This is a genomic window from Streptomyces sp. NBC_01463 (assembly GCA_036227345.1).
Classification (GTDB): Bacteria; Actinomycetota; Actinomycetes; order Streptomycetales; family Streptomycetaceae; genus Streptomyces.
In genome coordinates this window covers 6907189-6964379 of the sequence record CP109468.1, presented here as the reverse complement: position 1 = coordinate 6964379, position 57191 = coordinate 6907189, and the positions used below count along the sequence as shown (strand labels likewise).

The following is a 57191-nucleotide window of genomic DNA, read 5'->3' as shown; positions in this document are numbered from 1 at the left end:
CGATGGTCGAGCTGGGCTTCTGGCAGCTGCACCGGCATGAGCACAAGGTCGCGCAGAACGCCCTGATCTCGCGGAATCTCAAGGCGGACCCCGTTCCGGTCGCCACGCTCACCTCCCCCGGTCACACCGTTCCGCGCGCGGACTACTGGCGTGCGGTGAGCGCCACCGGGACGTACGACGAGAAGCACGAGGTCGTGGTGCGCCGCCGGACCGCCACCGACGGCTCCATCGGTGTCCATGTGCTGATCCCGTTCGACCTCAAGGGCGGCGGCACGGTCATGATCAACCGCGGCTGGGTCCCCTCCGCCTCCGACCAGTACGCCTTCCCCGACGTCCCGGCCGTGCCCAGGGGCGAGGTGACCGTCACCGGGCGGCTCAAGGCCGACGAGACGACGGGTGCCAGCGGTATCAAGGACCTCTCGGACCTGCCGGACCGCCAGGTGATGCTGATCAACAGCTCCCAGCAGGCGAAGCTCCTGTCCCGGCCGGTGCTCGGCGGCTACATCGAGCAGACGGGTCCCGAGCCCAAGGGCGACAGGCCCGAGCTGATCGAGGCTCCCGAGGACGACTCCATCGGCCCGCACATGGCGTACGCCGTGCAGTGGTGGCTGTTCGCCGGGGGTGTGCCGGTCGGCTACGTGGTGCTGGCCCGCCGGGAGAAGCGCGACCGGGTGGCGGCGGCCGCCGCGGCCGCCGAACAGGCCGCGGCGGCGGAGCCCGAGCCGGCGAAGGCCTGACGGAGCGTCCGCGGGGGTGACTCCCGCCTCTCCTCACGTCGTGGCTGCTTAGCGGAGGTCAGGTTCGGGAACACGCCACAACGTGACCCCACGCATCGAGGACTACGCCCTCATCGGCGATCTGCAGACAGCCGCCCTGGTCGGCAGGAACGGTTCTGTCGACTGGCTCTGCCTGCCCCGCTTCGACTCGGGCGCCTGCTTCGCCGCGCTGCTCGGCGACGAGGACAACGGACACTGGCGCATCGCCCCCAAGGGCGCGGACAACTGCACCCGCCGCGCCTACGTGGGCGACTCCCTGGTCCTGGAGACCTTCTGGGAGACCCGCACCGGCACCGTCAAGGTCATCGACTTCATGCCGCAGCGCGACGAGGCACCCGATGTGATGCGGATCGTCGAGGGCGTCAGCGGCACCGTCGACATGGCCTCGGTGATCCGGCTGCGCTTCGACTTCGGCTCCGTCGTGCCGTGGATGCGCCGCTCGCAGGGCCACCGGGTGGCGGTCGCGGGACCGGACTCGGCGTGGCTGCGCAGCGACCCGCCGGTCAAGACCTGGGGCCAGCAGTTCTCCACGTGCTCCTCGTTCAGCGTCTCCGAGGGCGAACGGGTCGCCTTCGTCCTGACCTGGCACCCCTCGCACTCGCCCCGGCCCGATCTCATCGACCCGAACGAGGCGCTGGAGAACACCCTGGCCGACTGGGCCGAGTGGTCCGCGCGGTGCAAGTACCAGGGCCCCTACCGGGATGCCGTGATGCGGTCGCTGATCACCCTGAAGGCACTCACCTTCGGTCCGACCGGCGGGATCGTGGCGGCCCCCACCACCTCGCTGCCGGAGGAGATCGGCGGCGTACGGAACTGGGACTACCGCTTCTGCTGGCTGCGGGACTCCACCCTCACGCTCGGCGCGCTGGTCTCGGCCGGATATCTGGAGGAGGCGGCCGCGTGGCGGGACTGGCTGCTGCGCGCGGTCGCCGGGGACCCGGCCGATCTGCAGATCATGTACGGGCTCGCGGGCGAGCGCCGGCTGCCGGAGTCGGAGCTGCCGTGGCTGAGCGGCTACGAGCACTCGGCCCCGGTCCGGATCGGCAATGCCGCCGTCAGACAGCGTCAGCTCGATGTGTACGGAGAGGTCATCGACTCGCTGCGGCTGGCCCGGGACGCCGGCCTCGACGACAAGCCGCACGCCTGGAACCTCCAGCTGAGCCTGCTGGGCTTCCTGGAGTCCACCTGGCGCGAACCGGACGAGGGCCTGTGGGAGATCCGCGGCCAGCGCCGCCACTTCGTGCACTCCAAGGTGATGGCCTGGGTGGCGGCCGACCGTGCGGTGCGCAGTCTGGAGGAGGACCCGACGCTGACCGGCGACGCCGACCGCTGGCGGGCGATGCGGGACGCCGTGCACCGGGAGGTGTGCGAGAAGGGGTACGACCCGGTGCGCAACACGTTCACCCAGTCGTACGGGTCGCGGGACCTGGACGCCGCGACCCTGCTGATCGCCAGGACCGGGTTCCTGCCGCCGGACGACCCGCGCGTCATCGGGACGGTCGACGCGGTCCGGGACGAGCTGGGCAGCGACGGGCTGGTGCGCCGCTACAGCACCGACGGCACCTCGATCGACGGACTGCCGGGCGGTGAGGGCGCCTTCCTCGCCTGCTCGTTCTGGCTGGCGGACGCGTTGCGGATGACGGGGCGCGCCGAGGAGGCGACCGAACTCTTCGAACGGCTGCTGGCGCTCCGCAACGACGTGGGGCTGCTCGCCGAGGAGTACGACACTGCGGCCGGGCGTCAGCTCGGCAATTTCCCGCAGGCCTTCAGCCACATCGGTCTCGTCGGTACGGCGGTGGCGCTCGCCGAGGCACAGGCCGCCGAGGACACGGCCCGGGGTGACGCGGCAGGATAGGACCATGGATCTTGGACTGAAGGACCGTGTGTACATCGTCACCGGGGCGACCCGGGGGCTCGGCAACGCCACGGCGGCCGCGCTGGTGGCCGACGGCGCGAAGGTGATCATCACCGGGCGCGACGAGAAGAGCGTCCGGGAGGCGGCGGACGAGCTGGGCCCGGACGCCGTCGGACTCGCCGCCGACAACGCGGACCCGAGCGTGGCGCAGCGGCTCGTGGAGGCCGCTCAGGAGGGGTTCGGCCGGCTCGACGGCATCCTCATCAGCGTCGGCGGACCGGCGCCGGGCTTCCTCGCGGACAACACCGACGAGCAGTGGCAGTCCGCCTTCGATTCGGTGTTCCTGGGTGCGGTGCGCCTGGCCCGGGCGGCAGCGGCCGCGCTCGGCGAGGGCGGGGTCATCGGCTTCGTGCTCTCCGGCTCCGTCCACGAGCCGATCGCCGGACTGACGATCTCCAACGGGCTGCGCCCCGGCCTGGCCGGTTTCGCCAAGTCGCTGGCGGACGAGCTCGGTCCGCGGGGCATCCGGGTGGTGGGCGTGCTGCCGGCCCGCATCGACACGGACCGGGTGCGTGAACTGGACGCGCTGTCGGGCGACGCGGAGGCCTCACGCACGGCCAACGAGGCGCGCATCCCGCTGCGCCGCTACGGCACTCCGGAGGAGTTCGGCCGGACGGCGGCGTTCCTCCTCTCGCCGGCCGCCTCGTATCTGACGGGCATCATGGTGCCGGTCGACGGCGGCTCCCGGCACGGCTTCTGAGCCCCGCGCCCGGACGCGGCACGAGGGAGGGGCCGGACGGCGTGTGTGCCGTCCGGCCCCTCCCTCGTCGTGTACAGCCCCGTCAGCTCACCCGCTCGGCCCGGTGCTTGACCGCCTTCAGCCGCACCTCGGCCGGCAGCCGCTCCAGCCCGGCGGAGTCCCGGGCATGGGCCAGCGCCTCGTCGCTGAGCTTGCCCAGCGCCTCGTCGGGGGCCGCGTGCGGTTCCATCAGCAGCCGGATCCTGGCCTGCGGTTCGCTGCGCCGGCCGGTCAGGACGACCTGGGCACGGGCCACCCCGTCCAGGGCGCCCGCCTCCTGGGCGAGTACGCCCTCCAGGGCGCGGCCGCGCAGCAGCGCGCCCTCTCCGTCGCCGCTGTCCACGAGCACCTCGGCGAGGCGGGCCCGGCGCAACTGGGCCAGCAGCCACCACAGCGCGAGCACCACCAGCACCGCGAGAACCGCGATCACCACCGGCCACCACCAGCCCTCGGAGCGCCAGCGGTCCCGGTCGGCCTCACTGAGCAGCACGTCCTTCTTGCCGTACCAGGGCCACCAGGACGGCACGGAAAGGCCGAACCCCGCGGCCAGCACCCCGCCGCCCACGCAGACCAGCACCAGTCCGGCGAGGCCGAGCAGTACCCGGTTGACGGTCCCGATCACGCCGCTCACCCCTTCTTCGCCGGACGGCGGACATGGACGGACAGGCTCGGCGGCCGGGCCAGCCCGAGTTCCTTGATGCCGGTGGAGAGCACGGTGTCCAGATCGGACCGTACGTCGTCGAGTTCACGGAAGTGCGAAACGGCCCGCACCCCCACCTTGCTCCGGCCCATCCGGACCCGGACGGACTGCACACCGGCCACCTCCACGGCCCGGTCGCGCAGCACCATGGCCGCCGCGGTCCGGTCGAGGGCGGCCCGTACGCCCGGGCGGTCGCGGCGCATCGGCAGCAGATCGCGGAGTCCGGGTGTGAGGGCGAGGACGATCAGCCACAGGCCGACCGCCGCCGCGACCGCGGCGCCCGTCAGCACCCAGACGTCGTCCAGCCGCCGTTCGGCCAGTTCGTCGGCCAGCGAGCGGCGCCACCGCATCGCCGGATGGTCGGCGCGGACCGCCGCGACGTCGTAGAGGAGCAGCCCGGAGCCGCCGAGGACCACGAGGGCCGTGATGCCCGCCGGAATGCGCCGGGCGGACCAGAATCGGCCCGCTCCGCCCTCGCTCCGTTCCTTGGCCGGGACCGGGTCGTACGCCGCGGACGACGCCGACTGGTCGAGTGCGAGCACGTCGCCGTGTTCCACCGCCCCGGTGGTGGGCAGTCGCTGCGTACCGTGTTCCGGGTTCTGGGGTTCGGTCATCGGATCCTCCCCTGCGCCGCGAGGCTCGCTCCTGAGGGGTGCAGGCGCTCGACCTGTACGGCCACTTCGGGCACCTCCATCCCCGCCAACGCCTCTACCCGCATCGCGACCCTGCGACGCACGGCACCGCACTGGCGTCCGATGTCGCTGGGATATCCGAGCTCCAGACTCACCCGTACGCGTGCGGTGTCACGGTGCACCGTGACCGTGGCGCGCGGCGAAGCGGCGTCCGTCGGCGGCGCGTCGACCGCCTCCTTCGCCGCCTGCGCGGCGATCTTCGCGACGACCCGGTCGGCGATCCTGGTCTCCCCACGCTCCGCTGCGGCGACCCGGCCGCCCGCCCCCGGCACGCCCGTCACCGCCGTCGGTCGCCGCGCTCGCGACTCCGGAAGAAGTCGCCGGGCTCCAGGTCACCGTCGAGGAAGCGACCGGCGATGAAGCCGATCGCCCCCAGGGCGGCCACCAGCAGGAAGGCCCCGAATCCGCCGAAGTACCCGGCGAAACCGAGCGCCATGCCGGCCACCATGCCGACCACAGCCATGCTCATCTGCGCTCCTCAACTGCCTTTGACGGGAGACTTACTGGAGACGTGGCTCGGGCTGGTCCTCGTCGTCGTCCTCGTCGGGCAGCTTCACATCGCTCACCGCGATGTTGACCTCGACGACTTCGAGACCCGTCATGCGCTCGACCGCCGCGACAACGTTTTCCCGTACATCACGGGCGACATCCGCGATCGACACGCCGTAGTCGACGACGATCTCCAGGTCGAGGGCGGTCTGGGACTCGCCGACCTCGGCCTTGACGCCCCGGGTGACCGACTTGGAGCCGCCGGGGACCCGGTCGCGCACCGCGCCGAAGGTCCGCGAGAGTCCACTGCCCATCGCGTGCACGCCGACCACGTCGCGCGCCGCCATTCCGGCGATCTTCTCGACGACTCCGTCGGCGATCGTCGTACGACCGCGGGTGGCGGGGTCTCCCCCGCCGCGCTTCGTCAGCGGGTTGCTCCTGCTGTCGCCGCCCGTCGAGTCCTTGTCGGGGTACTCGGGCCGGTTCCGCTGTGGGGTCTCGGTCATCGCCGTTCTTCCCTTCGGGGCAGGTTGGACTTCATTGCCCACATTAAGTGTGCTTGCCCCGTCTCGCGCCATGGATGCGGCAGGCTGGGGAGATGACGACGGCTGACAGCCCGCACAGGGCCCAAGGATGGACGGCTGCGGTTCGGCAACGGCTCGGCCTGGGCCGACTGCTCCCTCTGGGCGGTCCGGCGGACGGGGCCTGGATCTCGGAACGGGCCGCGGTCGCCGTGCTGCGCCGGGCGGTGGGAGGTCCCGGGTCCGGCCCGGTGCTCGGGGAGCTGCGGATCGGCGTGGCCGACGCACCGGAGGCCCCCGCCCCGCAGGTGCCGCCGCCGCCGAGCGCCCTGCCGCCGGGCCCGCTGCGGATCGAGGCCACGCTGGCCGCGACGGCGGACCAGCCGCTGCCCGTGGCCGCCGCGGCGCTGCGCTCGGCGCTGCTCGCCGCTGCCGCGCGGCGGCTCGGTCTGGTGGTCTCCGAGGTGGATCTGCAGGTGACGGAGTTGCTGGACACCGATCCGGAGCGGGCCGAACCGGAGCCCGACGCGGTGCTCGCGGCCCGGCCGGAGAACGCGGCGGGTCATGCCGCCGTGGGAGTGACGGGGGTCGCGACGCTGACCCGGGTACTGGGCCCGGCCGTGCACACGGGCGCGGATCACGTACGGGTCGAGCTGGCGACGGACGGTGCGCACCGGGCGCTCGACGTGGCTCTCGCGGTGCGGGCGGCGGTCACGGAGGCGGTGGACGGGCATCCGCCGGTGTCGGTGCTGGTCACGGCGGTGACGGGCGATCCCGGGCCGGACGGTTCGGCCGCAGGCTGACGTGGCACCGGGCCCCGGGTGGCGTGTCCGGAGCCCGATGACGGCGGCTGTCAGTCGAGCGTGCCGGAGAGGTCGCGCAGCCGGCGGCCCTGGGCGGCCCGCTCGGCGGCGCGCTGCTCCTCGTACGGACGGGAGACGGCACCGCTCAGCAGGGCCTTGGTCTCGATGACGGCGTCGCGCGGGGCGGCGATCAGGGCGCCGGCCAGGTCGCGGGCGGCTCCTTCGAGCTCCTCGGCGGGCACCACGAGGTTGGCCAGGCCGGTGCGTTCGGCCTCGGCGGCGTGCACGAAGCGGCCCGTGGCGCAGATTTCGAGCGCGCGTGCGTACCCCACCAGATGCACCAGGGGGTGCGTGCCGGTGAGGTCGGGCACCAGTCCGAGGCTGGTCTCGCGCATGGCGAACTGCACGTCCTCGGCGACGATCCGCAGATCGCAGGCGAGGGCCAGCTGGAAACCGGCGCCGATGGCGTGCCCCTGGACGGCCGCGATCGACACGATGTCGTTGCGGCGCCACCAGGTGAACGCCTCCTGGTACTCGGCGATGACCGCGTCGAGCTCGGCCTCCGGGCCACGCCCCATGTCGAGGAACGACGGCTCACCGTCGAACCCCTCGGGGGTGAACGCCTGGCGGTCGAGTCCGGCGGAGAAGGACACACCTTCGGCGCGCAGCACGACGACCCGCACACTGCCGGGCAGGGCCCGACCGGCCTCTGTCAACGCCCGCCACAGAGCGGGGGACTGAGCGTTGCGCTTGGCCGGATTGGTGAGGGTCACCGTGGCAACCGCGTCGTCGACGGTGAGTCGTACGCCGTCCTTGTCGAGCACAGAGTCGAGCGAGGTCATGGAGCGCCTCCGGATCGGGTGCAGTCAGCACATCAAGCTAAGTGACTGAACAGTAACCACCCGGTCGACCGCACGATCGACCGGGTGGCCACCACCGAAACCGGTGAGCCCCGGGACAGGTCCAGGTCCTGCGGCCTGCCCCGATCCGCGGACGGCTGTCAGGCCGTCGCGGCCTTCTTGCCTCGTGTCGCGCCGCCGCGTCCCCGCAGCGTCACTCCGGACTCGCTGAGCATCCGGTGAACGAATCCGTAGGAGCGGCCCGTTTCCTCGGCCAACGCCCGGATGCTCGCACCGGAGTCGTACTTCTTCTTCAGGTCTGCCGCGAGCTTGTCGCGCGCGGCGCCGGTTACCCGGCTGCCCTTCTTCAGAGTCTCGGCCACCCGTGCCTCCTCGTGGGAAGTGCGCTCTGGACTCTCATGATCACCCCTCGGGGCCGTCCTGGCCACCCATTCGGCAAGGTCCGTGCAACCGGATCGGGGCCCCGGGAAGGCGCCGGCATGACCGGAATCCCCTATTCCGCGGGGCTGCGGGGGCAGCGGGGGAACGGCTCCGAAGGAACGGCCAGGTCAGGGCCGCAAGGGGATCGCGGCCTCTTATGGGTGCACCCGGCAGCTATCTGCCGGGTGCCGCGCCGCGGTACGAGACGCACTCACACAGATGATGGATCACGCGTAGGCCGAATGATCCAGCGGAGTTGGATCAACTCAGCGGGCAGCCGGAGCCGGGGTCCGGCCGCGGGCGGCCGGGGCGGGCCCCGGACCGCGTCCGGACGGGATCAGGCCAGCGCGACCAGGTCCCGGTAGTCCGCACCCCACAGGTCCTCGACACCGTCGGGCAGCAGGATGATGCGCTCGGGCTGGAGCGCCTCGACGGCTCCCTCGTCGTGCGTGACGAGGACGACCGCACCCTTGTACGTGCGCAGCGCGCCGAGGATCTCCTCGCGGCTGGCCGGGTCGAGGTTGTTGGTGGGCTCGTCGAGCAGGAGCACGTTGGCGGAGGAGACCACCAGCGTCGCGAGGGCGAGCCGGGTCTTCTCGCCACCGGAGAGCACCCCGGCGGGCTTGTCGACGTCGTCCCCGGAGAAGAGGAACGAACCCAGCGTCTTGCGGACCGCGACGAGGTCGAGGTCGGGCGCGGCCGAGCGCATGTTCTCCAGGACGGTGCGGTCCGGGTCGAGGGTCTCGTGCTCCTGGGCGTAGTAGCCGAGCTTGAGGCCGTGGCCCTCGATGACGTCGCCGGTGTCGGGCTTCTCCGCACCGCCCAGGAGGCGGAGCAGGGTGGTCTTGCCGGCACCGTTGAGGCCGAGGATGACGACCCGGGAGCCCTTGTCGATCGCGAGGTCGACGTCGGTGAAGATCTCCAGCGACCCGTAGGACTTGGAGAGGCCCTCCGCCATCAGCGGCGTCTTGCCGCACGGCGAGGGGTCGGGGAAGCGCAGCTTGGCGACCTTGTCGGAGACCCGCACGGCCTCCAGACCGGAGAGCAGCCGGTCGGCGCGCTTGGCCATGTTCTGCGCGGCGACGGTCTTGGTGGCCTTGGCGCGCATCTTGTCGGCCTGGGCGTTGAGGGTCGCGGCCTTCTTCTCGGCGTTCTGCCGCTCGCGCTTGCGGCGCCGCTCGTCGGCCTCGCGCTGCTGCTTGTAGAGCTTCCAGCCCATGTTGTAGACGTCGATCTGCGAGCGGTTGGCGTCGAGGTAGAAGACCTTGTTGACGACGGTCTCGACCAGCTCTTCATCGTGGGAGATCACGACGAAGCCGCCGCGGTAGCTCTTGAGGTAGTCGCGCAGCCAGACGATCGAGTCCGCGTCGAGGTGGTTCGTCGGCTCGTCGAGGAGCAGGGTGTCGGCGTCCGAGAAGAGGATCCGGGCCAACTCGACACGGCGGCGCTGACCACCGGAGAGCGTGTGGAGCGGCTGGCCCAGCACCCGGTCGGGCAGGCTGAGCGCCGCGGCGATGGTGGCCGCCTCGGCCTCGGCCGCGTATCCGCCCTTGGTGAGGAACTCCGTCTCCAGGCGCTCGTACTTCTTCATGGCCTTCTCGCGGGTGGCGCCCTTGCCGTTCGCCATCCGCTCCTCGTTCTCCCGCATCCTGCGCAGGATCTCGTCGAGGCCGCGGGCGGAGAGGATGCGGTCCCGGGCGAGCACGTCGAGGTCGCCGGTGCGCGGGTCCTGCGGGAGGTAGCCGACCTCGCCGGAGCGGCTGATGGTGCCGGCGGCGGGGGTGCCCTCGCCCGCGAGGCACTTGGTGAGGGTGGTCTTGCCCGCTCCGTTGCGGCCGACCAGGCCGATGCGGTCGCCCTTGGCGATACGGAAGGAAGCGGACTCGATGAGCATGCGGGCGCCGGCGCGCAGCTCGATGCCGGAAGCGGTGATCACGGAAAAACTCCAGGGCGGAATGGACAGCGGAGGAACGGCGGGCGGTTCACGACTCGACGCCGCTACTACTCACGCAGACGCACAAGGAGGGTTGACATGAGAACCAGTCTACTGGCGGTGTCCAACCGCTTTTCCGCGTGCACCCCATCGCAGTTGCCGAAAGCTCGCCCAGCGCGTCCGAGCCGCTCCACCGCGTCAGCAAAAACGGGCATTGCGGTGTGAACTATCCGATACTCGGCGCATGGCTGTGCGGCAGCCGCGAGCGGAGCAGAGGGTGGTGCCATGCAGTTCGACGACGACGCCGATCTGGACACGTCCGAGGTCAAGGACGTGCGCGGCAGTCGCATCCCCGGCGGCAGAGCCACCGTGGGCGGCGGCATCGCGGGGGTCATCGCACTGATCCTGGGCCTGCTCTTCGGGGTCGGTCCCGATCAGCTGGGCCTCTCCTCGGGCGACTCGGGCACGACCGCGACCGCCTCGTCGGCCGCACAGGTCCAGCAGGAGTGCCGGACCGGCGCGGACGCCAACACCAAGGCCGACTGCCGGATCGTCGCGGTGGTCAACAGCGTGCAGGACTACTGGAACCAGGAGTTCAAGCGGCGCGACGCCACGTACGGCGGCGCGCGGACGGTCCTGTTCACCGACCGGGTCTCCACGGCCTGCGGCGCGGCGACCTCGGCCGTGGGGCCGTTCTACTGCCCCGGGGACCGGCAGGTCTATCTGGACCTGGGCTTCTTCGACGAGCTGCGGACCAAGTTCGGATCGAGCGGCGGCCCGTTCGCCGAGGCGTACGTCGTCGCGCACGAGTACGGACACCACGTGCAGAACCAGATGGGGACGCTGGCCCGCTCGCAGGACGGACGGACCGGCGAGAACAGCAACGCGGTGAAGGTGGAGCTCCAGGCCGACTGCTACGCAGGGGTCTGGGCGAACCACGCGACGACCACGCCCGACGAGTCGACCGGCCGCCCGCTGATCACCGAGCTCACCCGGGCGGACATCCGGGACGGGCTGGACGCGGCCGCCTCGGTCGGCGACGACCGCATCCAGGAGAAGTTCCAGGGCCGGGTCACCCCGGAGTCCTGGACGCACGGCTCGGCCGCGCAGCGCCAGCAGTGGTTCACCACCGGTTTCCGCAGCGGCGACATGGCCGACTGCAACACCTTCCGCTGACCCCCTCCGCGCGAACGGTGCGCACGGCGCCGGACAGGGCATTGTCAGTGGCCGGTGGAAGACTGAGACGCAGATCACAGACGGGCCGCGACAGGGCCCGGTGCGGCGCGAGAAGGGACTGAGCACGATGGCAGACGCGAAGGCGGGCGTTCCGACGCTCTATCCGACGATTCTGTACGACGACGCGAAGGCCGCGATCAAGACGCTCACGGAGGGCCTCGGCTTCACCGAGGAAGCGGTGTACGAGGGCGAGGACGGCACGGTGATGCACGCGGAGCTGTCCTGCGGGAACGGCAGGGTGATGCTGGGCTCCAAGGGCCGCGAGGGCGTCTTCGCCAAGGCGATGCAGGGGGCGGGCCCGGCCGGCGTCTACGTGGTGGTCGACGAGGTCGACGCCCACCATGCGCGGGCGGTGGAGCACGGGGTGGAGATCCTCATGCCGCCCACCGACCAGGACTACGGCTCGCGGGACTACATGGCGCGGGACGCGGAGGGCAACGTGTGGAGCTTCGGGACGTACACACCGGGATCGGGCTGAGTTCGGGACGTACGCGCCCGGGTCGGGCTGAGGGGGCGCGCCGCCTGGGGCGGGCCCGCTCCCCTGCCCGCCCCTTCCCGTAGCCGGGGCGCCGCCCCGGTTCAGGCGCCGCCCGTGTGTACCTGGAACGCCGCCTTGCGGACCGCTTTGGCGAGCGCCGGGTCGGGGTGCGCGGCGGCCAGGGCCACCAGGACCTGGACGGTGCGCGGATGGCCGACCGCCCGGACCTCGTCCAGCAGCGCCGGGACGGTGCCCTGCACGGCCGAGTCCAGGTGGCGGACCAGCAGCCCCGTCTCGCCGTGGTCGGCGACGGCCGCCGCGGTGTCCACCCAGAGCCAGGTGGCCTCCTCACGGCTGAGGACCTCCTGGGCGTCCTCGGGGTCGGCCCCGTCGTACTCCGCGAGCCAGAGCAGCGCGTAGGGGCGCAGCGACGGGTCGCTGACGACGGACCGGACCACGGGCTCGGCCGGTGCGCCGACGACACGGAGCGCCTCGAAGGCGAGCCCGCGCAGCAGCGCGTCCTCGCCGCGGGCCACGCCGAGGAGTTCGGCGACGGCGCTGCCGACGGGGCGGGCGGCGAGCCAGGCGCGGTATTCGGCGCGGGCCGGTCCGGGGGTGAGGCGGGCGCAGCCGAGGAGCATGTCGGCCGCGGACTGCTCGATGTTCCCGGCGGGGCTCTGGGCGGCGACGCAGATCTGTTCCAGCTTGACCCAGACCGCCCAGTTGCCGAGCGGGGTCAGCGTGGCGTGCCCGGTGCCGAGGGTGAGCGCCCCGACGGCGGCCAGCCCCTCGAGCGCCCAGTCCAGCAGGAGGGCGACCAGGGCCTCGGGGTGCGCGGTGGGTGCCGGCTCGGCGGGGCCGGGCAGCGGCTGCGGCCCGTACGGCACCTCGCAGCGCTCCTCGTGCAGTTCCGCGACGCGCTGGCCCAGCAGGTCCAGGAGGGCGGGCACGGTGACCGGGCCCGCGGAGAGCTGGAGCAGCGAGAGCACCTGGGGCACGGCCTCGACGGCCTCGGCGACCGCGGTGGACTCGATGTCCCGCGGTGCGGGGTGGACGAGCGACCAGGCGTCGAAGAGCGCCACCCAGCCGCGGAGCACGGCGGAGTCGTCACGGTCCCAGGCGCGCAGCCGCCAGCCGGGCCGCGCGGTGTCGCCGTGCAGTTCCACGAGACCGGCGAGGCGGGCCCGGTCCCAGCCGGAGCGCACCTGGGCCGGGGACAACTCCAGCGCCGTCGCGGCCCGTTCGAGGGCCTGGGCGGCCAGCGGAGGCGTGCCGGGGCTCGCGCCGTCGGCCGCCCAGCGGGCGATCCGTACGGCGTCGGCGAGGGCGGTCCTGGCCTGGCGGGCCAGCTCCGACCGCGGCGGGGTGCCCTCGGGCGGGCGGGGCGCCGGCCTGGTGCGCCGGGTGGTCACGGCCTTGCGAGCGGTGGCGAGGGGTCGCGGGCGGACAAGTCGCAGCCTGGAGTCGCGCGGGGTACGGGACGTCACGGGGAGCAGTCTTGCCTCTGACAGCCCGAAAGCCCAAACGGAACCCGAACGACCGGCGTCCGGACGCGGCCGCACCGGCCGGGACCAACCGGCCGAAGCGGCGCATCAGCTCACATCAGGGGCGTGAGGAAGCGCCTCAGCGTCTCTTCGTAATGGACCGGATCGGCATTCCACATCGCCGCATGCGGAGCCTGGGGTACGGAGTGCAGGGCGACCAGGTCCGGCCGGCGGGCCGCGAGCTCCCGGGACGGCTGCCAGGGAGCCAGGGTGTCGTCGGGTCCGTGGAAGATCAGTGTCGGGACGTGCAGGGTCCGGGGCAGCGAGGTGTCCAGGAGCCGGGCGCCGCGCAGTCCGGTCTGGCCCTGGGCGGCGCGGACGGCGAGCGGCAGCAGGGCGGAGGGGACGCCGCGGGCGGCGGCCAGGGCGCGCAGGGTGGTGGCCCAGTCCAGCACCGGCGAGTCGAGTACGAGTCCGCAGATCCGGTCCCGCAGCGCGGAGTTGACGCAGGCGTGCAGCGCCATCGAGGCGCCGGTGGACCAGCCGTGCAGGACGACCTTCTCGGCTCCGTAGCGCACGGCGAAGCGGATGGCCGCGTCCAGGTCCCTCCACTCGGACTCGCCGAGGTGGTGGAGCCCGTCCGGGGAGCGGGGGGCTCCGGGGTCGCCGCGGTAGGCGAGGTCGAGCACCGGCAGCTGCTGCCCGTGCAGGAAGCCCATCACATTGAGGGGGTGCTCGCGGGTGGTGCCGATGCCGTGCGCGGTGATGACCCAGGTGTCGCGGGGGCCCGGCACGAACCAGGCGGGCAGACCGCCGAGTTCGCCGGGGATCTCCACCTCGCGGAAGTCGAGGCCGAGGGCGGTGGCCGGGTCGCCGCTGTGGATCTCCGGCGTGATGCGGACCTTGGCCCTGGGGAGCAGGGTGCCGCGGTTGACGCGCTCCAGCCGGCGGACGACGGTGTCGGCGGCCTCGTGGGCCTGCTCGATCACCGTGCCCACGACGGCATGGACGTCGTCGCCCACCAGCCCGTAGGTACCGGGCCTGAGCGAGGTGAAGGACCGGGTCAGGGTGACCTGCCCGGCCGCCGTCGCATGCACGGTGAGTCTGCGGTCGGCGGGGAGGGGACGTCCGGACGGCGCCCCGAGGGCGGCGTCGCTGGCGTACCGGCCGGCCGCGACCGCTGCCGCACCGACGCCGAGGATGGAGGTGACGGCTGCTGCCGTCGCTGTAGCCGGGCGCACGGCTTCAGTCTCCCGGCCACCGCCGCACACGGCCAGTGGACGGGGGCCGTCCGGTGGGCGGGGCGTGCGGGAAGCGGGCCGGGCCGGGGGCGGTCGGGCGGCCGGTCGCACCCCGCGGTCAGCCCGGCTGGTGCTGTCCGTACCCCTTCAGTGCTTCCTTGACGTCGTCCAGCTGCTCCGGCGTGAGCAGGGCGGGCGTGCGGCCGGGCACCGAACTCGCGGTGAGCCAGAGGCGGCACAGCCATTCGAGCTGGGCGGTGCGGTCGTAGGCCTCGTCGAGGGTGGCGCCGTAGGTGACCGTGCCGTGGTTGCCCAGCAGGCAGCCGGTGCGGTCGCGCAGGGCCGTGAGCATGTTTCCGGCCAGCTCGTCGGTGCCGTAGCGGGCGTAGGCGGCGACCCGGACCGGACCGCCCAGCATCGCGGCGGCGTAGTGGACCGACGGCACCTCGGCGACCAGTGTGGAGACGGCCGTGGCGTGCACCGCGTGGGTGTGCACGACGGCGGCCGCGCCGGTGTTCCGGTAGACCGCGAGATGGAGCGGGAGTTCGCTGGTGGGGGCCAGCTCGCCGAGCGTCTGGTTGCCCTCCAGGTCGACGCCCGTCAGGTCCTCGGGGCGGAGCCGGTCGTACGGCATTCCGCTGGGGGTGACCAGCACGGTCCCGCCGACCCTCGCCGACACGTTGCCCGAGGTCCCGACGACCAGTCCCTCGGTGGCCGTCCTGCGGGCGGTGGCGACGACCGCCGCCCAGGCCCGCTCGATCGATTCCCGTGACTCATCGCTCATACGAAGATCCTTTCGACGAATGAGCGGCCCCTTGCCGCTCCTCCCGCGACGGCCCGGCCGAACCCAGGATTCCGGGCCCACACCGGCCCGTGCCCCGACCCCGCCGTCACCCGGTGGACGAACAGGGCTGCCGCACTCCGGTTGGGGTCACCACAACGCCCTGCTCAGTTCATCTTCCGTTCACTCAGGTTGCCTACGGTCCACGTGCCACTGACGTCGAACGATTGCCTGGGTAAATGGAACACATCACGCTGCTGCTCGCGATTGTGATCGTGACAGCTCTAGTGTTCGATTTCACGAACGGTTTCCACGACACCGCCAACGCGATGGCCACCACCATCTCGACCGGCGCACTCAAACCCAAGACAGCGGTGGCCATGTCCGCCGTTCTCAACCTCGTAGGCGCGTTCCTGTCGGTGGAGGTCGCCAAGACGATCTCCGGCGGGATCATCAACGAAGACGGGCTCAGAACCGAGGTCATCTTCGCGGCGCTCGTCGGCGCCATCCTGTGGAATCTGCTGACCTGGCTGGTCGGACTGCCGTCCAGCTCCTCCCACGCACTGTTCGGCGGCCTCATCGGCGCCGCGGTGATGTCCGCGGGCTGGTCGTCGGTCGACGGCGGCACCGTCGTCACCAAGGTGCTGCTCCCCGCGGTCGCCGCACCGGTCGTCGCCGGTCTGGCCGCGCTGCTGGCCACCAAGCTGACGTACCGCATCGGCGGCAGGGTCACCGGCGGCGCCCAGGAGAAGGCCACCGCCAAGGGCTACCGCGCCGGCCAGATCGCCTCGGCCGGACTGGTCTCCCTGGCCCACGGCACCAACGACGCGCAGAAGACCATGGGCATCATCACCCTCGCCCTGGTCACCGGCGGCGTCCTCTCCCCCGGCTCCAACCCGCCGGTCTGGGTCATCGTGTGCGCCGGCCTCGCCATCGCGCTCGGCACCTACCTCGGCGGCTGGCGCATCATCCGCACCATGGGCAGCGGCCTCACCGAGCTGAAGCCGCCGCAGGGCTTCGCCGCCCAGACCAGCGCGGCCACCGTCATCCTGGCCTCCTCGCACCTCGGCTTCTCCCTCTCCACCACCCAGTCCTGCTCCGGCGCCGTGATGGGCGCGGGCCTCGGCCGCAAGGGGGGCGTGGTCCGCTGGTCCACCGCCACCCGGATGTTCGTGGCCTGGGGCCTGACCCTGCCGGCCGCCGGACTGGTCGGCGCGGGTGCGGAGTTCCTCACCAAGCAGGGCACCTGGGGCGTCGTGGTCGTCGCGGCGCTGCTGATCGCCGGCTCCGGCGCCATCTGGATGCTGTCGCGGCGCAGGCCCGTCGGCCACGACGACGTCGCCCCGGCCGGTGCGGACGCCGAGCCCGCGGGTGTCGTCACCACGGCCATCGCGGCCGTCAGCCCGCCGCCCACCGTGGCCGCCCAGCCCCACGAGCTCACGGCCACCATCCCGGCCCCCGCCGGGACGGTCGCCGACCCTGCCCGACCCGCCACGGTCTAGGACCCCAAGAGCCACCGGTAAGGACAGATCCGCATGAACATCGACTGGGCAGCCCTCGGCACCGTCTTCGGCGTCTCCCTCGTCGCCACGGTCGCTCTCGTGGGCCTCTTCACCCTCGGCATCGTCGGCCTCTCCAAGCAGCCCGAACCGGCCGCACAGGGCGGCTCGGCGGGCGGTTCGCTCATGCTGGCGCGCGCCGGCGCGTACGTGTGCTTCGGACTGTGCGCCGCGGCCGTGGCCTACGGCATCTATCTGATCGTCGCCTGAGCCCCACCACTCCCACCCGCATCGGGCCGGACGCACCCCGTGCGCGTCCGGCCCGATGTGTGTCTGCGCACACTGCACCGTCGCAGGTCAACGGCAAGTTGACGGGTGTTCGCGGAGCGTGGTGGACTGCCGGAGCCATTACGGCGACAGCAGAGGAAGCCGGTGCGAATCCGGCGCGGTCCCGCCACTGTCACCGGGGAGCAGTCCCCCAACCACTGGAAGTCACGGTCCACGCAAGCGGACTGGAAGGCCGGGGGAACTGCGGATCCGGAAGCCAGGAGACTCTCGTCGCCGGTCACGTCGAACCAGGGCGCGGACCCTGAGTGAGGACATATCGCCATGCCCGGCTGCCGTGCGTCCGTCCCTGTGCGACCCAGAACAGGTTCCAAGGTCCTTCGAGGCGCAACGGCCGGCTGAACCGTGCGTGCCGATCGCATCTTCGCGTACGGCGCCACGGCCGGTCTGATCGGCGATCTGCTGCTCGGTGACCCCCGCAGGGGGCACCCGGTCGCCGCCTTCGGGCGGGCCGCGGCAGGCGTCGAAGGCCGCCTGTGGCGCGACCACCGCGGGTGGGGCGCCCTGCACACCCTGGTCTGCGCCGGAGGCGCCGCCGGGGGCGCCGCACTGGCCTCCCGCGCCCTGCGCCGCCACCCCGCCGCGTCCGTCGCCCTGACCGCCGCCGCCACCTGGTCCGTCGTCGGCGGTACGTCGCTGGGGCGCGAGGCCAGGGCCATCGGTGCCGCGCTCGCCGCAGGGGACATCGGCCTGGCCCGTGAACGGCTGCCGCATCTGTGCGGCCGCGACCCGCAGTCGCTGGACGGGCCGCAGATCGCCCGTGCCGTCGTGGAGTCCGTCGCCGAGAACACCTCGGACGCCGTGGTCGGCGCCCTGGTGTGGGGGGCGTTGGCCGGGGTCCCGGGACTCGTCGGCTTCCGGGCCGCCAACACGCTCGACGCGATGGTCGGCCACAAGTCGCCCCGCTACCGCCGTTACGGCTGGGCCTCGGCCCGCCTCGACGACGTCGCGGGGTGGCCGGGCGCCCGGCTGACGGCCCTGCTCGCCGTGGCGGCGGGAGGAGACCCGCGGGGCGCGGTCCGGGCCTGGCGGGCGGACGCGGCGAAGCACCCGAGCCCCAACGCGGGCCCGGTGGAGGCCTCGTTCGCGGGCGCGCTCGGCGTACGGCTCGGCGGCACGCTCGCCTACGGCGGCCGGGTCGAGCACCGCCCCGTGCTCAACGGCGGCGCGGGCCGGGCGGTGGAGACCGCGGACATCGAACGCGCCGTGCGGCTGTCTCGCCGGGTCGGCGTGCTGGCCCTCGGCGTCAGCGTGGCGGCCCGGGCCGGCATGGGCCTCGCGGCCCGGCGGATCGCGGCAGGCAGGACCCCGGGAACCCGTACCGCAGCACCTCGTACAGGAGCACCTCGACTCTCAGGACGGAGACCGACATGAGCGGCGGACTGCTGGTCGCCGGGACCACATCGGACGCGGGCAAGAGCGTCGTCACGGCGGGCATCTGCCGCTGGCTGGTGCGCCGGGGTGTGAAGGTGGCGCCGTTCAAGGCGCAGAACATGTCGCTCAACTCCTTCGTCACCCGTGAGGGTGCCGAGATCGGCCGCGCCCAGGCCATGCAGGCACAGGCCGCTCGCGTCGAGCCGACCGCGCTGATGAACCCGGTGCTGCTCAAGCCCGGCAGCGACCGCTCAAGCCAGGTCGTCCTGATGGGGCGCCCGGTCGGCGAGATGAGCGCCCGCGGCTACCACGGCGGCCGGCAGGAATCGCTTCTGTCCACCGTCGTGGACTGTCTGGAGCAGCTTCGGGGCACGTATGACGCGGTGATCTGCGAGGGGGCGGGCAGTCCGGCCGAGATCAATCTGCGGCGCACGGACATCGTGAACATGGGCATCGCCCGGGCTGCGCGCTTCCCGGTCGTGGTCGTCGGCGACATCGACCGCGGCGGGGTCTTCGCGTCGTTCTTCGGCACGACGGCGCTGCTCGCCCCCGAGGACCAGGAGCTGATCGCCGGGTATCTGGTGAACAAGTTCCGCGGCGACGTGTCGCTGCTGGAACCGGGACTGGACATGCTGCGCGATCTCACCGGGCGGCCGACGTACGGCGTGCTGCCGTTCGCCCACGGGCTCGGCATCGACGAGGAGGACGGTCTGCGGGTCTCGCTGCGCGGCGCCGTCCGGGAGTCGGTCGTCGCGCCGCCGCACGGCGAGGACATCCTGCGCGTCGCCGTGTGCGCGGTGCCCCTGATGTCGAACTTCACCGACGTGGACGCGCTGGCCGCCGAACCGGGCGTCGTGGTGCGGTTCGTGGACCGGGCCGAGGAACTGCACGACGCCGACCTCGTCATCGTGCCCGGCACCCGCGGCACCGTGAAGGCGCTGGCCTGGCTGCGTGAGCGCGGGCTCGCCGACGCCCTGCTGCGGCGCGCCGCCGAGGGCCGTCCGGTGCTCGGCATCTGCGGCGGCTACCAGATCCTCGGTGAGGAGATCGAGGACGACGTCGAGTCGCGCGCCGGGAAGGTCGACGGGCTCGGACTCCTTCCCGTACGCGTCCGGTTCGACCGTGAGAAGACCCTCGCCCGGCCGGCCGGCGAGGCGCTCGGCGCCCCCGTCGAGGGGTACGAGATCCACCACGGCGTCGCGGACGTGCGCGGCGGCGAACCGTTCCTCACCGACGGGCGGGGCGGGCGCCTCGACGGCTGCCGGTCCGGCTCCGTGTGGGGCACCCACTGGCACGGCTCGCTGGAGAGCGACGCGTTCCGCCGCCGCTTCCTGACGGAGACCGCGCGGGCCGCCGGCCGCCGCTTCGTCCCCGCACCCGACACCTGTTTCGCCGCGCTGCGCGAGGAACAGCTCGACCGCCTCGGCGACCTGATCGAAGAACACGCGGACACCGATGCGCTGTGGCGACTCATCGAGTCGGGCGCACCGGCAGGACTTCCCTTCATCGCCCCCGGAGCACCTGGAGCACGCGCATGAACGCCCCGTCGAACGCCCCGTCGAGCGCCCAGCTGAGCACGGTGCTGCTGCTGTCGACCGCCGATACGGACCTCCTGGCCGCCCGTGCCTCGGGCGCGCCCTTCCGGATCGGCAACCCGACCCGTATCGATGTCCACGAGGAACTCCCCGCGCTGATCGAGGGAGCCTCCGTCGCCGTCGTCCGGCTGCTGGGCGGCAAGCGCGCCTGGGAGGACGGACTCGCCGCCCTGAAGGCGGCCGGCATCCCGACCGTGCTGCTCGGCGGTGAGGCCGTGCCGGACGCGGAGCTGATGGCCGAGTCGTCCGTACCGGCGGGCGTCGTCGCCGAGGCGCTGCGCTATCTGGTGGAGGGTGGCCCGGGGAACCTCGTCGAGCTGGCCCGTTTCCTCTCCGACACCGTGCTGCTGACCGGGCACGGTTTCGCCGAGCCGCAGAAGATGCCCGAGTGGGGGGTGCACGGCGAGCGGGAGTTCGTCGAGGGCCGCCCGACCGTCGGGGTGCTCTTCTACCGGGCGCACCACCTCTCCGGGAACACCTCGTTCGTCGACGTGCTGTGCGACGCGGTCGAGGCACGCGGCGCCAACGCCCTTGCCGTGTACTGCGGTTCGCTGCGCGGCGCGGACGCCGCCCTGTACGAGCTGCTCGGCCGGACCGACGCCCTGGTCGCCACGGTGCTCGCGGCCGGCGGCACCCGCGCGTCCGACGCCTCCGCCGGGGGCGACGACGAGGCCTGGGACATCGGCGCGCTCGCCGATCTGAACGTGCCGGTGCTGCAGGGGCTGTGCCTGACGTCCTCGCGGGCGGCGTGGGACGCGTCGGACGCCGCGCTCTCCCCCATGGACGCGGCGATGCAGGTCGCCATCCCGGAGTTCGACGGCCGCCTCATCACCGTCCCGTTCTCCTTCAAGGAGCAGGGGCCGGACGAGGTGCCGGTGTACCGCGCGGACCCCGAGCGGGCCGCCCGCGTCGCCGGGATCGCGGTGCGCCACGCCGTCCTCGGGCACAAGACCAACGCCGAGAAGAAGCTCGCCCTGGTCTTCACCGCCTACCCCACCAAGCACTCCCGCGTGGGCAACGCGGTCGGCCTGGACACCCCCGCATCCGCCGTCCGCGTCCTGGACGCGCTGCGCGCTGCCGGCTACGGCGTCGAGGGCCACCCGGACAACGGTGACGAGCTGATCCACCGCCTCATCAACGCCGGTGGCCACGACGTGGAGTGGCTGACCGAGGAGCAGCTCGCGGCGGCTCCGGCGCGGGTGCCGCTGGCCGACTACCGGCAGTGGTTCGCGAAGCTGGAGCCGGAGCTGCGCGACTCGATGCTGGAGCACTGGGGCGAGCCGCCGGGCTCGCTGTACGTGGACGGGGACGACATCGTCCTCGCCTCGCTCCAGTTCGGGAACGTGGTGGTGCTGATCCAGCCCCCGCGCGGCTTCGGCGAGAACCCGATCGCGATCTACCACGACCCGGACATGCCGCCCTCGCACCACTACCTGGCCACCTACCGCTGGCTGGAGAACACCTTCGGCGCGGACGCCGTCGTCCACATGGGCAAGCACGGCACGATGGAGTGGCTGCCCGGCAAGGGCCTCGGCCTGTCGGCCGGCTGCGGCCCGGACGCGGTGCTCGGCGAACTGCCGCTGATCTACCCGTTCATCGTCAACGACCCGGGCGAGGGCACCCAGGCCAAGCGGCGCGGCCACGCCACGGTGGTGGACCACCTGGTGCCGCCGATGGCCCGCGCCGACACCTACGGCGACCTCGCGAAGCTGGAGCAGCTGCTCGACGAGTACGCGCTGGTCAGCGACCTGGACCCGACCAAGGCTCCGACGGTGAGGGCGCAGATCTGGACGCTGGTCAAGGCCGCCGAGCTGCACCACGACCTGCATGTCGACGAGCAGCCGGGCGACGACGACTTCGACTCGTTCGTCATGCACATCGACGGCTACCTGTGCGAGATCAAGGACGTCCAGATCCGCGACGGGCTGCACATCCTGGGCGGCGGCCCGGTCGACGAGGCCCGGGTCAACCTCGTCCTCGCGGTGCTGCGCGCCTCGCAGGTGTGGGGCGGCACGGCCAACGCGCTGCCCGGTCTGCGGGCGGCCATCGCCGAGCACTTCGGGCTCAGCGAGAAGGAGCTGCTGGGCGAGCCGGGCGCGGCCGTGAAGGTGCCGGACGGGCTGACCGGGCTGGTGGACGGGCCGGCGCGGACGGGCGCGGACGCGATCGACCTGCTGGAGCAGCTGTGCCGCCGGCTCGCGGAGGGCATGGAGGCGCGCGGCTGGGAGCTCCCGGCGGTGGCCGGCCTGGTCCGGGAGGTGCTGGGCATCGAACTCCCGGCCGCCGTCGCCGTCCTGGGCTTCGCCTGCGAGGAGGTCGTGCCCCGGCTGGCCCGGACGACCGACGAGATCGACCACATCCTGAAGGCGCTGGACGGCGGCTTCGTCCCGGCCGGTCCCTCGGGCTCGCCGACGCGCGGGCTCGTCAACGTGCTGCCGACGGGCCGCAACTTCTACTCCGTGGACCCGAAGGCGATTCCGTCCCGGCTGTCGTGGGAGGTCGGCCAGTCCCTCGCGGACTCGCTGATCGCCCGGTACCTCGCCGACACGGGCGACTACCCGAAGTCGGTCGGTCTGACGGTGTGGGGCACCTCCGCGATGCGCACCCAGGGTGACGACATCGCGGAGATCCTGGCGCTGCTCGGCTGCCGCCCGGTGTGGGACGACGCCTCGCGCCGGGTGACCGGCTTCGAGGTGGTGCCGGTGAGCGAGCTGGGGCGGCCGCGCATCGATGTGACGGTCCGGATCTCGGGCTTCTTCCGGGACGCGTTCCCGCACGTGGTGGGCCTGATCGACGACGCGGTCCGCGCGGTGGCGGAGCTGGACGAGCCGGCCGACGCCAACTACGTACGGGCGCACGCCGACGAGGACACCGCCGAGCACGGCGACCGCCGACGGGCCACGGCCCGCATCTTCGGCTCGAAGCCGGGGGCTTACGGGGCGGGGCTGCTGCCGCTGATCGACGCGCGCAACTGGCGGTCGGACGCGGACCTGGCCGAGGTGTACGCGGTCTGGGGCGGTTACGCGTACGGGCGCGGGCTGGAGGGGCGGGCGGCGCGCGGGGACATGGAGACGGCGTTCCGGCGGATCGCGGTGGCGGCGAAGAACGTCGACACCCGGGAGCACGACCTCGTCGACGCCGACGACTACTTCCAGTACCACGGCGGCATGGTCGCCATGGTGCGGCATCTGACGGGCGAGTCGCCCGAGGCGTACGTCGGGGATTCGGCGACGCCGGATCAGGTGAAGACGCGGACGCTGGGTGAGGAGACGCATCGCGTCTTCCGCGCGCGGGTCGTGAACCCGCGCTGGATGGCGGCCATGCGGCGGCACGGGTACAAGGGCGCCTTCGAGATGGCGGCGACCGTGGACTACCTGTTCGGGTACGACGCGACCGCCGGGGTCGTCGACGACTGGATGTACGAGAAGTTGTCGGCGGAGTACGTGTTCGACGAGACCAACCGGGACTTCATGAAGAAGTCCAACCCGTGGGCGCTGCGCGGGATTTCGGAGCGGTTGCTGGAGGCGGCCGAGCGGGGGCTGTGGGCGGAGCCGGACGCGGAGACGCTGGAGCGGTTGCGGGCCACGTATCTGGAGCTCGAGGGCGATCTGGAGGGGGACGAGTGAGCGGGGTACGCATGGTGGGTGTGGCGCCTGCGGCGGACGTTCTCCCCTGTCCCGCCCCTTCCCGTAACCGAGGGCTCCGCCCCCGGACCCCCGCTCCTCAAACGCCGGAGGGGCTGGAATGTTCCCCCAAGGAGGTCTTGTGAGTACGCCTTATCCCTTCACCGCCATCGTCGGACAGGACGATCTCCGGCTCGGGCTGCTGCTCAACGCCGTGTCGCCCGCCGTGGGCGGTGTCCTCGTGCGTGGCGAGAAGGGGACCGCCAAGTCCACCGCCGTGCGCGCGCTCGCCGCGCTCATGCCGGAGGTGGCCGTCGTTCCCGGGTGCCGGTTCTCGTGTGCTCCGGCGGCACCCGATCCGGCGTGTCCCGACGGGCCCCACGAGACCGGTGCCGGCGTGTCACGGGCCGCGCGGACCGTGGAGCTGCCCGTCGGTGCCTCCGAGGACCGGCTCGTCGGGGCGCTCGACATCGAGCGGGCTCTCGCCGAGGGTGTGAAGGCCTTCGAGCCGGGACTCCTCGCCGACGCGCACCGCGGGATCCTGTACGTCGACGAGGTCAATCTCCTCCACGACCATCTGGTCGACCTGCTGCTGGACGCCGCCGCCATGGGTGCCTCCTACGTGGAGCGCGAGGGCGTCTCCGTACGGCATGCCGCGCGCTTCCTGCTCGTCGGGACGATGAACCCCGAGGAGGGGGAGCTTCGGCCCCAGCTCCTCGACCGGTTCGGGCTGACCGTCGAGGTCGCCGCCTCCCGTGAGACCGATCTGCGGGTGGAGGTGGTGCGGCGCCGGCTCGCGTACGACGACGACCCGGCCGCGTTCGCCGCCAGGTGGGCCGACGAGGAAGGCGCGTTGCGGGCCCGGATCGTGGCCGCCCGGGCGCTGCTCCCGCACGTCCGGCTGGGTGATGGCGCGTTGCGGCAGATCGCCGCGACCTGTGCGGCCTTCGAGGTCGACGGGATGCGGGCCGACATCGTGATGGCCCGGACCGCCACCGCGCTGGCCGCCTGGGCCGGGCGCAACGACGTGCTGGCCGAGGACGTACGGCAGGCCGCCCTGCTCGCGCTCCCCCACCGGCGCCGGCGCAATCCGTTCGACGCGCCGGGGCTCGACGAGGACAAGCTCGACGACACGCTGGAGCAGAACAGCGGCGAGGACGACGACCCGGACCCGGACGGGCCCGGTGGCGGCGGCCGGCCGCCGGAGGGTGACGGGCCCGACACGCCGCCGCAGGGTGAGGACGGGGCCGGCGACACGCCCGCGCAGTCCGTGCCCGAGCAGGGCGGGGAGAAGGAGCAGGAGCCGGCGCGGGGGCAGTCCTCCGGCGGCGGCGAGCAGCAGCCCGTGCGGGCCGGTGAGCCGTTCCGTACGAAGATGCTGAGCGTGCCCGGTCTGGGCGAGGGCGCGGCGGGGCGGCGGTCCCGGGCGCGTACCGAGCACGGGCGGACGACCGGTGCCCGGCGGCCGCAGGGCGCGCTGACCAAGCTGCATCTGGCCGCGACCGTGCAGGCCGCCGCCCCGCATCAGCGGGCGCGGGGCCGGTCCGGGCGGGGGCTGGTGGTGCGGCGGGACGATCTGCGGCAGGCGACGCGGGAAGGGCGCGAGGGGAACCTCGTCCTGTTCGTCGTGGACGCGTCCGGGTCGATGGCCGCCCGGCAGCGGATGACCGCCGTGAAGGGTGCGGTGCTGTCGCTGCTGATGGACGCCTACCAGCGGCGCGACAAGGTCGGGCTGATCACCTTCCGGGGCAAGGACGCCGAGGTGGCGCTGCCGCCGACCTCGTCCGTGGACGCCGCCGCCGCGCGGCTGGAGATGCTGCCGACCGGCGGGCGCACCCCGGTGGCCGCCGGGCTGTTGAAGGCGCACGACGTGCTGCGTGTGGAGCGGCTGCGCGATCCCTCGCGGCGGCCGTTGCTGGTCGTGGTGACCGACGGGCGGGCGACCGGGGGGCCTGAGCCGGTGGCGCTGGCCGCGCGGGCGGCCCGGCTGCACGAGGCCGAGGGCACGGCGTCCGTCGTCGTGGACTGCGAGTCGGGGCCCGTGCGGCTCGGGCTCGCGGCGAGTCTCGCGGGTGAGCTGGGCGGCACCGCCGTCACGCTCGACGAGCTGCGCGCCGACTCGATCGCCGGGCTGGTCAAGGACGTTCAGGGCTACAGCAGGAGGGCCGCGTAATGCCGCAGGGACAGCCGGTCAGCGTGCCGGACGACGGGCTGACCACCCGGCAGCGCCGCAACCGGCCGCTGCTGGTGGTGCACACCGGCATCGGCAAGGGCAAGTCGACGGCCGCCTTCGGGCTCGCGCTGCGGGCCTGGAATCAGGGGTGGCCGATCGGGGTCTTCCAGTTCGTGAAGTCGGCGAAGTGGAAGGTCGGCGAGGAGAACGCGCTGAAGGTCCTCGGCGCGAGCGGCGAGGGCGGGTCCGTCGCCTGGCACAAGATGGGCGAGGGCTGGTCCTGGGTCCAGCGCGATCAGCAGCTCGACAACGAGGCGGCGGCGCGGGAGGGCTGGGAGCAGGTCAAGCGCGACCTGGCGGCGGAGACGTACCGGCTGTACGTGCTCGACGAGTTCGCCTACCCGATGCACTGGGGGTGGGTCGACACCGATGAGGTCGTCGAGGTGCTGCGCCGGCGGCCGGGCAACCAGCACGTGGTGATCACCGGGCGCAACGCGCCCGCCGCGCTGGTGGACGCCGCCGATCTGGTGACCGACATGTCGAAGGTCAAGCACCCGATGGACGCCGGGCAGAAGGGCCAGAGGGGCATCGAGTGGTGAGTGTTCCGCGCCTGGTCATCGCCGCGCCGGCGTCCGGCAGCGGCAAGACCACCGTCGCGACGGGTCTGATGGCCGCCTTCGCCGGGCGGGGGCTCGCCGTGTCCGGGCACAAGGTGGGGCCCGACTACATCGATCCGGGTTACCACGCCCTCGCCACCGGGCGGCCGGGGCGCAATCTCGACGCGTACATGTGCGGGCCGGAGCTGATCGCCCCGCTGTTCGCGCACGGTGCGCAGGGGTGTGACCTGGCGGTCGTCGAGGGCGTGATGGGGCTGTACGACGGGGCGTCCGGGCACGGGGAGCTCGCCTCCACGGCGCAGGTCGCGACGTTGTTGCGGGCGCCTGTGGTGCTCGTCGTGGACGCGTCGTCGCAGTCGCGGTCCGTGGCGGCGCTGGTGCACGGATTCGCCTCGTGGGACACGCAGGTGCGGATCGGCGGCGTGATCCTGAACAAGGTGGGCTCCGACCGGCACGAGGCGTTGCTGCGGGAGGCCCTGGACGAGTCCGGGGTGCCGGTGCTGGGGGTGTTGCGGCGGGCCGGGCAGGTGGCGGTGCCGTCGCGGCATCTGGGGCTGGTGCCCGTGGCCGAGCGGCGGAGCGACGCGGTGGCCGCTGTCGCGGCGATGGGGGATCGGGTGCGGGCGGGGTGTGACCTGGAGGCGTTGCTTGCCTTGGCCCGGTCCGCGCCTCCCGTGCCGGGTGCGGGTGCGTGGAGCGCGGCTGAGGCTGTGGGCGCCTGCGGCGGGCCTGTTCCCCTCCCCGCCCGTTCCCGCAACCGGGGCTCCGTCCCGGACCCCGCTCCTCAAACGCCGGAGGGGCTGGGTGGGGCAGAAGGGCTGGAAAGTACGCCGGAGGGGCGGAAGGTCGCCGTCGCTTCCGGGCCTGCCTTCACCTTCTCCTACGCCGAGCACAGTGAGCTGCTCGCCGCCGCCGGGGCCACCGTCGTGCCGTTCGATCCGTTGCGTGACGAGGCACTGCCCGAGGGGACGGCGGGGCTCGTCGTCGGGGGTGGTTTTCCCGAGGTGTACGCGCCGGAGCTGTCGGCCAACGAGCCGTTGCGCAAGGCCGTCGCGGAGCTGGTGGCCTCCGGGGCGCCGGTCGCCGCCGAGTGTGCGGGGCTGCTGTATCTGGCCCGGTCGCTCGACGGGCTGCCGATGTGCGGGGTGCTGGACGCCGAGGCGCGGATGTCCGAGCGGCTGACGCTCGGGTACCGGGACGCCGTGGCGCTCTCGGACAGTGTGCTGGCCGTGGCCGGGACCCGGATGCGTGGGCACGAGTTCCACCGCACCGTGCTGGAGCCCGGGGCGGGGGACGCGCCTGCCTGGGGCGTGCACCAGCCGGAGCGGCGGGTCGAGGGGTTCGTGCAGCAGGGCGTGCACGCGAGTTATCTGCATGTTCATTGGGCTTCGGCGCCCGGTGCGGCCCGCCGATTCGTGGAGAGGTGCAAGGGATGAACACACTGGTCGGGGTCGGGGTCGGGCCCGGTGATCCGGAGCTGGTGACCGTCAAGGGCGTCAACGCGCTGCGGGATGCCGCCGTCGTCGTGGTGCCGGTGATGGACACCGGTGAGCGGGGGCGGGCCGAGGCGACCGTGCTGCACTACGTCGGGGCCGAGAAGGTCGTGCGGGTCGTGTTCGCGCTGAACGAGCGGACGGACCGGGCGCGCCGGGAGGCGGCGTGGGACGCGGCGGGGGCGCGGGTCGCGGAACTGCTGCGTACGCACGGTTCGGTGGCGTTCGCGACCATCGGGGACCCCAATGTGTACTCGACGTTCACCTATCTCGCGCACACCATCGGGGAGCTGCTGCCGGGGACGGCCGTGGTGACCGTGCCGGGGATCACCGCCATGCAGGACCTGGCGGCGCGCAGCGGTGCGGTGCTGACCGAGGGCACCGAGCCGTTGACACTGGTGCCGGTGACGGCGGGGGCGGCCGTGCTGAAGGAGGCGCTGGAGGGGCCCGGGACGGTCGTCGCGTACAAGTTCGGCCGGCTGGCCGAGGAGGTCGCCACGGCGTTGCGCGAGACGGGGCGGACCGAGGACGCGGTGTGGGGTTCGGCGCTCGGGCTGCCGGAGGAGTCGATCCGGCCGGCGGCGGAGCTGGCCGACGGCCCGTTGCCGTATCTCTCCACGCTGATCGCGCCCGCGCCGCGCGACGGCGGGCGGGGCGGGAAGCTGTGAGGCGGTCAGTCCGCGAGGCCCACCACCAGCCAGATGAAGCCCACTCCGGCGACCGTGCAGAACAGCGTGGAGCGGGCCGGGTGGTCGTGGTGCGCCTCGGGCAGGATCTCGGCGGCGGCGAGGTAGAGCAGCGCACCGCCGAAGAAGCCGAGATAGCAGCCAAGGAGTTCCTCCGGAAGGGTGAACACGAGCGTCGTCGCCGCGCCGACGACGGGCGCCGCCGCGTCCGCGTACAGCATCGTCAGGGCCTTGCGGCGGGCGTTCCCGTACAGGCTGGTGATCGTGTACGTGTTGAAGCCGTCGGCGAAGTCGTGGGTGATGACGGCGAGGGCGACGGCCGCTCCCATGCCGCCGCCGACCTGGAAGGCGGCGCCGAGCGCCACGCCGTCCATCAGGCTGTGGCCGACCATCGCGGCCGCCGCCGTCAGGCCGACCTGCGGCACGCGCTCCTCGCTCGCGCCGTGTGCCGCCTGGCGTACGGCGAGCAGACGCTCCACCAGATGCGCGACGAGGAAGCCGCCCACGAACAGCAGCAGGGCGGCCGGTACGCCGAGGACGAGGCCGCCCGCGGCCTCGATGGCCTCCGGCAGCAGGTCGAGGCCGACCACGCCGAGCATCAGTCCGCCGGCGAATCCGAGCACCAGGTGGCGGCGGTCGGTGACGCGCTGGGCGACCCAGCCGCCGACCAGGGTCATCAGGAACGCGCCGAGCGCGACGAACACCGCCATGGGCTCTTGCTAGCCGATTGACCCCGGTGCGCGCATCCCCGAATCCCACGTTCCACGTTCTCGAAAGGACCCGTCCCATGTCCGAAGCAGTCGACGCAGCCGGCGCAGTCGCCGCGCCCACCCGCGGCACCGTGACGTTCGTCGGTGCCGGACCCGGCGCCGCCGATCTGCTGACCTTCCGGGCGGCGCGGGCCATCGCGGACGCCGACATCGTCATCTGGGCGGCCAGCCTCGTGCAGGAGGAGGTCCTCGAACACGCCCGGGAGGGTGCGGAGATCCTCGACTCGGCGCAGATGTCCCTCGAAGAGGTCGTCGCCGTCTACCGGCGGGCGGGCGACGAGGGGCTGAAGGTGGCGCGCATCCACTCCGGTGACCCGGCGCTGTGGGGCGGCACCCAGGAGCAGGTCGACCGGTGCGGCGAGCTGGGGGTCGCGGTCGAGATCGTGCCCGGGGTGTCGTCGTTCTCGGCGGTCGCGGCCATCGCGCAGCGCGAGCTGACGATCCCGGAGGTGGCGCAGTCGGTGATCCTGACCCGGCTCGGCGGCGGCAAGACGCCGATGCCGCCCGGTGAGGAGGTGCGGGAGTTCGCCCGGCACGGCACGACGATGGCGCTGTTCCTGTCGGCGGCCCGGTCGGGTCAGCTGACGCAGGAGCTGCTGGAGGGCGGTTACCCGACGTCCACGCCGGTCGTGATCGCGTACCAGGCGACCTGGCCGGAGGAGCTGATCCTGCACTGCACGATCGAGACGCTGGAGGCCACGGTCAAGGAGCACAAGCTCTGGAAGCACACGCTCTTCCTGGTCGGCCCGGCCCTGTCGGCGTCGGGGACCCGTTCGCACCTCTACCACCCGGGCCACTTCCACGGGTACCGCAAGGCGGACAAGGCGGCCCGGGCCGAGTTGCGCGCCCAGCGGTCCGGCTCGTGATCCGGGTCTTCGGTACGGGGACGGGGGCGCCGCTCTGCCCCGACGCCGTGCGGGAGCTGGCCGGGGCCACGCTGGTGGTCGGGGCCCGGCGCCATCTGGACGGCGCCGCGCTGCCCGCGGGCGCCGGGCGGCTGGTGCTGGGGCCGCTGGCCCCCGCGCTCGACCGGATCGGGAAGCACCTCGCCGATGACGGGGCGCGGGTGGTCGTGCTGGCCTCCGGCGATCCGGGGTTCTTCGGGATCGTGCGGGCGCTGGCCGAGCGGTTCGGTCCGGCGGCGCTCGATGTGCGTCCGGGTGCGCCGTCGATCGCGGTGGCGTTCGCCCGGCTGGGACTGCCGTGGGACGACGCGGTCGTCGTCAGCGCGCACGGGCGTGATCCGCGCACCGCGGTGAACGTGTGCTTCGCGCACCCCAAGGTCGCGGTGCTGACCGGTCCCGGTGCCGGGCCCGCGGAGCTGGCGGCGGGGCTGCTGTACCGGAGCGGGGAGCGGACCCTGGTCGTCGCGACGGCGCTCGGGGATCCGGAGCGCGAGCGCGTCGAGCGGCTGACGCTGCGGGAGGCGGCGGACCGGGAGTGGCCTGACCCGGTGAGCGTGGTGCTGTGCCTGGACGAGTCGAGGGCCCTGTCGCCGGTGCGGACGGTGGGCGGTCCGGCCGCCGGTCCGGCCGGGTGGGCGCTGGACGAGGCGGAGTTCGAGCACCGCGACTCGATGATCACCAAGTTCGAGGTGCGGGCGCTGGCGCTGGCCCGGCTCGGGCCGCGTACGGGAGATCTGGTGTGGGACATCGGTGCCGGTTCGGGATCGGTGGCGGTGGAGTGCGCGCGGCTCGGCGCTGCCGCCGTGGCCGTCGAGAAGACGGCGGACGGGGTCGAGCGGATCCGCGCGAACGCCGCCGCGCACGGTGTGTACGTACGGGCGGTGCACGGGGCCGCGCCGATAGTGCTGTCCGATCTGGCGGACCCCGACGCGGTGTTCGTCGGGGGCGGCGGGCACGACCTGCCCGCGATCGTGACGGCGTGCGCCCGGCGGGCGCGGCGGGCCGTGGTGGTCGCGGTGGCGGCCCTGGACCGGGTCGGGCCGGTGCGGTCGGCGCTGGCCGGTGCCGGGTTCGTGCCCGAGGGTGTGCTGCTGCAGTCGTCGCGGCTGGCGCCGCTGCCCGGTGACGTGACCCGGCTCGCGGCGGCCAATCCGGTCTTTCTGCTGTGGGGCGTCCGCTCCGCGGCCGGTGCAAGTGAAGGAGCAATCCAGTGATCGGCCTGATCTCCGCGACGGCGGCGGGTGCCGTCGCCCGTGACCGGCTGGCCTCGGCCTGGCCCGGCCGTGCCGTGGTCTACGACGGTCCGGTGGGCGAGGCCGTGCGGCGCGCGTTCGCCGAGTGCGAGCAGCTGGTGTGCTTCCTCGCGACGGGGGCCGTGGTGCGGCTGGTGGCACCGCTGCTCGTGGACAAGGCGGCGGACCCGGGCGTCGTCTGTGTCGACGAGGCGGGGCGCCATGCGGTGGCGCTGCTCGGCGGGCACGGCGGCGGGGCGAACGTCCTGGCGGTCGCGGTCGGCGAGGTGCTGGGCGCGGCGCCGGTGGTGACGACGGCGACGGACGCGGTGGGCGTGCCCGGTCTGGACACGCTGGGGCTCCCCGTGGAGGGGGATGTCGCGGGGGTGTCGCGGGCGATGCTCGACGGTGCTCCGGTGACGCTGCGGGCCGACGTGGTGCGGCCGTTGCCCGCTCTGCCGCCGAACGTGAGCCCCGGCGCCGCCGGGTCCGCGGTGCTGCACATCACCGACCGCGTCGTCGGACTCGGTTCGCGGGAGGCCGTGTTGCGGCCGGCCTCGCTCGCCGTCGGGGTCGGGGCTTCCAAGGACGCGCCCGCCGACGAGGTGCTCGGGCTGGTCCGGGAGGCGCTGGAGGACGCCGGGCTCTCGCCGTTGAGCGTCGCGGAGCTGGTGACCGTGGACGCGAAGGCCGGGGAGCCCGGGATCGTGGCCGCCGCCGCCGGTCTCGGGGTGCCGCTGCGGACGTACCCGGCCGACGAGCTGGCCCGGATCGAGGTGCCGCATCCGTCCGAAGCGCCGCTCGCCGCCGTCGGCACGCCCTCGGTCGCGGAGGCCGCCGCGCTCGCCGGCGGCGGTGAACTGCTGGTGCCGAAGCGGAAGTCGCGGCCGGAGGGGCGGGCGGCGATGGCCACCTGCGCGGTGGTGCGCAGGGCCCCGCGCGGCCGGCTCGCCGTCGTCGGGCTCGGGCCCGGTGCCCGCGATCTGCTGACGCCGCGCGCCCGGGAGGAGCTGCGGCGGGCGTCGGTGCTGGTCGGGCTCGATCAGTACGTCGACCAGATCAGGGACCTGCTGCGGCCCGGCACCACGGTCCTGGAGTCGGGGCTCGGCGCCGAGGAGGAGCGGGCCCGCACGGCGGTCACCGAGGCCCGCAAGGGGCATGCGGTGGCGCTGATCGGCAGTGGTGACGCGGGGGTGTACGCGATGGCATCGCCCGCGCTCGCCGAGGCGGGCGCCGACATCGACGTGGTGGGTGTGCCGGGGGTGACGGCCGCGCTGGCGGCCGCCGCGATCCTGGGCGCCCCGCTGGGCCACGACCACGTCTCGATCAGCCTGTCCGACCTGCACACGCCGTGGGAGGTCATCGAGCGCCGGGTCAGGGCCGCCGCCGAGGCCGACATCATCGTGACGTTCTACAACCCGCGCAGCCGGGGCCGTGACTGGCAGCTCCCGAAGGCGCTGTCGATCCTGGCCGGACACCGCGACCCGGCGACCCCGGTCGGAGTCGTACGCAATGCCTCGCGGCCCGACGAGAGCAGCCTGGTCACGTCGTTGGCTGCGCTGGACCCGGCGGTGGTCGACATGATGACCGTCGTCACCGTGGGCAACACGGCCACCCGTGAGATCGCGGGCCGCATGGTCACCCCGCGCGGCTACCGCTGGCAGTCCGCCACCGCCGCGCCCGCTCCGCGGCCGGCCCCGTGAACCGGCCCGCCGCACCGCACCGCACCACCCCCCATGAACACCGAGGAGAATCCGTGAACACCCCGTCCGCCCAGCCCGCACTGCTCATCGCCGGCCACGGCACCCGGGACGAGGGCGGGGCAGCCGCCTTCCGTGACTTCGTGGCCGAGCTCGGCGCCCGCAACCCGCGGCTGCCCGTCGCGGGCGGCTTCATCGAGCTGTCGCCGCCGCCGCTGGGCGACGCGGTGACCGAACTCGTCGAGCAGGGCGTCAAGCACTTCGCCGCCGTCCCGCTGATGCTGGTGTCGGCCGGTCACGCCAAGGGCGACATCCCGGCGGCGCTGACCCGTGAGAAGGAGCGCCACCCGGGCATCTCGTACACCTACGGGCGTCCGCTCGGCCCGCACCCGGGGCTGCTGAAGGTGCTGGAGCGGCGGGTCGACGAGGTGCTGGGCGACACCGACCGGTCCGAGGTGACGGTCCTGCTGGTGGGGCGTGGCTCCACCGATCCGGACGCCAACGCCGAGGTGTACAAGGCGGCGCGGCTGTTCTGGGAGGGGCGGGGCTACGCGGGTGTGGAGACGGCGTTCGTCTCGCTGGCCGCCCCCGACGTGCCGTCCGGTCTCGACCGTTGCGTGAAGCTGGGTGCGGGGCGCATAGTCGTTCTGCCGTACTTCCTCTTCACCGGCATCCTGCCGGACCGGGTGCGTCACCAGACCGAGGAGTGGGCCGCCGCCCATGCGGAGCTGGACGTCCGGTCGGCCGAGGTGATCGGTGCCGCTGAGGAACTGCTCGATCTGGTCATGGAGCGCTACCGGGAGGCAGTCAAGGGCGATCTGCGGATGAACTGCGACTCTTGCGTGTACCGGATCGCACTGCCGGGCTTCGAGGACAAGGTGGGACTGCCGCAGCAGCCGCACTTCCACCCTGACGACGACGGCCATCACCACCACCCCCACCATGGCGGTCATGCACACTCCCACTGAACGCCCCGGCGCCACAGGCGCGGGCGCGCACGATCTGCGGCACCACGGTGACGCGGAGGTACGGGGACGGGGCCGGGATCTGACCGATCTCGCCGTCAACGTACGGGCCGGGACCCCACCGGCCTGGCTGAAGGAGCGGATAGCCGCGTCCCTGGGCGCGCTCGCCGCGTATCCGGACGGGCGTCAGGCGCGTGCGGCGGTCGCCGCACGGCACGGGCTGCCTGCGGAGCGAGTGCTGCTGACGGCCGGTGCGGCGGAGGCGTTCGTGCTGATCGCCCGGGCCCTGCCGGCCCGCCGCCCGGTCGTGGTCCATCCTCAGTTCACCGAGCCCGAGTCGGCGCTGCGCGCTGCCGGGCACGAGGTGGAACGGGTGCTGCTGCGGGCCGGGGACGGCTTCCGGCTGGACCCGGCCGATGTGCCTGCGGACGCGGACCTGGTGGTCGTCGGCAATCCGACCAACCCGACGTCCGTACTGCATCCCGCGGCCGTGCTGGAGCGGCTGGCGCGCCCCGGGCGGACGCTGGTGGTCGACGAGGCGTTCATGGACGCGGTGCCGGGCGAGCGCGAGGCGCTGTGCGGCCGTACGGACGTCCCCGGGCTCGTGGTGCTGCGCAGCCTCACCAAGACGTGGGGGCTGGCCGGGCTGCGGATCGGGTACGTGGCGGCCGCGCCGGAGACCGTGCGGCTGCTGGAGGAGGCGCAGCCGCTGTGGCCCGTGTCGTCGCCGGCGCTGGCGGCGGCCGAGGCGTGCATGGAGCCGCGGGCACTGGCCGAGGCGGCGGCGGCCGCGGACCGGATCGCGGTGGACCGCTGCCATCTGGTCGCGGGTCTGCGGGAGTTCACCGAGATACGGGTGGTGGAGCCGGCCCAGGGGCCGTTCGTGCTGGTCCGGCTGGAGGGGGCCGCGGAGATACGCGAGCGGCTGCGGTTGCTGGGCTTCGCGGCCCGGCGCGGCGACACGTTCCCCGGGCTCGGCACCGAGTGGCTGCGGCTGGCCGTCCGGGACCGTACGACGACCAACCGTTTCCTCCAGGCGTTCGACCAGGCGCTCCAGGTGCTGTCCGCGGTCAGCCGCTGACGATGTCCGGCTTGAGCGGGGCGAGCTTGGCGGCGATCACGCCGATGGTGGCGGGATCGACGCCGCCGTCGGTCAGTGCGGCGGCGAGGTGGTCCACGACGCGGTCGAAGTGGGGCCCGGTGATGGCGAGTTCCTGGTGGGCGCGGCCCATGGCCCGGCCGGTGTAGGGGGTCGTGGCTCCGAGGGCGCTGCCGACGAAGAGCCGCTGGTGGGCCTTGAGCCGGGTGACGTCCTTGCCCGCGAAGTAGGCGGTCAGCTCGGGGTCGGCCAGAACGCGTGCGTAGAAGATGTCCACCACGGCGGCGACGGCTCCGGCGCCGCCGATCTGCTCGAAGAGGGACTCCGGCGCCGCTTCGTCCGGCGTGGCCGGGTCTGTGGTCTGGTCCATGGCAGCCGAACATAGCGCCGATCCCCGTCCTGCGGGGGCGGTCGTCGGCATCCGGTGGCGCGGCCGCACAAGTGGGGAGCGGCGTTCCGCCTGCGGAACGCCGCTCCCCTCCCCTCCGTCCCCCTACGGCCCCCCGGCCGCCCCCTCGGGCCTGCTCATGTGCGCCCGGGCGTCAGTCCTGCGCGCGCCGCCGGGCCACGACCATCGCACCGGCGCCGAGCGCCAGCAGGAAGGCGGCACCGCCGGCGACGTACGGCGTGGTGGAGCTGCTGCCCGTCTCGGCGAGGTCGGCGTCGACGGCGGACTGGGGCGCGTGACCGGTGCCGGTCTGGGGCTTCACGTCGCCGCCGCCCGAACCGCCGCTGCCGGAACCGCCGTTGTCCGAGCCACCGTTGCTCGAACCGCCGTGGGTGGAGCCGCCGTTGTCCGAACCGCCGTCGGTGGAGCCGCCGTTGTCCGATCCGCCGTTGTCCGAACCGCCGTCGGTGGAGCCGCCGTCGCTCGAACCGCCGTTGTCGTTGCCTCCGTTGCCGTTGCCGCCGTTGTCACTGCCTCCGTTGTCCCCGCCGCCCGTGCCGCCCGCCGCCTTCGGCGTCTCGCACGTGGCCTCGGCGAGGGTGACCTCGCCCTGCACGTCGGCGACGTTCAGATCGAGCGGGTTGACCGAGACCTTCAGCTGGAGCGCCACCGCGGCCGCGGTGCGCGAGGTGGTGCTGGTCTTCGACAGGTCGAGCGTCACCGCGCCGACGCCCGGCACCTTGACCTGCGTGGTGCCTCCGGCGGTGAGGGTGATCCGCTTGCCGAGGACCTTCACACGACCCAGGACGTTCGACTCGGCCACCGGCTTGTGGCCCACCTCGCAGACGGCCTTGGAGGTGACCTGCTCGACCTCGATCAGCGAGAGCAGCGGCAGACCGGGCAGGTGGAGCCGCGCCCTGGCCACATTGGTGTAACCCTCGGCGCGGTGCTTGCCGACGGTCGCCTTCGCCGTGGCCACGTCGGCCCGCAGCACGTCGACCGGCCTTCCGCTCTCCACCCCGTCGAGCTTCACGCTGAGCGCGGTCTTCTCGGCGCTCCTCGGCGCCTGCACCTCGTTGAGCGTGGCCTTGAGCGGCACATCGATCGTCTTGTTCAGGAGCGAGACGTCGAGTGCGGTACGGAGCACGACCGCGCTCGCCTTCCCGCCACCGGTGGTCGTGGTGGTGGTCGCGTCCGTGGCGTGCGCCGGGACGGCGACCAGCAGGGCGACGGGAGCGGCGGCGACCGCCAGGGCGGCGAGGCGGAAGGTGTTGCTGTTCAAGATGGTGGAACCCCCACAAGAGACATGGAGCCACCGGCGCCGTCCAATGGGGGACATCGCGGGCACCGGTGGCCTCGACTCCGTGAATCTTTACGCACAGAGGGTGAACTGGCAGATACCTGAGGTGAGTTCACCCCAAAGGGGGGTTTCCGTGTCTACATTCGAATATTCCGGCACGTACGTTCCTCGCGTTCACCCGTTTCACCGAGCGCGGGCGGCCCGGACGGCCCGTGCACGGGAGACGGTGAAGTGATTCAACGAGCGGGCCCGCTCCCGGTCACTGCCGGTCAACACGGTGTGTCCCGGGCCCGTCCGGGCACGGCCCGGACCCGGGACACCGGGATCAGCCGATCACGCGCCCGTTCAGCACGACCCGGCGCGGGGCCGCCAGCACCCGTACGTCCGCCCGCGGATCCTCGTCGTACACCACCAGGTCGGCCGGGGCGCCCTCCTCCAGGCCGGGCCTGCCGAGCCACGCCCTCGCTCCCCATGTCGTCGCGGACAGCGCCTCCAGGGGCGGGATGCCCGCCTTGACGAGCTCGGCGACCTCGTCGGCCACCAGTCCGTGGGCCAGCACCCCGCCTGCGTCCGTTCCGACGAACACCGGCACCCCGGCGTCGTACGCGGCCCGCACGGTGTCGTAGCGGCGCTCGTGCAGCCGGCGCATATGGGCGGACCACCGCGGGAACTTGGCCTCGCCGCCCTGCGCCAGTTCGGGGAATGTGGCGATGTTGACCAGGGTGGGGACGATCGCGACCCCGCGCTCGGCGAAGAGCGGGATGGTCTCATCGGTCAGCCCGGTCGCGTGCTCGACGCAGTCGATGCCGGCCTCGACGAGATCGCGCAGAGAGTCCTCGGCGAAGCAGTGCGCGGTGACCCGGGCCCCCAGCCGGTGGGCCTCGGCGATGGCCGCGGCGACCTCCTCGCGGGGCCAGCAGGCGGTCAGGTCGCCCACCTCGCGGTCGATCCAGTCGCCGACCAGCTTCACCCAGCCGTCGCCGCGGCGCGCCTCCTGCGCCACGTACGCCACGAGTTCGTCGGGCTCGATCTCATGGGCGTAGTTACGGGTGTAGCGCCGGGGCCTGGCGATGTGCCGGCCCGCCCTGATGATCTTCGGCAGGTCCTCGCGGCCGTCGATCCACCGGGTGTCGGCGGGCGAGCCCGCGTCCCGCAGGAGGAGCGCGCCGGCCTCCCGGTCGTCGAGGGCCTGCTTCTCCGTGGTGGCGGTGTCGACGGCGCCGTGGTGGTCGAGCCCGACGTGGCAGTGGGCGTCGACGAGTCCCGGCAGCGCCCAGCCGGTGACGACGACCGCGTCGTCCGCACCGGCGGGCCGCTCGTACGTCACGCGTCCGTCGACCGCCCAGATCTCGTCCCTGACCTCCTCGGGTCCGACGAGCACCCGCCCCTTCACCTGCAGCACCCGCGCCTCGTGATCGCTCATGGGCAGCACTGTACGAGGCGCCGCACGGCGCCCCGGACCCGGCGCCGCGCCCCGCGCGGGCCGATCCGGCAGACGGGTCCGGGGCGTCCCCGCGGCGCTCGGTACCCTCGGAGCAAGCCAGGTCCGCAGGCCGGGCCGCACACCGATCCGATCGCGAAGAGAGCACCACCGTGACGCACCCCTTCCTCGACCTGACCCCGCTCACCGCCGCGCACTTCGCCGCGATCGAGCGGCGGGTGGCCGGTCTTCTCGACACCGAGCAGGACGTCGTCATCATGCAGGGCGAGGCGCTCCTCCCCCTCGAAGGCTGCATCAGGGGCGGTGCCCGGCCCGGTTCGACGGCACTGAACGTGGTCACGGGGCCGTACGGGCAGACCTTCGGCAACTGGCTGCGCGACTGCGGCGCCGAGGTCATCGATCTCGCGGTGCCCTTCCACACGGCCGTGACGGCCGCCCAGGTCGCCGAGGCGCTGGCCGCGCACCCGGAGATCGACTTCGTCTCGCTGGTCCACGCGGAGGCCGCGACCGGCAACACCAACCCGGTCGCGGAGATCGGCGAGGTCGTCCGGGCGCACGGGGCGCTGTTCATGCTGGACGCCGTCGCCTCGGTGGGTGCCGAGCCGCTGCTGCCGGACGCGTGGGGTGTGGACCTGTGCGTGATCGGCGCGCAGAAGGCGATGGGCGGCCCTGCCGGGGTGTCCGCGGTGTCGGTGAGCGCCCGGGCCTGGGAGCGCATCGCCGCCAACCCGCAGGCCCCGCGCCGCTCCTACCTCTCCCTGCTGGACTGGAAGGAGCGCTGGATCGACGGCGGCCGCAAGGCGCTGCTGCACGCCCCGGCCCAGCTGGAGATGCTGGCGCTGGAGGCCTGCGTGGAGCGGATCGAGACGGAGGGCCTGGACGCGCTGATGGCCCGTCACGCCGTCGCGGCGGCGGCCACCCGGGCCGGTGCGGTGGCGCTCGGCGGGGGCCTGACGCCGTACGTGCACGAGGCGCGGGACGCGGCGCCGGTGGCGACGACGCTGCGCACGCCGGAGGGCGTGGACGCCGCGGAGCTGGTCGCGCGGGCGCTCGCGGCGGACCCGTCGCTGCCGCTGATCGCGGGAGGCGGGGCGCTGTCCAAGGAGATGATCCGGGTCAATCACTACGGGGTGGATGCGACGCGGGGCGCGGTGCTCTCCTCGCTCGCGGCTCTGGGGGCGGCGCTGGCCGATGCCGGCCGGCAGGTCGATCTGGAAGCTGCCCGCAAGGCCGTATCGGAAACCTGGCTCGGCGAATAGATTCCGACGTATTCCATAAATGCGGGGAGCTGCCTTGTCCAGAGCAGCTTCCCGCATTCTTCTGCCCGCTTTCCGGAGGGCTAAACACCCCAGTTTCCGGGGCTCCCGATCTACACAATTCGGTTGCGTCTCACGAGAGTTACTACCTTGTGACCGACTCCACACCGAGGGCATTATGCCGGATATATGCATACCAAATCGGAAGAAACCGTAGCCGATTCGCGCCGGGGCGCACACTCGCGTGATAACACAAGGAGTCGCGCCACCCAACCCCTTGCCTCGATGCAATTTCGATTTTTGCTGGGTAAATTCAATTCACATGACCGCCGCACCAGCAGATTTTGCACGTGCCCGAAGCGAATTCATCACTATCGACACCCCGCGAGTGGAGGACGGAGCCGCGATCTGGCGCATTGCCCGCGACTCCGAGGTCCTGGACCTCAACTCCTCGTACAGCTACCTGCTGTGGTGCCGTGACTTCGCGGCGACCTCCGTGGTCGCCCGCGACGAGACCGGCGGCCCGGTCGCCTTCGTGACCGGGTACATCAGGCCAGACCGCCCCGAGACGCTCGTCGTCTGGCAGGTGGCCGTCGACCACGGCCACCGGGGCACCGGACTGGCGGGGAAGCTGCTGGACGCCCTGACCGCACGCGTCGCCGCGGAGCAGGGGCTCGCCTCGGTCGAGACGACCATCACGCCGGACAACAAGGCGTCGGACCGCCTGTTCACCTCCTACGCGCAGCGCCACGACGTGGCCCTGGAGCACGAGGTGCTCTTCGACGGCGGCCTGTTCCCCGAGGCCACCCATCTGCCGGAAGTGCTCTACCGCATCGGCCCGTTCCACGCCTGAGCAGGCACTTCCGCCGACGGGCCGAGCCCGTCGCGGTCCCCCTTCACCGCCGCCCGTCACAACCCCCCTCACGCAGGAGACCCGCTGTGACCATCACCCCGCCCGCACTTAGCGTCTTCGAGACCCTCGAGTCCGAGGTACGCAGCTACTGCCGCGGCTGGCCCGCCGTCTTCGACCGCGCGCAGGGCGCCCGGCTGACCGACGAGGACGGCCACTCGTACCTCGACTTCTTCGCCGGCGCAGGTTCGCTCAACTACGGCCACAACAACCCGGTGCTGAAGCGCGCGCTGATCGACTACATCGAGCGCGACGGGATCACCCACGGCCTCGACATGGCGACCACCGCCAAACGGGCCTTCCTGGAGACCTTCCAGAACGTCATCCTGCGGCCGCGCGACCTGCCGTACAAGGTGATGTTCCCCGGCCCGACGGGCACCAACGCCGTCGAGTCGGCGCTGAAGCTGGCCCGCAAGGTCAAGGGCCGCGAGTCCGTGGTCTCCTTCACCAACGCCTTCCACGGCATGTCGCTCGGCTCGCTGGCCGTCACCGGCAACGCCTTCAAGCGGGCCGGCGCCGGCATCCCGCTGGTGCACGGCACGCCGATGCCGTTCGACAACTACTTCGACGGCCAGGTCCCCGACTTCCTCTGGTTCGAGCGGCTCCTGGAGGACCAGGGCTCCGGCCTCAACAAGCCCGCCGCGGTGATCGTGGAGACCGTGCAGGGCGAGGGCGGCATCAACGTCGCCCGTGCCGAGTGGCTGCGCGCGCTGCAGGAGCTGTGCGAGCGCCAGGACATGCTGCTGATCGTCGACGACATCCAGATGGGCTGCGGCCGTACCGGCGGCTTCTTCTCCTTCGAGGAGGCCGGCATCACGCCGGACATCGTGACGCTGTCGAAGTCCATCAGCGGCTACGGGCTGCCCATGTCGCTGTGCCTGTTCAAGCCCGAGCTGGACATCTGGGAGCCGGGCGAGCACAACGGCACCTTCCGCGGCAACAACCCGGCGTTCGTCACCGCCGCCGCCGCCCTCGACGCCTACTGGGCCGACGGCCAGATGGAGAAGCAGACGCTGGCCCGCGGCGAGCAGGTCGAGTCGGCGCTGCTGGCGATCTGCGGCGAGCACGACACCGCGCAGTTCCGCGGCCGCGGCCTGGTGTGGGGCCTGGAGTTCAACGACCCGGCGCGCGCGTCGGCCGTCTGCGCCCGGGCCTTCGAGCTGGGCCTGCTGCTGGAGACCTCGGGCCCGCAGAGCGAGGTCGTGAAGCTGCTGCCGCCGCTGACCATCACCCCCGAGGAACTGGACGAGGGCCTGCGCACGCTGGCCCGCTGCGTCCGCGAGACCGCCTGACCCGGGCCCGCCCCGGGCGGGCCCGACGAGAAACACCGCTGCAGAGAGAAAGGCACTGACCCACCGTGATCGTCCGATCGTTCAGTGACATCGAGAACACCGACCGGCACATTAAGTCCGCCTCCGGCACCTGGGAGAGCAAGCGCATCGTGCTCGCCAAGGAGAAGGTCGGCTTCTCTCTCCACGAGACCGTGCTCTACGCGGGCACGGAGACGTCGATGTGGTACGCCAACCACATCGAGGCCGTGCTCTGCACCGAGGGCGAGGCCGAACTCACCAACGACGAGACCGGCGAGAAGCACTGGATCGCCCCCGGCACGATGTACCTGCTGAACGGGCACGAGCACCACACGCTGCGCCCCAAGACGGACTTCCGCTGCGTGTGCGTCTTCAACCCTCCCGTCACCGGACGGGAGGACCACGACGAGAACGGTGTATACCCGCTGTTGACCGAGGAGGCCTGAACCACCATGACCACTGATGTACGCGCCGACCTGTACCCGTCGCGCGGCGCCGCCGAGATGACCACTCCCCGCCAGGACCCGGTCATCTGGTCCGCGCCGGGCGCACCGGGTCCGATCGCCGCCCAGGAGCTGCAGGGCCTCGAACGCGACGGTTTCCTCACCGTCGACCAGCTGATCACCCCTGACGAGGTGGCCGGCTACCACGCCGAGCTGGAGCGGCTGATCGCCGATCCGGCGGTGCGGGCCGACGAGCGCTCGATCATCGAGCCGAAGTCGGACTCGGTACGGTCGGTCTTCGAGGTCCACCGGCTCAGCGAGGTCTTCGCCCGGCTGGTCAGCGACGAGCGCGTGGTGGGCAGGGCCCGGCAGATCCTCGGCTCGGACGTGTACGTCCACCAGTCCCGGATCAACGTCAAGCCGGGGTTCGGTGCCTCGGGGTTCTACTGGCACTCGGACTTCGAGACCTGGCACGCCGAGGACGGGCTGCCGCACATGCGGGCCGTGTCAGTGTCGATCGCGCTGACCGAGAACCACGACACCAACGGCGGGCTGATGATCATGCCCGGTTCGCACAAGTCGTTCCTCGGCTGTGCGGGCGAGACGCCGAAGGACAACTACAAGAAGTCGCTGCAGATGCAGGACGCGGGCACCCCGTCCGACGAGGCGCTGACGAAGATGGCCGACCGGCACGGCATCAAGCTCTTCACGGGCGCGGCCGGTTCGGCGACCTGGTTCGACTGCAACTGCATGCACGGCTCGGGGGACAACATCACCCCGTATCCGCGCAGCAACGTCTTCATCGTGTTCAACAGCGTGGAGAACGCGGCCGAGGAGCCCTTCGCGGCACCGGTCCGCCGCCCGGAGTTCATCGGAGCGCGCGACTTCACGCCGGTGAGGTAGCGGAACCGCACGGCGGTCGTGGCGGGGGCGGGACGGGAACACCGTCCCGCCCCCGCGGCCGTAACCCGCTGGACCCCGGTTACGGCCGCGGGTGAGAGTGGGGGCCATGACCTCACACGTACATCACGTCACCGTCGACTGTGCCGACGCCCACAAGCTCGGCACGTTCTGGGCCGAGGTGCTGGGCTCCTCCCTCGCCGACGACGATTTCCCCGGCGACCCCGAGGCTCTCCTCGAAACCCCCGGTGCCGCCCTCCTGTTCGTCACCGTGCCCGAGCCGAAGAGCTCCAAGAACCGCGTCCACTTCGACATCCAGCCGGACGACCGCACCCGGGACGAGGAGGTCGAGCGGCTGCTCGCCCTCGGTGCCACCCTCGTCGGCGACCACCGCAGGCCGAACGGGCGGGGCTGGGTGACCCTGGCCGATCCGGAGGGCAACGAGTTCTGTGTGGAGTGCAGTGCGGGCGAGCGCGCCCGGCTGACCGGGACACGGCTGCCGGTCACGGCGGACGATGTGACGTCGGCGGTACGGCTGGCGGTGGCCGCGTTCAAGGAGTCGCCGGCGACCGACTGGCACGTTCCCGCGGGGACCCTCAGCTGGGACTGCTGGGAGACCGTGGAGCACCTGAGCGACGACCTGTTCGCGTACGCGGCCCAACTGGGCCCGCAGTCGCCTCCGCTGGAGAACGAGGTGCCCTACCACTGGTCCCCGCGGCGCGAGGGCGGCCCGTTCAACGCGATCTTCGCGGACCCGGCGGCCGGCACGGCCGGGCTGTTGCAGACCCTGGAGACCAGCGGGGCGCTGCTGGCCGCGATGGTCCGGACGACGGCTCCGGAGGTCCGCTCGTACCACGGGTTCGGGGTGTCGGACGCGGAGGGCTTCGCCGCCATGGGCGTCGTGGAGACCCTGGTGCACGCCCATGACATCGCCGGGGGCCTCGGCATCGGATGGACCCCGCCGGACGACCTGTGCGACCGGGTGCTGGCCCGGCTCTTCCCCGACGCGCCGGACGACGAGGACCGGTGGACCGTCCTGCTCTGGTCCACCGGCCGCGCCGATCTGCCGGGCCGTGAGCGGGTCACCTCGTGGAAGTGGCGCGGGGCGCCGCTGGAGGAGACCCCGCAGCCGTAGCGTGCCTACCGGTGGGAGAACCAGCTCGCCGCCGGGAGCAGCTTCGTGTCGTAGCCGAACAGGGCCTGGTTCTCCCAGGCGTTGCCGGACGAGGGGTCGGCCGGGTCCCAGCCGCTGCCGCCGACGGCGGTCCAGGCCGGCTCCCAGTACACCGCGCCCAGTCCCCGGCCGCCCGGGACGGCCTCGACGACGTTCAGCACGTCGCGGAGGTTGGCCGCCTGCCCGGCCGGGGTGGCGGGGTAGCCGCTGACGAGCTGGTCCGCGGTGGCGATGTTGTTCTCCAGCCCGTCGGCGTCGGCGAGGGTGTGCGCGTAGGCCGTCTCGGCGACCAGCACCGGCTTTCCGTACCGGGCGGCGGCGTCGTCCAGGTTGGTCTGGAGGTCGTTGAGCGGGCCGTGCCAGTAGCCGTAGTACGAGAGCGCGATGACGTCGAAGGGCACGCCGTACGCGACGGCGTTGTCGAACCACCAGCGGGTGCCGGCGTTGTCGCCGCCCTTGGCGAGGTGCAGGGCCACCTTCGTACCGGACGAGACGGCCTTCGCCGCGTTGGCACCCGAGGTGAGGAGTCCGGCGAGCTGGGACCAGTGGTCGGTGGAGCCCTCGGGCCAGAGCATCCCGGCGTTGATCTCGTTGCCGATCTGGACCATGTCGGCGGTGGTGCCCTGTGCCTTGAGGGCGTTCAGCACGTCGTACGTGTGGTCGTAGACGTCCGTCCGCAGCTGCGCGTAGCCGTGCCCGGACCAGGCGGCGGGCTTGTTCTGCTTGCCGGGGTCGGCCCAGCCGTCGGAGTAGTGGAAGTCGACGAGCACCTTCATGCCGAGGGCCTTGGCGCGCTTGGCCATGGCCAGGACGTGGGCCTTGTCGTTGAAGCCGTCGGCCGGGTTCACCCACACCTTGAGGCGGACGTAGTTCATGCCCGCGGAGTCCAGGAGGCTCATCGCGTCGCCCGCGGTCCCGCTCGCACCGCGGTAGACGGCACCGTGCGCCTCGTTCTTCGGGAGGGTGGAGAGGTCGCCGCCCTTCACGGAGAGTCCGGTGGCGCCCGGGGTGAAGGCGATGTCGTCGAAGTTGGCCCACTCCCCCGCGTGGGCGTCCGAGTTCAGACTGATGGTGCAGGAGCCGCCGGTGACCCTGACCGAGGTGACGAGGCGGATCCAGCCGCCGTTCGCGGTGGGCGGCAGGTCGGTGCGCTGCTCGGCGCCGCCGCAGTCGCGCAGGGCGATGTACGCGGAGTTCTGGCCGCCGCCCGACCGCACCCAGGCACTCAGGGTGTACGTGCCGTCGGTGAGTCCGGTGAGGTACTGGTACGTCTCCACCTTGTAGGCGGACGCGGACCAGTGGCTGAGCCTGCTGCTGCCGCCGTGGCCGCCCGCCTCGGTGAAGGAGGCGGCGTTCCGCCCGGCGGCCGAGTACGTCGACCAGCCGGTGCTGCCGGACTCGAACCCGGTGTTGGCGGGAGCGGTGGCGGCCGTGGCCGCGTGTGCGGGGAGTGCGGCCAGCAGCAGGCCGGACAGCGAGGCCGCCAGCACCGCCGCTCTCTTCTTGCCGTGCGTCGTTCCGTACATCGTCGATGTCCCTTCGACCGTGCGCGGGAGTTGCGTGGAGGAGGAGCGGTCGTGCGCCCTCAGCCGTCGAGCCGGACCACGCGGACGGCGCCCGCCGGAACGGCGAGGTGGCCCGTGGCCGGTTCTCCGGTGAGGAGTTCGGTGCCGGGGGCGTCGAGCGGTACCTTCGCGTCGCCCCCGGTGTGGTTGATGACGAAGAGGTACGTGCCGCTGTCGCCGGTGCGGGTGACGGCCTCGACGTCGTGCGGGAGGCCGGTGCGGGGTGCGATGCGGGCGTCCTCGCAGGCCCGGTCGAGGACGGCGTCCAGGCCGGCGCCGGTGAGCCGGGTGGAGACGTACCAGGCGGTGCCCTCGCCGAGGCGGTGGCGGGTGACGGCGGGCCGTCCGGCCGGGACGCCGTCGGCGTAGGACCACATGGTCTCGGCGCCGCGCGGGATCACCACGTCCGACCAGAGGTCACCGGTCAGATCGGGTCCCTCGGGTGCGCCCTCGGGGGTGATCAGACGGACGGTGCCGCCCTCGGCGAGCGGGGAGAACTCCTCGACGGTCAGCCCCAGTACGTCCCGGAGCGCGCCCGGGTACGGCCCGGGGTGCACCGCGTCGTGGGCGTCGACGATCCCGGAGAAGTACGAGACGACGAGGGTGCCGCCGCCCTCCACGTACCGGCGCAGGTTGCGGCCCGTCTCCTCGGTGGCGAGGTAGAGGGCCGGGACGACGACCAGCGGGTAGCCGGACAGGTCGGCGTCGGGGTGGGCGAAGTCGACGGTGAGGTGGCGGTCGAAGAGGGCGGCGTAGAAGGCGTCGGCGCGCTCGCGGGCGTCGTGGTCCCGGCTCGGCCGCCACTCCAGCGACTGGGCCCACCAGGACTGCCAGTCCCAGACCATGGCGACGTCGGCGACGGTCCGGGTGGAGCGGATCTCGTCCATCAGGCCGAGATCGGAGCCGAGCCGGGAGACCTCGCGCCAGATCCGGGAGTCCGTACCGGCGTGCGGGAGCATCGCCGAGTGGAACTTCTCCGCGCCGCGCAGGGACTGCCGCCACTGGAAGAACATCGCGCCGTCGGAGCCGCGGGCGACGTGGGCGAGGCTGTTGCGGGCCATCTCGCCGGGGCGCTTGGCGGGGTTGCGGGGCTGCCAGTTGACCCCGCTGGTGGAGTGTTCGAGGAGCAGCCAGGGGGCGCCGCCTGCGACCGAGCGGGTGAGGTCGGCGGCCATGGCGAGGTTGACGTGGGTGCGGCGGCCGTCGGTGATCAGGTAGTGGTCGTTGGTGACGAGGTCGACCTCGCGGCCCCAGGCCCAGTAGTCCACCGAGTCGCACTGGCTGAGCGCGGTCATGAAGTTGGTGGTGACGGGGATTCCGGGGGCGAGGCGGTGCAGGATGTCGCGTTCCGCGCAGAAGTTCTCGCGCATGGTGGCGTCGGCGAAGCGGGCGTAGTCCAGCTGCTGGGCCGGGTTGCCGACGGTCGGGGTGGTGCGGGGCGGGTCGATCTCGTCGAGGCTGCGGTAGCGCTGGCCCCAGAAGGCGGTGCCCCAGGCCTCGTTGACGGCCGCGGCGTCGCCGTGGCGGGCGGTGAGCCAGCGGCGGAAGTGGGCGGCGCAGTTGTCGCAGTAGCAGGCGCTGACCGGGACGCCGTACTCGTTGTGGACGTGCCACAGGGCGAGGGCCGGGTGGTTCGCGTACCGGCGGGCGAGCTGTTCGGTGATGTCCGCCGCGGCGGCGCGGTAGGCGGGGTTGCTGTGGCAGATCGCGCCGCGCGATCCGAAGGCGTACCGGACGCCGTCCCTGCTGACCGGCAGGGCATCGGGGTGGGCGCGGTAGAACCAGGCGGGCGGGGCGACGGTGGGGGTGCCGAGGTCGGCGCGGATGCCGTTGACGTGCAGCAGGTCCAGGAGCCGGTCGAGCCAGCCGAAGTCGTGGGTGCCCGGCTCGGGCTCCAGGAGCGCCCAGGAGAAGATCCCGACGCTGACCATGGTGACGCCGGCCTCCCGCATGAGGCGCATGTCCTCGTGCCAGACCTCCTCGGGCCACTGCTCGGGGTTGTAGTCGCCGCCGAAGGCCAGCTGGTGCAGACCCTGCGGGGCAGTCGCGCGAGGGGTGTGCGGCATGGGCGTCTCCTGGGCTCTTTGGAACAACTTCTGGGAACGTGCACACACACTCTCGGTGGCGCTGGCCCAACATAACCGCACAGCAACAACCATTGACAAGTGTCGGTTTCGTTTCTCTACTGTGAACGCTCACAGCGCTTGCCGGCGCTGCACCCTCGCTTCTCGTCAGGGGAGAAATCCATGAAGTACCGCATCGTCGCGGTGTCCGCGGCCGTCTCGCTCGCCGCCACCGCCCTGCTCACGGGCTGCGGCTCGTCGGACGACGACGGCAGCGGGGACGGCCCGGCCGCCGCCGGCCCCGCGTCGCTCACCTACTGGGCCTGGGCCCCCGGTCTGGACAAGGTCGCGGACCTCTGGAACAAGGGCGAGGGCAAGAAGGCCGGCATCACGGTCACGGTGAAGAAGCAGGCGTCGGGCGACGACCTGGTCACCAAGATCATCACCGCGGCGAAGGCGCACAAGGCCCCCGACCTGGTGCAGGCCGAGTACCAGGCGCTGCCCACCCTCGTCTCCAACGACGTGCTCGCCGACATATCCGAGGAGGCCGGCGACGCGAAGGACCGGTTCGCCGACGGCGTCTGGCAGCAGGCGACGCTGGGGTCGGACGCCCTGTACGCGCTGCCCCAGGACTCCGGCCCGCTGATGTTCTACTACCGCCAGGACCTGTTCAAGCAGTACGGGCTGTCCGTGCCCACCACCTGGGACGAGTTCGCGCAGACCGCCCGGGCGCTGAAGAAGAAGGCGCCGGACAAGGACCTCACCACCTTCTCCTCCAACGACTCCGGCCTCTTCGCGGGCCTCGCCCAGCAGGCCGGCGCCCGGTGGTGGACCACCTCGGGCGACAAGTGGAAGGTCGCGATCGACGACCCGGCCACGCGGAAGGTCGCGGACTTCTGGGGCGGACTGGTCAAGGAGGGCGCCGTCGACAACCAGCCGATGTACACCCCGGCCTGGAACAAGGCGCTCAACACCGGCAAGCAGATCGCCTGGGTCAGCGCGGTCTGGGCGCCCGGCACCCTGACCACCGCCGCACCCGGCACCGCGGGCAAGTGGGCCATGGCCCCGCTCCCCCAGTGGAAGGCCGGCGAGAGCGTCACCGGCAGCTGGGGCGGCTCCTCGACCGCGGTCACCAACGACTCGAAGCACAAGGCGGCCGCGGCCGCCTTCGCGAAGTGGCTGAACACCGACCCCGCGGCGCTCGCCGCGCTGGTCAAGGAGAGCGGCGTCTACCCCGCAGCCACGGCCGCCCAGACCGGCGGCGCCCTCGCGAAGCCGCCGGCCTACTTCGCCAACCAGCCGGACTTCTACACCGAGGCCGCCAAGATCGCCAAGGGCACCGCACCCGCGGCCTGGGGCCCCAACGTGAACGTCGCGTACACGGCCTTCAAGGACGACTTCGCCGAGGCCGCCAAGCGCAGGTCCGATTTCGCACCGGCCCTCACCTCGATGCAGGACGCCACCGTCGCCGACCTGAAGAAGCAGGGCTTCGGAGTCTCCGAGTGACACGCGCGCGCCGCCGGAAGGCGTACGGGGTCAGGAGCGCCCCGTACGCCTTCCTGATCCCCGCCACCGTGCTGTTCCTGCTCTTCTTCGCCCTGCCCATCGGCTACGCGCTCCACCTCAGCCTCCGCCGCACCGAGGTCAGCGGACTGGGCCTGGGCAAGGGGGCCCGCGAGGAGGTCTGGGCCGGGTTCGCCAACTACCGGGACGCGCTCTCCGACTCCGAACTGCTCAACGGCGCGCTGCGCATCCTCGGCTACGGCGCGATCGTCGTCCCGGTGATGCTGGGCCTGGCCCTGCTCTTCGCACTGCTGCTGGACACCGAACGGCTCAGGCTGCGCGGGTTCACCCGGCTGGCGATCTTCCTCCCGTACGCGATCCCCGGTGTGGTCGCCGCCCTGATGTGGGGCTTCCTCTACCTGCCCGACGTCAGCCCGTTCTACTTCCTGCTGGACCGGGCGGGCCTGCCGCAGCCGGACCTGCTCGACGGCGGGCCGCTCTACCTCGCGCTGGCCAACATCGCGGTCTGGGGCGGCACCGGCTTCAACATGATCGTCATCTACACCTCGCTGCGGGCCATCCCCGCCGAGATCTTCGAGGCGGCCCGGCTGGACGGCTGCTCGCAGCTCCAGATCGCGCTCCGGATCAAGATCCCGATGGTGGCGCCCTCGCTGGTGCTGACGTTCTTCTTCTCGATCATCGCGACCCTCCAGGTGTTCAACGAGCCGACCACCCTGAAGCCGCTCACCAACTCCCTCTCCACCACCTGGAGTCCGCTGATGAAGGTCTACCAGGACGCCTTCGTCAACAACGACATCTACGCGGCGGCCGCCCAGGCGGTCATCATCGCGGTCGTGACCCTGGCCCTGTCCTTCGGCTTCCTCAGGGCGGCCAACTCCCGTACGAAGCAGGGGGACCCCCAGTGACCACGACGCATCCGCGGCCCCCGGCCGCGGCCCCCCGCCGGTTCGCCCTCGTGCCCACCGCGGTGCTGCTGCTCGGCGCCCTCTACTGCCTGCTGCCCGTCGCCTGGATCCTGACCGCCTCGACCAAGTCCGGCAGCGAGCTGTTCTCGACCTTCACCTTCCTGCCCGGCTCCGGCTTCGCGGACAACGTCGCCGACCTCTCGGCGTACCGGGACGGGGTGTACTGGAAGTGGATGGCCAACTCGGCCCTCTACGCCGGCGTGGGCGCTCTGCTGTCCACGGCCGTCTCCGCCCTCTCGGGGTACGCGCTGGCGGTGTACCGCTTCCGCGGCAGGGAGAGCATCTTCAACATCCTGCTGGCCGGGGTGCTGATGCCGCCGGTGATCCTCGCGGTGCCGCAGTACCTGCTGATGGCGAAGGCCGATCTGACCGACTCGTACCTGTCGGTGATGCTGCCGGTGATCCTCTCGCCGTACGGGGTGTACCTGGCCCGGATCTACGCGGCGGCCGCCGTGCCCGGCGATGTGATCGAGGCCGGGCGGATGGACGGGGGCGGCGAGTGGCGGATCTTCCGCACCATCGCACTGCCGATGATGCTGCCGGGCCTGGTGACCGTCTTCCTCTTCCAGTTCGTCGCGATCTGGAACAACTTCCTGCTGCCCTACATCATGCTCGGCGACGACGAGAAGTTCCCGGTCACGCTGGGGCTCTTCACCCTGCTCCAGCAGGGTGCCACAACCCCGGCGCTCTATACGCTGGTGATCACGGGCGCGCTGCTGGCGATCGTCCCGCTGATCGCCCTGTTCCTGGTCATCCAGCGTTTCTGGAGCCTCGACCTGCTCTCCGGGGCCGTAAAGTCCTGACGGGCCCCGCCAGGACGTCACTTGACGAAAGATCACGCACCATGAGCCGCACAGAACAGACCGGTACGGGACGCCGACGGCCGCCGACGATCCATGACGTGGCCCGGGAGGCCGGGGTCTCCCGCGGCACGGTCTCCCGGGTGCTGAACGGCGGTCACAACGTCAGCCCGGCCGCGCTCGATGCGGTCAACTCCGCCATCCGCAAGACCGGATACACGGTCAACCGGCACGCCAGATCGCTGATCACGGGCCGCTCCGACTCGGTGGCCTTCCTGCTGACCGAGCCCCAGGAGCGGTTCTTCGAGGACCCGAACTTCAACGTGCTGCTGCGCGGCTGCACCAGCGCGCTCGCCGCGCACGACATCCCGCTGCTGCTGATGATCGCGGGCACGGAGGCGGAGCGCCGCAGGAACATGCGGTACATCGCCGGGCACGTGGACGGGGTCCTGCTGGTCTCCAGCCACTCGGGCGACCCGGTCGCGGCCCAGCTGCACGAGGCGGGGGTGCCCCTGGTCGCCTGCGGGAAGCCGCTCGGGCAGGGCTCGAAGGTCAGCTACGTGGCCGCCGACGACCGGGACGGCGCCCGGGACATGGTGCGTTTCCTGTACGAGTCGGGGCGCCGCAGGATCGGTACGGTCAGCGGCCCCCTGGACACCCCGGGCGGCGTGGAGCGGCTGGCCGGCTACCGCGAGATGCTGGCCGACCGCGGACTGCCCGTCGACGACGCGCTGATCGTGCCCGGCGACTACAGCCGGGCGGGCGGCGAGGCGGCGGCCGCGCTGCTGCTGGAGCGGGCGCCGGACCTGGACGCGGTGTTCGTCGCATCGGACCTGATGGCGCAGGGGGTGCTCGCGGCGCTGGAGAAGGCGGGGCGCAGCGTGCCGCACGATGTCGCGGTGGGCGGTTTCGACGACTCCCCCGCCGCGCTCGCCTCCCGGCCCGCGCTGACGACGATCCGTCAGCCGTGGGACCGGATCAGCGCCGAGATGGTGCGGGTGCTGCTGGCGCAGATCGGTGGGGAGGACCCGGCCGCGGTGATACTGCCCACCGAACTGGTCCGCCGCGACTCGGCATGAGCGCGGCGGACGCCGCAGGTGCGGACGGTCACGCCCCGAGCACCGGGTAGTCCGTGTAGCCGCGGTGGTCGCCCCCGTAGAAGGTGGCGCGGTCCGGGTCGTTGTAGGGGCCGCCCGCGCGCAGCCGCTCGGGCAGGTCCGGGTTGGCCAGGAACAGCGCCCCGTAGGAGACGATGTCCGCCACGCCCTCCTCGACCAGGGTGAGCGCGTCGGGCCCGGTCGGGCCGTCGCTCGCCGGGTTGAGGACGAGGGTGCCGTTGAACTGCTTGCGCAGGGAGTCGGTCAGCGCCCGGTCTCCGGGCGCGCCCTCGACGAGGTGCAGATAGGCGAGCCCGAGCGGTTCGATGGCCTGGACGAGCGCGCTGTACGTGGCTTCCGGCGCGGGCTCGTCGATGTCGTTGAACGGGCCGCCGGGCGAGAGGCGGATCGCGGTGCGTGCGGCACCGATCTCGGCGACGACGGCGCGCACGGTCTCCACGGCGAACCGTATCCGGCCCTCCACGGAACCGCCCCACGCGTCGGTGCGCAGGTTGGAGTTGGGTGCCAGGAACTGGTGGATCAGGTATCCGTTGGCGCCGTGCAGCTCCACACCGTCGAAGCCGGCGTCCACCGCGCCCCGTGCGGCGGCGGCGAAGTCGGCGACCGTCTCCCTGATCTCCGCGTCGGTCAGCTCGCGCGGGGTGACGAAGTCCTTCGCGCCCTCCTGGGTGAAGACCTGTCCGGCGGCCGCGACCGGGGAGGCGCCGACCGGGGTGAGCCCGTCGGGCAGCAGCACCGGGTGGCCGATCCGGCCGGCGTGCATGACCTGCGCGAAGATCCTGCCGCCCTTGTCGTGCACGGCGTCGGTGACCTTGCGCCAGGCGGCGATCTGCTCGTCGCTGTGCAGTCCCGGGGTGCTGGGGTATCCCTGGCCGACGGCCGACGGCTGGATGCCCTCGGTGATGACGAGTCCGGCCGATGCGCGCTGGGCGTAGTACTCGGCGGTGAGTTCGGTCGGCACGCCGCCCTCCCCCGCCCGGCTCCGGGTCATCGGCGCCAGGGCTATGCGGTTGGCGAGCCGGGTGCCGGCCAGGTCGAGTGAGTCGAACGCGGTGGTCATGGGAGCCCCCAGATATGTGGCCGAAGGAAGACACGGGATCGGCCGGCCAGAACTATGTGGTCGGCCAACCTTTCGCACGTGGGCCACTGTAACGCATTACTTGGCCGACCAAGGTAAAGTCGGCGACAAAGCGCTTCCGGTAGCCGCGGAGCCGCCGTGCACCGACCCGAGGAGTCACCGATGACCTCCGATCCCGCCTGTTCCGAGCTGCCCAGCGCCGCCCGCGGCGGCCCGTTCAGCCACGCCGTGTCACGGGTCTCGCGGCTCCACCGGATCGCGGCGGGCAAGCTGCTCAAGGGCGCGGGCCTCTACCCCGGCCAGGAGTTCCTGATGATGTACCTGTGGGACGCGGGCGCGGTCCGCCAGTCCGAGGTGATCAAGGCGGTCGACCTGGACCCGTCCACGGTCACCAAGATGCTCCAGCGCCTGGAGCAGTCCGGGCACGTCCGCCGCAGCCCCGACCCGGCCGACCGCAGGGCCGTCCTGGTCGAGGCCACCGACAACAGCTGTGCGCTGCTCTCCGACGTGGAGCAGGCCTGGACGAGCCTGGAGGAGCACACCCTCGCGGGCCTGGACGCGGGGGAACGCAAGGAGCTGGCCAGACTGCTGGCCAAGGTCGAGGAGAACCTCTGCCGCGAGGCGGCGGACTGCCCGGAGAACGGCTGACGCCCGCGCGGCCGGACCTCAGCCGGAGAGGACGTCGAGCGCCCGGTCCACATCGGCCTCGGTGTTGTACAGGTGGAAGGCCGCCCGCAGATTGCCGGCCCGGTTCGAGACCATCACACCCGCCCGCCCCAGGTCCGGCGCCCGGTCACCGAGTCCCGGCACCCCGACGACGGCCGTCTCGGCCGGCACGGCCCGATGCCCCAGCCCGGCCAGCCCGGCCCTGAACCGGGCGGCGAGCCCGGTGGCGTGGTCATGGACGGTGTCGATGCCGATCTCGTTCAGCAGCGCGAGGGACTGCTCGGCTCCGTGGTACGAGAGGAACGCGGGCGGTTCGTCGTAGCGCCGGGCGTCGGGGGCGAGCTTGGTGACCGGCCCGTAGGTGCTGTTCCACGGGTCCTCGGCCGCGACCCAGCCGGCGAAGACCGGCGGGAGGGACTGCTGGGCCTCCTCGGTGACGGTGAGGAACGACGTACCGCGCGGGGAGAGCAGGAACTTGTAGCCGCCCGCGACCGTGTAGTCGTACGCCCCGGCGTCGAGCGGCAGCCAGCCCGCGGACTGGGTGGCGTCCAGCAGCGTACGGGCGCCGTGCGCGGCCGCCGCGGCGCGCACCGCGTCCAGGTCGGCGAGCCGGCCGTCGGCGGACTGCACCGAGGAGAAGGCGACGAGCGCCGTATCGGGGCGCACCGCGCCGGCCAGCTCCGCCAGCGGGACGTACCGCATCCGGAGGTCTCCGCGCACCGCGAAGGGGGTGACGACCGAGCTGAACTCACCCTCGGGCACCAGCACTTCGGCACCGGCGGGCAGCGAGCAGGCGATCAGCCCCACATGGACGGTGACCGAGCTGCCGACCGCGACCCGGCCGGCGTCGACCCCGGCGATCCGCGCGAATCCCTCCCTGGCCCCGTCCACCGCCTCGAAGTCGCCCGCCCCGTCCCTGCGGCCCGTGGTGTTGCCCTCGGCGAGGGCTCTCACCGCGTCGACGGTACGGCGGGGCAGCAGCCCGCAGGTGGAGGTGTTGAGGTAGGCGGTCTCCGGCGCGAACTCGGCGGCCACCGCACGGCTGAGCGAAGGGATCATCATGCGCCCAGCCTGAACTCCCCTCAACCCATAGTCAATCACCAAGAGTTAAGGGGTGTACCCAAGCATTACTTATGGATGCAGGGAGCGCGGGCGGTTCCGGGCGGTTCCGGAGCGGGCCTCAGGCGTTGCTTCCGGTCTGCGGAACCTCGCAGGCCCCGTCGGCGTCGCAGGCCGCCGCGTCCCCGCCGATCGCGGTCAGCGGACGGTCCTTCCACGCCTGGTCCAGCGCCTGGGCAAAGACCTCGGCGGGCTGGCCGCCGGAGATGCCGTACCGCCGGTCGAGCACGAAGAACGGCACCCCGTTGGCGCCGAGTTCGGACGCCTCCCGCTCATCGGCCCGCACCTCGGCCGCGTACGCCTGCGGATCGGCGAGCACCGCGCGCGCCTCGTCGCCGTCCAGACCTGCCTCGACGGCCAGCTCGACCAGCACCTCGTCGTCGTAGACGGAACGCTCCTCGGCGAAGTTCGCCCGGTAGGCCAGGCTCAGCAGCTCGTCCTGACGGCCGCGGGCCTTGGCCAGGTGCAGCAGCCGGTGGATGTCGAAGGTGCTGCCGTGGTCACGGCCCTCGGTGCGGTAGCCGAGCCCCTCGGCCTGCGCGTTGGCGGCGACGTTCGCCTCCATCGACAGGGCCTCCTCGCGGGTGCGCCCGTACTTCTGCGCCAGCATGTCGATGACCTGTCCGGTGTCGCCCTTGGCGCGCCCGGGGTCGAGCTCGAAGGACCGGTGGACCACCTCTACCTCGTCGCGGTGCGCGAACCCTGCCAGGCCCTTCTCGAACCGGGCCTTGCCGATGTAGCACCACGGGCAGGCGATGTCGCTCCAGATCTCGACGCGCATGACTCTTCTGCTCTCCAGGCTCTCGTGCGGCTGCTTCCACAGCGCGGAGGGACCCTCCGCTCACCGGGAAACACCCATCGGGGTGCCGGTCATTCCCCGGACCGCTCCCCTGTGCCGGGGAGCGGTCCGGACCGGCGTACGAGCTGTACGGCCTAGAGGTACGTGCGGTTCATCGGGCGGGGCAGGGGCTCCAGTGCGCCGGCGTCGCGCAGGCGCACATAGGCGTCCACCACGGCCCCGGTGTCCCCGGGGGGTGCGATGTCCAGGAGCAGACCCGCGCCGACCGGCTCCTTGCCGACCGCTCCCACTCCGTCGGGGACGAGCGCCGCCCGGCCCGGGGAGAGGTAGCCGAGCCGGCCCACGCACAGTTCGGAGCGGGTGTAGTCGTAGCCGGCGTCGTCCTCCAGGGCGTCCAGCAGGTCGTCGTCGGTGACATCGCCGATGTCCGGCTGCCAGGTGTCCGCGATCAGCGCGAGGAGGGCGGCTTCGCCGACCTCGGCCCCGTCCGGGGAGACGACCGTGAGCACGACCGCCTGGGTCACGTACTCCGATTCCCCGCCGCCGCGCCCGGAGACCGCGACCTCCCAGCCCGGCTCACCCGTGACCGCCAGGCTGAGACCGGCCCCGTCCGAGGTCTGCGGGGAGTCGTGGTCGGCCTGGAGCGCGGCGGCCAGCGCGGCCTCGTCGGGCCGGAGCTCCGTGGGGCTGCCGGACGCGTGGTGGTGCGTCCAGGTCCACGGCTCCCCGGCGGTGGCGGGGCCGGCTGCCGGAAGCAGTGCGGGAAGGGCGTCCAGCATCGTCTTCCAGCGTCCCGCGAGCTCCAGGGGCGATTCCTTCCGGGGACCCCAGAAGCCTCGCACCACACGTCGCATGTCCTGCCTCCACCGTTGTGATCCGTCGTCGGTCCCGCCCCGGGCCGCACACCGGGCCCGGGGCGCCCCAGGCTAGTCGAAGGCCCCGGCCTTCCTCGTGCTCTTCTCCGGGTTCTGCTTGCTGTAGACGACCTTGATCGGAAGCCCCTCCTCACGGAAGGCCTTCCGGGCGGCCTTGGCCACGTCCGGGTCGGAGAAGTGCCATTCGATCGCACGGCCGCCGGAGGCGCTGACCTGCTCCGTCGCCTCCTTGACGAACTTCTCCCGGCCGGACTTGGTGAGCGTCCCCTTGTCGCCCTTCGTCAGGTAGCTCTTGTAGCCGTTCTTCGCCTCCAGGAACGTCTGCCGTCCGGAGTCCCACCCGTCGTACTCCA

At 72.5% G+C, this 57191-nt stretch carries 52 protein-coding genes, 1 pseudogene and 1 riboswitch (2 of these 54 only partly in view); of the genes and pseudogenes, 31 read left to right on the top strand and 22 right to left on the bottom strand.

The features are described 5' to 3' along the window. From OG521_30725 to OG521_30715, 3 genes are all read left to right on the top strand, one after another. A protein-coding gene (locus tag OG521_30725; GenBank protein ID WUW26858.1) for an SURF1 family protein crosses the window boundary here: on the top strand, positions 1-737 show its 3' portion. Its footprint begins 67 nt before the window's first position; 737 of the gene's 804 nt are visible here — the last part of the coding sequence; the start codon falls outside the window, past its left edge; the stop codon is at positions 735-737. 82 nt (positions 738-819) lie between these two features. Further along, positions 820-2631: a glycoside hydrolase family 15 protein gene (locus tag OG521_30720; protein WUW24904.1), complete on the top strand. Its 1812-nt coding sequence runs from the start codon at positions 820-822 to the stop codon at positions 2629-2631. A 4-nt stretch (positions 2632-2635) separates the two neighbouring features. Then, the gene (locus tag OG521_30715) at positions 2636-3391 is read left to right on the top strand and encodes an SDR family oxidoreductase (protein ID WUW24903.1); all 756 of its coding nucleotides are present in this window, start codon (positions 2636-2638) and stop codon (positions 3389-3391) included. 82 nt (positions 3392-3473) lie between these two features. Here OG521_30715 and amaP read toward each other — a convergent pair whose 3' ends face one another. From amaP to OG521_30690, 5 genes are read right to left on the bottom strand one after another with little or no spacing between them, the layout of a single operon-like run. Continuing rightward, positions 3474-4061 carry an alkaline shock response membrane anchor protein AmaP gene (amaP, locus tag OG521_30710; GenBank protein ID WUW24902.1) on the bottom strand — a complete coding sequence of 196 codons (588 nt, stop codon included), beginning with the start codon at positions 4059-4061 and terminating at the stop codon, positions 3474-3476. Further along, complete coding sequence (locus OG521_30705) at positions 4058-4744, bottom strand: DUF6286 domain-containing protein (protein WUW24901.1); 687 nt, start codon at positions 4742-4744, stop codon at positions 4058-4060. Before OG521_30705 ends, amaP begins: the two co-directional genes overlap by 4 nt. Then, the gene (locus OG521_30700; GenBank protein ID WUW24900.1) at positions 4741-5103 is read right to left on the bottom strand and encodes an alkaline shock response membrane anchor protein AmaP; all 363 of its coding nucleotides are present in this window, start codon (positions 5101-5103) and stop codon (positions 4741-4743) included. The genes OG521_30705 and OG521_30700 overlap by 4 nt, the downstream gene beginning before the upstream one ends. Further along, entirely contained in the window at positions 5100-5291 is a 192-nt protein-coding gene (locus tag OG521_30695) for a hypothetical protein (GenBank protein WUW24899.1), read from the bottom strand. Before OG521_30695 ends, OG521_30700 begins: the two co-directional genes overlap by 4 nt. Positions 5292-5322: 31 nt before the next feature. After that, positions 5323-5817, bottom strand: a complete 495-nt coding sequence (locus tag OG521_30690; protein WUW24898.1) for an Asp23/Gls24 family envelope stress response protein — start codon at positions 5815-5817, stop codon at positions 5323-5325. Positions 5818-5909: 92 nt separating this feature from the next. Here OG521_30690 and OG521_30685 point away from each other — a divergent pair, with 92 nt between their 5' ends. Next, positions 5910-6635 carry a hypothetical protein gene (locus OG521_30685; GenBank protein ID WUW24897.1) on the top strand — a complete coding sequence of 242 codons (726 nt, stop codon included), beginning with the start codon at positions 5910-5912 and terminating at the stop codon, positions 6633-6635. Positions 6636-6685: 50 nt separating this feature from the next. Here the strand turns inward: OG521_30685 and OG521_30680 are convergent, their stop codons facing one another. From OG521_30680 to OG521_30670, 3 genes are all read right to left on the bottom strand, one after another. After that, a complete protein-coding gene (locus OG521_30680; GenBank protein WUW24896.1) occupies positions 6686-7477 on the bottom strand; it encodes an enoyl-CoA hydratase/isomerase family protein in 792 nt (263 codons plus the stop codon). A gap of 158 nt (positions 7478-7635) precedes the next feature. After that, positions 7636-7857, bottom strand: coding sequence for a helix-turn-helix domain-containing protein (locus OG521_30675; GenBank protein WUW24895.1), 222 nt, complete (start codon positions 7855-7857; stop codon positions 7636-7638). A 395-nt stretch (positions 7858-8252) separates the two neighbouring features. Next, the gene (locus OG521_30670) at positions 8253-9851 is read right to left on the bottom strand and encodes an ATP-binding cassette domain-containing protein (protein WUW24894.1); all 1599 of its coding nucleotides are present in this window, start codon (positions 9849-9851) and stop codon (positions 8253-8255) included. A gap of 282 nt (positions 9852-10133) precedes the next feature. On the opposite strand from OG521_30670, the gene OG521_30665 reads away from it, so the two are divergent. Further along, positions 10134-11024 (top strand): zinc metallopeptidase, encoded by an 891-nt coding sequence (locus tag OG521_30665; GenBank protein ID WUW24893.1) that lies wholly within the window; start codon positions 10134-10136, stop codon positions 11022-11024. Between the two features lie 127 nt (positions 11025-11151). After that, a complete protein-coding gene (locus tag OG521_30660; protein WUW24892.1) occupies positions 11152-11562 on the top strand; it encodes a VOC family protein in 411 nt (136 codons plus the stop codon). Positions 11563-11663: 101 nt separating this feature from the next. Here OG521_30660 and OG521_30655 read toward each other — a convergent pair whose 3' ends face one another. The 3 genes from OG521_30655 to OG521_30645 all read right to left on the bottom strand — a co-directional run bounded on the left by OG521_30655 (position 11664) and on the right by OG521_30645 (position 15071). Then, on the bottom strand, positions 11664-12974 hold the full coding sequence (locus OG521_30655) for a hypothetical protein (GenBank protein ID WUW26857.1): 1311 nt from the start codon (positions 12972-12974) through the stop codon (positions 11664-11666). A gap of 185 nt (positions 12975-13159) precedes the next feature. After that, entirely contained in the window at positions 13160-14287 is a 1128-nt protein-coding gene (locus OG521_30650) for a hypothetical protein (GenBank protein WUW24891.1), read from the bottom strand. 118 nt (positions 14288-14405) lie between these two features. Then, entirely contained in the window at positions 14406-15071 is a 666-nt protein-coding gene (locus tag OG521_30645) for a class II aldolase/adducin family protein (GenBank protein WUW24890.1), read from the bottom strand. A 236-nt stretch (positions 15072-15307) separates the two neighbouring features. Between OG521_30645 and OG521_30640 the strand changes: the two genes are divergently transcribed. From OG521_30640 to cobI, 9 genes are all read left to right on the top strand, one after another. After that, entirely contained in the window at positions 15308-16570 is a 1263-nt protein-coding gene (locus OG521_30640; protein ID WUW24889.1) for an inorganic phosphate transporter, read from the top strand. A gap of 33 nt (positions 16571-16603) precedes the next feature. After that, the gene (locus OG521_30635; GenBank protein WUW24888.1) at positions 16604-16837 is read left to right on the top strand and encodes a hypothetical protein; all 234 of its coding nucleotides are present in this window, start codon (positions 16604-16606) and stop codon (positions 16835-16837) included. 151 nt (positions 16838-16988) lie between these two features. Continuing rightward, a riboswitch (cobalamin riboswitch) is annotated at positions 16989-17122 on the top strand. Positions 17123-17257: 135 nt separating this feature from the next. Further along, a complete protein-coding gene (locus OG521_30630) occupies positions 17258-18286 on the top strand; it encodes a cobalamin biosynthesis protein (GenBank protein ID WUW24887.1) in 1029 nt (342 codons plus the stop codon). Beyond that, positions 18283-19824 (top strand): cobyric acid synthase, encoded by a 1542-nt coding sequence (locus OG521_30625; protein ID WUW24886.1) that lies wholly within the window; start codon positions 18283-18285, stop codon positions 19822-19824. The genes OG521_30630 and OG521_30625 overlap by 4 nt, the downstream gene beginning before the upstream one ends. Positions 19825-19856: 32 nt before the next feature. Continuing rightward, a complete protein-coding gene (gene cobN / locus OG521_30620) occupies positions 19857-23507 on the top strand; it encodes a cobaltochelatase subunit CobN (GenBank protein ID WUW26856.1) in 3651 nt (1216 codons plus the stop codon). A 139-nt stretch (positions 23508-23646) separates the two neighbouring features. Continuing rightward, positions 23647-25677 carry a putative cobaltochelatase gene (locus tag OG521_30615; protein WUW24885.1) on the top strand — a complete coding sequence of 677 codons (2031 nt, stop codon included), beginning with the start codon at positions 23647-23649 and terminating at the stop codon, positions 25675-25677. Beyond that, a complete protein-coding gene (gene cobO, locus OG521_30610; protein WUW24884.1) occupies positions 25677-26276 on the top strand; it encodes a cob(I)yrinic acid a,c-diamide adenosyltransferase in 600 nt (199 codons plus the stop codon). Before OG521_30615 ends, cobO begins: the two co-directional genes overlap by 1 nt. Continuing rightward, positions 26270-27730 carry a cobyrinate a,c-diamide synthase gene (locus tag OG521_30605; protein WUW24883.1) on the top strand — a complete coding sequence of 487 codons (1461 nt, stop codon included), beginning with the start codon at positions 26270-26272 and terminating at the stop codon, positions 27728-27730. Before cobO ends, OG521_30605 begins: the two co-directional genes overlap by 7 nt. Beyond that, positions 27727-28455, top strand: coding sequence for a precorrin-2 C(20)-methyltransferase (cobI, locus tag OG521_30600; GenBank protein WUW24882.1), 729 nt, complete (start codon positions 27727-27729; stop codon positions 28453-28455). Before OG521_30605 ends, cobI begins: the two co-directional genes overlap by 4 nt. 5 nt (positions 28456-28460) lie before the next feature. Here the strand turns inward: cobI and OG521_30595 are convergent, their stop codons facing one another. Beyond that, complete coding sequence (locus tag OG521_30595) at positions 28461-29183, bottom strand: ZIP family metal transporter (GenBank protein WUW24881.1); 723 nt, start codon at positions 29181-29183, stop codon at positions 28461-28463. A gap of 77 nt (positions 29184-29260) precedes the next feature. Here OG521_30595 and cobM point away from each other — a divergent pair, with 77 nt between their 5' ends. The 5 genes and pseudogenes from cobM (at position 29261) to cobC (ending at position 35126) form a co-directional block, all read left to right on the top strand. Next, complete coding sequence (cobM, locus tag OG521_30590) at positions 29261-30109, top strand: precorrin-4 C(11)-methyltransferase (GenBank protein ID WUW24880.1); 849 nt, start codon at positions 29261-29263, stop codon at positions 30107-30109. After that, a complete protein-coding gene (cbiE, locus tag OG521_30585) occupies positions 30106-31362 on the top strand; it encodes a precorrin-6y C5,15-methyltransferase (decarboxylating) subunit CbiE (protein ID WUW24879.1) in 1257 nt (418 codons plus the stop codon). The genes cobM and cbiE overlap by 4 nt, the downstream gene beginning before the upstream one ends. Then, positions 31359-33083: a precorrin-3B C(17)-methyltransferase gene (gene cobJ / locus OG521_30580; GenBank protein WUW24878.1), complete on the top strand. Its 1725-nt coding sequence runs from the start codon at positions 31359-31361 to the stop codon at positions 33081-33083. The genes cbiE and cobJ overlap by 4 nt, the downstream gene beginning before the upstream one ends. Before the next feature lie 53 nt (positions 33084-33136). Continuing rightward, complete coding sequence (locus OG521_30575; protein WUW24877.1) at positions 33137-34048, top strand: sirohydrochlorin chelatase; 912 nt, start codon at positions 33137-33139, stop codon at positions 34046-34048. A gap of 19 nt (positions 34049-34067) precedes the next feature. Beyond that, positions 34068-35126: pseudogene (gene cobC / locus OG521_30570) on the top strand (Rv2231c family pyridoxal phosphate-dependent protein CobC). Here cobC and OG521_30565 read toward each other — a convergent pair. The 3 genes from OG521_30565 to OG521_30555 all read right to left on the bottom strand — a co-directional run bounded on the left by OG521_30565 (position 35116) and on the right by OG521_30555 (position 38255). Continuing rightward, a complete protein-coding gene (locus OG521_30565; protein WUW24876.1) occupies positions 35116-35514 on the bottom strand; it encodes a group 1 truncated hemoglobin in 399 nt (132 codons plus the stop codon). The pseudogene cobC and the gene OG521_30565 sit on opposite strands and share 11 nt — an antisense overlap. 172 nt (positions 35515-35686) lie before the next feature. Next, positions 35687-36814, bottom strand: a complete 1128-nt coding sequence (locus OG521_30560; protein WUW24875.1) for an LPXTG cell wall anchor domain-containing protein — start codon at positions 36812-36814, stop codon at positions 35687-35689. Positions 36815-37157: 343 nt separating this feature from the next. Further along, entirely contained in the window at positions 37158-38255 is a 1098-nt protein-coding gene (locus OG521_30555) for an amidohydrolase family protein (GenBank protein WUW24874.1), read from the bottom strand. 170 nt (positions 38256-38425) lie between these two features. Between OG521_30555 and OG521_30550 the strand changes: the two genes are divergently transcribed. From OG521_30550 to OG521_30525, 6 genes are all read left to right on the top strand, one after another. Further along, entirely contained in the window at positions 38426-39532 is a 1107-nt protein-coding gene (locus OG521_30550) for an aminotransferase class V-fold PLP-dependent enzyme (protein WUW24873.1), read from the top strand. 385 nt (positions 39533-39917) lie between these two features. Next, on the top strand, positions 39918-40382 hold the full coding sequence (ectA, locus tag OG521_30545; GenBank protein ID WUW24872.1) for a diaminobutyrate acetyltransferase: 465 nt from the start codon (positions 39918-39920) through the stop codon (positions 40380-40382). A gap of 86 nt (positions 40383-40468) precedes the next feature. Then, entirely contained in the window at positions 40469-41731 is a 1263-nt protein-coding gene (gene ectB / locus OG521_30540; GenBank protein WUW24871.1) for a diaminobutyrate--2-oxoglutarate transaminase, read from the top strand. A 65-nt stretch (positions 41732-41796) separates the two neighbouring features. Beyond that, on the top strand, positions 41797-42195 hold the full coding sequence (locus tag OG521_30535; GenBank protein WUW24870.1) for an ectoine synthase: 399 nt from the start codon (positions 41797-41799) through the stop codon (positions 42193-42195). A gap of 6 nt (positions 42196-42201) precedes the next feature. Beyond that, the gene (gene thpD / locus OG521_30530; GenBank protein ID WUW24869.1) at positions 42202-43095 is read left to right on the top strand and encodes an ectoine hydroxylase; all 894 of its coding nucleotides are present in this window, start codon (positions 42202-42204) and stop codon (positions 43093-43095) included. 106 nt (positions 43096-43201) lie between these two features. Next, complete coding sequence (locus tag OG521_30525) at positions 43202-44227, top strand: VOC family protein (GenBank protein WUW24868.1); 1026 nt, start codon at positions 43202-43204, stop codon at positions 44225-44227. A 5-nt stretch (positions 44228-44232) separates the two neighbouring features. Here OG521_30525 and OG521_30520 read toward each other — a convergent pair whose 3' ends face one another. Both OG521_30520 and OG521_30515 read right to left on the bottom strand, forming a co-directional pair. Continuing rightward, positions 44233-45792: an arabinogalactan endo-1,4-beta-galactosidase gene (locus OG521_30520; GenBank protein ID WUW24867.1), complete on the bottom strand. Its 1560-nt coding sequence runs from the start codon at positions 45790-45792 to the stop codon at positions 44233-44235. 59 nt (positions 45793-45851) lie between these two features. Continuing rightward, on the bottom strand, positions 45852-47897 hold the full coding sequence (locus OG521_30515) for a beta-galactosidase (GenBank protein WUW24866.1): 2046 nt from the start codon (positions 47895-47897) through the stop codon (positions 45852-45854). Positions 47898-48077: 180 nt separating this feature from the next. Here OG521_30515 and OG521_30510 point away from each other — a divergent pair, with 180 nt between their 5' ends. The 4 genes from OG521_30510 to OG521_30495 are packed head-to-tail and all read left to right on the top strand — an operon-like array spanning position 48078 to position 52262. Further along, on the top strand, positions 48078-49400 hold the full coding sequence (locus OG521_30510; GenBank protein ID WUW24865.1) for an extracellular solute-binding protein: 1323 nt from the start codon (positions 48078-48080) through the stop codon (positions 49398-49400). Beyond that, a complete protein-coding gene (locus tag OG521_30505; protein ID WUW24864.1) occupies positions 49397-50323 on the top strand; it encodes a sugar ABC transporter permease in 927 nt (308 codons plus the stop codon). Before OG521_30510 ends, OG521_30505 begins: the two co-directional genes overlap by 4 nt. Continuing rightward, entirely contained in the window at positions 50320-51186 is an 867-nt protein-coding gene (locus tag OG521_30500; protein WUW24863.1) for a carbohydrate ABC transporter permease, read from the top strand. Before OG521_30505 ends, OG521_30500 begins: the two co-directional genes overlap by 4 nt. Before the next feature lie 41 nt (positions 51187-51227). Next, positions 51228-52262, top strand: a complete 1035-nt coding sequence (locus OG521_30495) for a LacI family transcriptional regulator (protein WUW24862.1) — start codon at positions 51228-51230, stop codon at positions 52260-52262. A 28-nt stretch (positions 52263-52290) separates the two neighbouring features. Here OG521_30495 and OG521_30490 read toward each other — a convergent pair whose 3' ends face one another. Continuing rightward, positions 52291-53361 (bottom strand): alkene reductase, encoded by a 1071-nt coding sequence (locus tag OG521_30490; GenBank protein WUW24861.1) that lies wholly within the window; start codon positions 53359-53361, stop codon positions 52291-52293. A gap of 180 nt (positions 53362-53541) precedes the next feature. Here OG521_30490 and OG521_30485 point away from each other — a divergent pair, with 180 nt between their 5' ends. After that, positions 53542-54027: a MarR family winged helix-turn-helix transcriptional regulator gene (locus OG521_30485; protein ID WUW24860.1), complete on the top strand. Its 486-nt coding sequence runs from the start codon at positions 53542-53544 to the stop codon at positions 54025-54027. A gap of 18 nt (positions 54028-54045) precedes the next feature. Here OG521_30485 and OG521_30480 read toward each other — a convergent pair whose 3' ends face one another. From OG521_30480 to OG521_30465, 4 genes are all read right to left on the bottom strand, one after another. After that, positions 54046-55107, bottom strand: a complete 1062-nt coding sequence (locus tag OG521_30480; protein ID WUW24859.1) for an aminotransferase class V-fold PLP-dependent enzyme — start codon at positions 55105-55107, stop codon at positions 54046-54048. 118 nt (positions 55108-55225) lie between these two features. After that, positions 55226-55945: a DsbA family oxidoreductase gene (locus OG521_30475; protein WUW24858.1), complete on the bottom strand. Its 720-nt coding sequence runs from the start codon at positions 55943-55945 to the stop codon at positions 55226-55228. A gap of 152 nt (positions 55946-56097) precedes the next feature. Further along, entirely contained in the window at positions 56098-56817 is a 720-nt protein-coding gene (locus OG521_30470; GenBank protein ID WUW24857.1) for a hypothetical protein, read from the bottom strand. A gap of 72 nt (positions 56818-56889) precedes the next feature. Continuing rightward, positions 56890-57191, bottom strand: the end of a protein-coding gene (locus tag OG521_30465) for a Tox-REase-5 domain-containing protein (GenBank protein WUW24856.1). It continues 2263 nt past the right edge of the window; 302 of the gene's 2565 nt are visible here — the last part of the coding sequence; its start codon lies off the right edge, out of view; the stop codon is at positions 56890-56892.

Coding starts and splice junctions, on each gene's coding strand:
- OG521_30715 (WUW24903.1), top strand. CDS start 2,636: ATGGATCTTGGACTGAAGGACCGTGTGTACATCGTCACCGGGGCGACC.
- OG521_30705 (WUW24901.1), bottom strand. CDS start 4,744: ATGACCGAACCCCAGAACCCGGAACACGGTACGCAGCGACTGCCCACC.
- OG521_30695 (WUW24899.1), bottom strand. CDS start 5,291: ATGAGCATGGCTGTGGTCGGCATGGTGGCCGGCATGGCGCTCGGTTTC.
- OG521_30690 (WUW24898.1), bottom strand. CDS start 5,817: ATGACCGAGACCCCACAGCGGAACCGGCCCGAGTACCCCGACAAGGAC.
- OG521_30685 (WUW24897.1), top strand. CDS start 5,910: ATGACGACGGCTGACAGCCCGCACAGGGCCCAAGGATGGACGGCTGCG.
- OG521_30680 (WUW24896.1), bottom strand. CDS start 7,477: ATGACCTCGCTCGACTCTGTGCTCGACAAGGACGGCGTACGACTCACC.
- OG521_30665 (WUW24893.1), top strand. CDS start 10,134: ATGCAGTTCGACGACGACGCCGATCTGGACACGTCCGAGGTCAAGGAC.
- OG521_30660 (WUW24892.1), top strand. CDS start 11,152: ATGGCAGACGCGAAGGCGGGCGTTCCGACGCTCTATCCGACGATTCTG.
- OG521_30645 (WUW24890.1), bottom strand. CDS start 15,071: ATGAGCGATGAGTCACGGGAATCGATCGAGCGGGCCTGGGCGGCGGTC.
- OG521_30640 (WUW24889.1), top strand. CDS start 15,308: ATGGAACACATCACGCTGCTGCTCGCGATTGTGATCGTGACAGCTCTA.
- OG521_30635 (WUW24888.1), top strand. CDS start 16,604: ATGAACATCGACTGGGCAGCCCTCGGCACCGTCTTCGGCGTCTCCCTC.
- OG521_30625 (WUW24886.1), top strand. CDS start 18,283: ATGAGCGGCGGACTGCTGGTCGCCGGGACCACATCGGACGCGGGCAAG.
- cobO (WUW24884.1), top strand. CDS start 25,677: ATGCCGCAGGGACAGCCGGTCAGCGTGCCGGACGACGGGCTGACCACC.
- cobI (WUW24882.1), top strand. CDS start 27,727: ATGAACACACTGGTCGGGGTCGGGGTCGGGCCCGGTGATCCGGAGCTG.
- OG521_30595 (WUW24881.1), bottom strand. CDS start 29,183: ATGGCGGTGTTCGTCGCGCTCGGCGCGTTCCTGATGACCCTGGTCGGC.
- cobM (WUW24880.1), top strand. CDS start 29,261: ATGTCCGAAGCAGTCGACGCAGCCGGCGCAGTCGCCGCGCCCACCCGC.
- OG521_30565 (WUW24876.1), bottom strand. CDS start 35,514: ATGGACCAGACCACAGACCCGGCCACGCCGGACGAAGCGGCGCCGGAG.
- OG521_30555 (WUW24874.1), bottom strand. CDS start 38,255: ATGAGCGATCACGAGGCGCGGGTGCTGCAGGTGAAGGGGCGGGTGCTC.
- thpD (WUW24869.1), top strand. CDS start 42,202: ATGACCACTGATGTACGCGCCGACCTGTACCCGTCGCGCGGCGCCGCC.
- OG521_30525 (WUW24868.1), top strand. CDS start 43,202: ATGACCTCACACGTACATCACGTCACCGTCGACTGTGCCGACGCCCAC.
- OG521_30520 (WUW24867.1), bottom strand. CDS start 45,792: ATGTACGGAACGACGCACGGCAAGAAGAGAGCGGCGGTGCTGGCGGCC.
- OG521_30515 (WUW24866.1), bottom strand. CDS start 47,897: ATGCCGCACACCCCTCGCGCGACTGCCCCGCAGGGTCTGCACCAGCTG.
- OG521_30510 (WUW24865.1), top strand. CDS start 48,078: ATGAAGTACCGCATCGTCGCGGTGTCCGCGGCCGTCTCGCTCGCCGCC.
- OG521_30495 (WUW24862.1), top strand. CDS start 51,228: ATGAGCCGCACAGAACAGACCGGTACGGGACGCCGACGGCCGCCGACG.
- OG521_30490 (WUW24861.1), bottom strand. CDS start 53,361: ATGACCACCGCGTTCGACTCACTCGACCTGGCCGGCACCCGGCTCGCC.
- OG521_30485 (WUW24860.1), top strand. CDS start 53,542: ATGACCTCCGATCCCGCCTGTTCCGAGCTGCCCAGCGCCGCCCGCGGC.
- OG521_30480 (WUW24859.1), bottom strand. CDS start 55,107: ATGATGATCCCTTCGCTCAGCCGTGCGGTGGCCGCCGAGTTCGCGCCG.
- OG521_30475 (WUW24858.1), bottom strand. CDS start 55,945: ATGCGCGTCGAGATCTGGAGCGACATCGCCTGCCCGTGGTGCTACATC.
- OG521_30470 (WUW24857.1), bottom strand. CDS start 56,817: ATGCGACGTGTGGTGCGAGGCTTCTGGGGTCCCCGGAAGGAATCGCCC.